The sequence below is a fragment of the Bacillus cereus ATCC 14579 genome (assembly GCF_000007825.1).
Taxonomy (GTDB): domain Bacteria; phylum Bacillota; class Bacilli; order Bacillales; family Bacillaceae_G; genus Bacillus_A; species Bacillus_A cereus.
The window spans coordinates 155001-212671 of the sequence record NC_004722.1; the positions used below are offsets into that span (position 1 = coordinate 155001).

A 57671-nucleotide genomic window follows, 5' to 3' on the forward strand; every position below is an offset into this window, starting at 1 on the left:
GCTAGCTTCGGTGGAGGCGCTGGTGGGATACCGCCCTGACTGTATTGAAATTCTAACCTACGGGTCTTATCGACCCGGGAGACAGTGTCAGGTGGGCAGTTTGACTGGGGCGGTCGCCTCCTAAAGTGTAACGGAGGCGCCCAAAGGTTCCCTCAGAATGGTTGGAAATCATTCGTAGAGTGCAAAGGCATAAGGGAGCTTGACTGCGAGACCTACAAGTCGAGCAGGGACGAAAGTCGGGCTTAGTGATCCGGTGGTTCCGCATGGAAGGGCCATCGCTCAACGGATAAAAGCTACCCCGGGGATAACAGGCTTATCTCCCCCAAGAGTCCACATCGACGGGGAGGTTTGGCACCTCGATGTCGGCTCATCGCATCCTGGGGCTGTAGTCGGTCCCAAGGGTTGGGCTGTTCGCCCATTAAAGCGGTACGCGAGCTGGGTTCAGAACGTCGTGAGACAGTTCGGTCCCTATCCGTCGTGGGCGTAGGAAATTTGAGAGGAGCTGTCCTTAGTACGAGAGGACCGGGATGGACGCACCGCTGGTGTACCAGTTGTTCTGCCAAGGGCATAGCTGGGTAGCTATGTGCGGAAGGGATAAGTGCTGAAAGCATCTAAGCATGAAGCCCCCCTCAAGATGAGATTTCCCATAGCGTAAGCTAGTAAGATCCCTGAAAGATGATCAGGTTGATAGGTTCGAGGTGGAAGCATGGTGACATGTGGAGCTGACGAATACTAATAGATCGAGGACTTAACCATATAATATGTAGCAAATGTTATCTAGTTTTGAAGGAATATATATTAAAATTTCTTTTTGACATTTCGAAAGAAATGTTTATAATGATAAAAGTCTGGTAATGATGGCAGAGAGGTCACACCCGTTCCCATACCGAACACGGAAGTTAAGCTCTCTAGCGCCGATGGTAGTTGGGACCTTGTCCCTGTGAGAGTAGGACGTTGCCAGGCTAATATTATTCCGCAGTAGCTCAGTGGTAGAGCTATCGGCTGTTAACCGATCGGTCGTAGGTTCGAGTCCTACCTGCGGAGCCATTATGCTTCCATAGCTCAGCTGGTAGAGCACTTCCATGGTAAGGAAGAGGTCACCGGTTCAAGCCCGGTTGGAAGCTTGGGAATAGGTTTAAAACTTTTTTGGCCCGTTGGTCAAGTGGTTAAGACACCGCCCTTTCACGGCGGTAACACGGGTTCGAATCCCGTACGGGTCACCACTTTTGGAGGATTAGCTCAGCTGGGAGAGCACCTGCCTTACAAGCAGGGGGTCGGCGGTTCGATCCCGTCATCCTCCACCATATATATTTAAAATGTCGGAGGGGTAGCGAAGTGGCTAAACGCGGCGGACTGTAAATCCGCTCCTTCGGGTTCGGCAGTTCGAATCTGCCCCCCTCCACCATTTTCTTTAAAATAACCTGAGAGGGTTTATTTTTTTGAAAAGATAACCATACTAGTAAATATTAATGGGCTATAGCCAAGCGGTAAGGCAACGGACTTTGACTCCGTCATGCGCTGGTTCGAATCCAGCTAGCCCAGCCATTTACGAGCCATTAGCTCAGTTGGTAGAGCATCTGACTTTTAATCAGAGGGTCGAAGGTTCGAGTCCTTCATGGCTCATCATTTTTGCGGAAGTAGTTCAGTGGTAGAATACAACCTTGCCAAGGTTGGGGTCGCGGGTTCGAATCCCGTCTTCCGCTTAATTAATAAGGGGCCTTAGCTCAGCTGGGAGAGCGCCTGCCTTGCACGCAGGAGGTCAGCGGTTCGATCCCGCTAGGCTCCATCTAAATAAAAAAGCTTACATCATACGATGTAAGCTTTTTTTGTGTTTAAAAAGACAACTTTTATACTTGTCGTTTAAAATGAAGAAAACGTAAAAATAAGGGATGGGGAGATAATTGTGAAAGTTGTTATTGCATCTGATTCATATAAAGAAAGCCTAAAAGCTATAGAAGTATGTGGAGCTATTGAAAGAGGTTTTAGAGCAATTTTTCCTAATGCAGAGTATGTGAAAATACCAATTGGAGATGGAGGAGAAGGGACGGTTGAATCACTTGTTGATGCTACAGGGGGGAGAATTATATCAATTAGTGTGACAGGACCGCTTAGAGAAGGTATACAAGCTTTTTATGGCATTTCTAAAGATAAAAAGACAGCGTTTATTGAAATGGCAGCAGCATCAGGATTACAGCACGTTCCAGTTGAAAAGCGCAACCCACTTATTACAACGACAAAAGGAACAGGAGAACTTATATTACATGCGCTAGATCAAGGAGTGGAGTACATAATTTTAGGACTTGGAGGAAGTGCTACAAATGATGGCGGGGCAGGTATGTTAGAGGCTTTAGGAGTAAGGTTTATAAATGGTAAGGGTGAAGTAATAGATCCATCTGGAGGCACATTACACTCGATTGTTACTATTGATTTTTCACGAATGGACCCACGCTTAAAGGGGGTAAAGATAGAAGCGGCATGTGATGTGGATAATCCATTAGTCGGAATGCAGGGAGCATCTTTCGTATTTGGGAGACAAAAGGGTGCAAATATAGAGATGATGAAAGAGCTAGATGAGAATTTACAACATTATGCGAATATGCTTAAACGATATGTATCTTTTGATGTATCTGAAATACCTGGTGCAGGGGCAGCGGGAGGAATGGGAGCGGCTGTTATTTCAGTGTTAAAGGGAGACTTGCGTAGGGGCATTGAAATTGTATTAGATTATACAAATTTCGATAAACATATAGAAGATGCACATCTTATTATAACTGGTGAAGGTAGAATAGATAAACAAACTGCATATGGAAAGGCTCCTGTGGGTGTTGCGGGGCGTGCAAAACGTTTTTCTGTGCCTGTAATTGCTATTGGAGGGTCTGTATCATCTGATTGTTCAGCTGTGTACGAGAAAGGAATAGATGCGGTATTTAGTATCACAACGAGACCGATGACACTAGAAGAAGCATATAAAGTAGCAGAAGAAAATATTGAAATGACAACGAAGAATATTGCAACAGTATGGAAAATAGCATCAGAAAAACACTTCTAAATATAGGAGTGTTTTATTATTATTATTTAATAATAGTGATTGCGATTGTTTCATTAAGTTAACTTTATACATAGAATAGTCTTAAAATTTGGTTTTCAACGTGAATATAAGTGAATAAATTGTATATCCATACAGAAAAATGTCGAGTTGAGTCAGACTATATAAAAGATTTAAAATATTTAGTGAAGGCATAAAAGGGGGATACTATCTATGAAAAAAGAAATCTCAGTTATTGGAGTTCCAATGGATTTAGGACAGATGCGTCGTGGAGTTGATATGGGACCGAGCGCGATCCGTTATGCAGGGGTAATTGAAAGAATTGAAGAAATTGGATATGACGTTAAAGATATGGGAGATATATGTATAGAGAGAGAAAAAGAGATAGATGAAAATACAAAATTAAGAAACCTTACACAAGTTGCAACTGTATGTAATGAATTAGCAAGTAAGGTGGATCATATTATAGAAGAAGGTCGTTTTCCACTTGTATTAGGTGGTGACCATAGTATTGCTATCGGTACATTAGCTGGTGTAGCAAAACATTATAAAAACTTAGGCGTTATTTGGTATGATGCACACGGTGATTTAAATACAGAGGAAACTTCACCATCTGGAAATATTCATGGTATGTCACTTGCAGCAAGTTTAGGTTATGGACATTCTTCACTTGTAGATTTATACGGAGCATATCCAAAGGTGAAAAAAGAGAATGTCGTAATTATCGGTGCGCGTGCATTGGATGAAGGAGAAAAAGATTTCATTCGCAATGAAGGTATTAAAGTGTTCTCAATGCATGAAATTGATCGTATGGGGATGACGGCTGTGATGGAAGAAACAATCGCATATTTATCTCATACCGATGGTGTACACTTATCATTAGATTTAGATGGTCTTGATCCTCATGATGCACCAGGTGTTGGAACGCCTGTAATTGGCGGTCTATCTTATCGTGAAAGTCATTTGGCGATGGAAATGTTAGCAGAAGCTGATATTATCACATCTGCTGAATTTGTTGAGGTAAATACGATTTTAGATGAGAGAAATAGAACGGCAACAACAGCAGTTGCTTTAATGGGTTCTTTATTCGGTGAAAAACTAAAATAAATGTAAGAAAAGCAACTGAGAAGTTGCTTTTTTTATTTGAAAATAAGCGTATAATAATGATTTATATTATACTGTACAATAAAAATGTTTGACATCTTACCAATTTGAGCTAAAGGGGGTTGTTTGTAATTGTCGTTTGTTTCATGTATGGTATAATTAACTAGTTGTTGGAAATACATACAGATAGAGCATAAAACAATATTTCAATATATGGATAGAATTGCTCGTAAGTAGGAGGAAGGGATAGCATGCCTTTTGAAGATACGACCATTTTGAAATATCTTAGTACGGCATTAGATATTGCCATTGTATGGTTTATTATATATAAGCTAATTCTTATAATCCGAGGGACGAAAGCTGTTCAACTTTTAAAAGGGATTACAGTTATTATCGTCGTTAAGATGATCAGTATTTTCCTTGAATTGCGTACGCTATCTTGGCTAACTGAACAAGTATTAACGTGGGGATTTTTAGCCGTTATTATTATCTTTCAGCCAGAATTGCGAAGAGCACTTGAGCAGCTAGGGCGCGGGAGTTTATTTTCGCGTGTTGGAACGCATGAGGATGATGAACCTGAAATGGTTGCAACAGCGATAGCAAAAGCAACCGAATATATGGGGAAACGTAGAATTGGTGCATTAATTACTTTGTCAAAAGAGACCGGTATGGGTGATTATGTGGAAACGGGTATTCCGCTTAATGCAAACGTATCATCGGAATTACTTATTAATATTTTTATTCCAAATACACCTCTTCATGACGGAGCGGTAATTATGCAAGGAAGTACAATTAAAGCAGCAGCATGCTATCTTCCATTATCAGAAAGTCCGTTTATTTCTAAAGAATTAGGAACTAGACATCGTGCTGCAATGGGAGTTAGTGAAGTTACTGATAGTATTACAGTAGTTGTGTCTGAAGAAACTGGTCAAATTTCTTTAACGAAAAATGGTAAGTTGCATCGTGATTTGAAGACAGAACAGCTGAAAGATATGTTATTAGCTGAATTTAGTGGAAACGAAAAAACGACTTCTTCGTCTTTATGGAATTGGAGGAGAAAGCGTCATGGATAAGTTAATGGAGAATCATTGGTTTTTAAAAGGGATCTCATTACTATTGGCGTGTATGCTTTTTATGTCAGCGACGTTAACTGAAAAAAATACGACATCAGGTATATTACCTTTTGCAAATGATACGAAAGAAACATTAACTAATTATGCTATTAATCTTAAGTATGATGAGGAGAAATATATTGTAAGTGGTATTCCAGCAGAGGGCGTTAAAGTAAAATTAGAAGGCCCAAAAGCATCAGTTGCTACAGCAAAAGCAAAAAAACAATTTGACATACCGGTTGATTTGCGAGATAGTCCAAAAGGAACTTATGAGATTTCTTTAAAAACGAACGGGCTTCCAGATGATGTGAAAGGAACAGTTCAGCCATCAACAATTAAAGTTACTCTTCATGAAAAGGCGAGAAAATATGTTCATGTAGATCTGAAATTATCAAATGAGGATCAGATGCCAGCGGGGGCTACTCTAGAAAAATCAAGCCTTAAACCGGATACTGTTGAGGTAGTTGGGACGAAAGAAGAAATTGAAAGCATTTCCTCTGCCAAAGCGTATGTTGATTTAAAAGGTGTTAATAAAACTGTTACAAAAACGCCCGAAGTTACATTATACAATAAAGAAGGAAAACGTTTAAATGTAAGAACAAGTCCATCTAAGATTAGTGTAACGTTGAATGTGGCAACGCAAACTACAGCCAATAATACTGAAAAAACTGTTCCTGTAACGTATACGAAGAAGGGGAGTTTAGCAGAAGGATTGGCGGTTACAAATATCAGTGTTGAACCGAGAGAAGTAACGATAGCTGGTCCAAAAGATATTTTGGATAATATACAATCGCTAGAGGGGGTCGAAGTAGATCTTAGTCAATTGACAGAGTCTACAACATTCGATGCCTCTGTTTTATTACCCAAGGGTGTAACAAGTGCAAAACCGAATCAAGTGAAGGTTTCGGTGGGAGTGCAAAAAACAAAACAAACGAAAACAAAAACGATTGATGGTATCCCAATCCAGAAAAATGGACTGTCTAAAGATGTTACTGCTCAGCTACTTTCGCCACAAGATGGAAAGATAAGTGTTGATATTTCAGGAGAAGCAAGTATAGTAGATAAAATAACAGCTGCTCAAATAACAGCGGTAATTAATCTGCAAAATGTATCCTCAGGGACGAAAGATATTTCCATTCAAGTGAGCGGTCCTGGTAATATTTCAATAGAGCCAAAACAAAAAAGTGCTAAAGTTACTATTGTGAAGAAAGAAAAACCAGATAAAGAAGTACAGGGTAATGGTCAACAACCGGATTCAAATACGGATCAAGAAAATCAAAATGAGAAACCAAAAAATCCTGAACCTGATTCAGAAAAAGAACAGGAAAAGAATCAAAACCAAAATCAAAATCAAGATAAAGATAAAGAAACGAGTCAAGAACCAACAGTTGATAATCAAAAAGAGCAAGAAAAAGGAGCGAATCATAATGGGTAAATATTTTGGTACAGATGGAGTACGCGGAGTTGCAAATAAGGAGTTAACACCTGAATTAGCTTTCAAAATTGGACGTTTTGGTGGTTATGTATTAACAAAAGATACAGATCGTCCAAAAGTAATTATCGGTCGTGATACACGTGTATCTGGTCATATGTTAGAAGGAGCTTTAGTAGCAGGTCTATTATCAACTGGAGCAGAAGTAATGCGCCTTGGCGTTATTTCTACACCGGGCGTTGCTTATTTAACAAAAGCACTAGATGCACAAGCGGGTGTTATGATTTCTGCATCTCATAATCCAGTACAAGATAACGGTATTAAATTCTTTGGTTCAGACGGCTTTAAATTAACAGATGAGCAAGAAGCTGAGATTGAAGCTTTATTAGACAAAGAAGTTGATGAACTACCACGTCCGACAGGTACTAATCTTGGACAAGTGAGCGATTACTTTGAAGGTGGACAAAAATATTTACAGTACATTAAACAAACTGTTGAAGAAGATTTCTCTGGCCTACATATCGCTTTAGATTGTGCACATGGTGCAACTTCTTCTCTAGCTCCATACTTATTTGCAGACCTAGAAGCTGATATTTCAACAATGGGAACTTCTCCAAACGGTATGAATATTAATGAGGGTGTAGGATCTACACATCCAGAAGGCTTAGCTGAATTGGTAAAAGAAAAAGGTGCGGATATCGGACTTGCTTTTGATGGCGATGGCGACCGTTTAATTGCTGTAGACGAAAAAGGAAACATCGTTGACGGTGATCAAATTATGTTCATTTGTGCGAAATATATGAAAGAAACTGGTCAATTAAAACATAATACAGTTGTTTCAACTGTTATGAGTAACTTAGGTTTCTACAAGGCACTTGAAGCAAATAATATTACAAGTGATAAAACAGCAGTTGGTGACCGCTACGTAATGGAAGAAATGAAGCGTGGAGGTTACAACCTAGGTGGAGAACAATCAGGCCATATTATCTTACTTGATTACATTACAACTGGTGATGGAATGTTAAGTGCACTTCAACTTGTAAACATCATGAAAATGACGAAAAAGCCATTATCTGAGCTTGCAGGAGAAATGACGAAATTCCCACAATTGTTAGTAAACGTTCGTGTAACAGATAAAAAATTAGCATTAGAAAATGAAAAAATTAAAGAAATTATTCGTGTTGTAGAGGAAGAAATGAACGGTGATGGCCGTATTCTTGTTCGTCCATCTGGAACAGAGCCACTTATTCGTGTAATGGCAGAAGCACCAACACAAGAAGTTTGTGATGCATATGTACATCGCATTGTAGAAGTTGTGAAAGCTGAAGTTGGCGCTGAATAATTAGCTGAATTTATATGAAAAAGGAGCACAAAAAGTGCTCCTTTTTCATATGTTTTATAGACGATGAAAAAAATTTCATTGACGGTTTATCCATGTTTGTTATAAGATGGTCTTGTTCTTTTTCTCAAAGGAAATATTGTAAATTATAAAAGCGCCAGAACTACAAATAGTGTAGTTGACGAGGTGGGGTTTATCGAGATTTCGGCGGATGACTCCCGGTTGTTCATCACAACCGCAAGCTTTTACTTAAATCATTAAGGTGACTTAGTGGACAAAGGTGAAAGTGTGATGAGAGAAGAGGCACGGATGAAAACTAGCTGTATAAGTATATACGGACTTAAACCCAATCGAGAGGAAGGTGAAAGCCGTTCCAAGCTTACAGGGCTAGCAATATGTAATCCGTTTTTTAGTATAAATAAAAATGGTATCGGACTATGTCGTTACATGTTCGCAGAGCAGTGTAAGCATTTGTAACGGCGACTAAACATGTGTGGAATCGTAGGATTTATTGGAGAGCAAGATGCAAAGGAAATTTTATTAAAAGGTTTAGAAAAGCTAGAATATCGTGGATATGATTCAGCAGGTATTGCAGTACAAGCAGAGAACGGTGTTGTTGTATACAAAGAAAAAGGCCGTATCGCAAAACTTCGTGAAATCGTAGATGAGAACGTAGCAGCAAGCGTGGGTATCGGACACACACGCTGGGCTACACACGGTGTTCCAAGTAAAGTAAACGCGCATCCGCATCAAAGTACATCAAAACGCTTTACATTAGTTCATAACGGTGTAATTGAAAACTATGAATTAGTGAAAAAGGAATATTTACAAGATGTAACGTTCGTAAGTGAAACAGATACAGAGGTTATCGTACAGCTTATGGAACAACAAGTGAGCACAGGATTAAGTGTAGAAGAAGCGTTCCGTAATACGCTATCTCTTTTACATGGCTCTTATGCAATCGGATTACTTGATGCTGAAAATCCAAACATGATTTATGTTGCTAAAAACAAAAGCCCGCTATTAGTAGGTGTTGGTGACAACTTTAATGTTGTGGCAAGCGACGCTATGGCGATGTTACAAGTTACAGATCAATTTATTGAGTTAATGGATAAAGAAATCGTAATCGTAACGAAAGAAAGTATTACAATTAAAAACTTACAAGGTGAAACGATTGAACGTGCACCGTTTACAGCGGAATTAGACGCAAGTGATATTGAAAAGGGAACATATCCTCATTTCATGCTTAAAGAAATCGATGAACAACCACTTGTAATCCGTAATATAATTCAAAAGTATCAAGATGAAAATGGCGAAATTGAATTAAATCAAGACATCCGCAATGCGATCTTAGATAGCGATCGTATTTACATCATTGCATGTGGAACGAGTTATCATGCAGGTCTTGTTGGAAAACAATTTATCGAGAAGTTTGCAAAAATGCCAGTTGAAGTACATGTGGCAAGTGAATTCTCTTACAACATGCCATTATTAACAGAAAGACCATTCTTCATTTACATTTCACAAAGTGGTGAAACAGCTGATAGCCGTGCAGTACTTGTGCAAACAAATGAAATGGGCCATAAAGCATTAACAATTACAAACGTGCCTGGTTCTACGCTTTCTCGTGAAGCTGATTATACACTTCCGTTATACGCTGGACCAGAAATTGCAGTTGCATCAACGAAAGCTTACACAGCACAGCTTGCAGTACTTTCAATTTTAGCGGCTGATATTGCTAAAGCAAAAGGTGAAGTTCTTGATTTCGATTTAACACATGAACTAGGACTTGTAGCAAATGCAATGATAGAACTTTGTGATCAAAAAGAAGAAATGGACGCATTAGCAAAACAATTTTTAGCAACAACGCGTAACTGTTTCTTCATCGGACGTAGCGTAGACTTCTACGTAGGATTAGAAGGTGCGTTAAAACTAAAAGAAATCTCTTACATCCAAGCAGAAGGATTCGCTGGAGGAGAGTTAAAACACGGTACAATCGCTTTAATTGAAAATGGTACACCAGTTATCGCACTTGCTACACAAGAGCACGTAAACCTTGGAATTCGTGGTAACGTTAAAGAAGTAGTAGCACGCGGAGCTAACCCATGTATCATCTCAATGAAAGGCTTAGAAATGGAAGGTGACAGCTTCGTATTACCAACTGTACACGAAGCGCTAGCACCGCTAGTAGCAGTTATTCCATTACAACTTATCTCATACTACGCAGCACTTCACCGCGAGTGTGACGTTGATAAGCCACGTAACTTAGCTAAGTCTGTTACTGTTGAGTAGGAGATTGGTAGGTTAATAAGTATAGTTATACGTTTGAAATAAATTAAAACTAAGAAAAAACTCTGTAAAAATCATTTTACAGAGTTTTTTTAGTTATTTATTGTTTTACATAACAAATTGTTACTTGTTCGTCTATGTGGAAAATTTGTAACGCTTTACCATCTAAATTTTTAACCTCATATGATGAATAAATAGGTCTTTCCAATTTCACTTCTTGTCCATTTTGAGTTCCTTTTTCCACCATTAGCGTTAACTGATGGGAAGAAACGTCTGCTTGGTATGTTCCTGTTAAGTAATTATCTTTATTTGGATAAGAACCATTTGCATATGTTTCAAATGTCTTATCTGCTTTTAGGACTAACGTAGTTTTGACTCCGTCTCCGTAATCAATACCCCAATTACCTACAAGCTCTGTACCGTCTTTATAGTTGTTCTGTACATTCTTAAACTTAGCGGAATCCTCGTCTGGTGTATCAATTTTTCCTTTGAATATACCAGTTTTATCTTGGGTACTGTATGTTTTAACTGTATTACCACTAGATAAACTCGGTGAGTTAGAAGAACTAGTACCACTTGTTGTAGAAGTAGTTGTTGAACCACCCTTAGCTTCCGCTTTTAACTTATTAAATACAGGTTTCCAAATGCGTTTTGCTTCATCTAATTTATTGTTTGCTTTATCTATGATTGCATCATCCGTATCTTTAAGTGTTTTAGAGTAATCAAATAACTTCGATACTTCTTTGAAAGATTCTTTTAACTTTTGAACAGCTTTTACAATTTCCTTATGATCTTCCTTGTATTTTCCTGGTGCATCTATACGCTCTATTTTATTAAATACTTTATCTAAGTCTTTAATACTATCTCGTACCTCTTCATTTGACTTACTTCCCTTTTTATTATCCCTCACAGAAGCATCATAGTAATCTAGACGTCTTAATAAGTCTTCTTCAATGTCTACCATAAGTTGTGGGTAATCCTCAGGCAAAACCATAATCATCTTAACATCTTTACTTTCTTCTTTTGAGTTAGTTGATTTTTCCTTTGTTTCAGATGATTTACCTTCTGTCTTAGTTTCTTTACTTTCTTGTTTACCAGATTCAGCATTTGTTTTTTCTTTTTCTCCAAATAAATTTGTTACACTACAAGCTGACATAGAAACTACTAATCCAGATGCTAGTAAAATTTTACCGGTACTCTTTTTGAAATTCTTCATATGATTTTTCAATTCTCCCTTTCAAAACATAAAATAGATGTGTTTTAGCCCCTTTAAAACAAAAAAACATACCCCTTCTATATTTATTTTATAATACCTTTCTATGTATAATATTTTACAATTAATTACAGGTACGGTCAAAGTTTATCTTAGTTTAACGATGTTCACAAAAAAGATGCGAAGCTCTATTCCTTCAAGTAAAGATTGTAAGTGAGTTTTGATTAAAATTTTTTTATAAAAATCTCATACTTAGTTAAAAAGAGTAATTCTATTTTGATCAAACGTTTTTTCAAAATGAATTTTTTTGTTGTTAAATAAAGATTTTTGACTTCATTGCTATCAAATTTTATTCCAAACCAATATATAGTTATAGCTTTAAAATAAATTTACAAATTTGCACCCCTTTAGATATTTTATCTAAAGGGGTGTTTTTGTGTCGAAAAAGAACATCTAGAATTGGTAAGTGGATAGAACTCCATAAATTAAAGTTTTACTTTATCGACTTCACTTTTGTTTGTCTGAATTTTCCGTTATTATTTTAAGTATTCGTGAACAATTTCATTTATTACGGCAAAAAGAGACGAGAGATTTATGGACATTTCAAGGGGGTATATTGATGAAAGTGAATGAAAAAACATATTTAAGTATAGAAGAGATTATTTCATTACCAACCGTATCAAGTACAAACATAAGTGATGATGGTAAAAACGTAGCATTTGTTAAGAAGACGGCTGATTGGAAAGACAATACATATAGGAATCATGTATGGATATATGAAAAAGATAAGAAGCAGAGTTACCCATTATCAAATGGTGATATAGATAGTACACACCCATTATGGTCTCCAGATGCTAGGTGTATCGCATATCTTAGTCCAGTTGGTGATGGGAAAAATCAGATATTTGTTAAGTCACTAGATGGTTATAGAGAGGTTCAAATTACCGATGAGAAAGAAGGAGTCAGTACATTCAAATGGGGTCCTACTGGCAAGGGTCTTTATTATGTTACGCAGTCAAAAGAATGTGAGGAGATAAAGAAACGTAAGGATCTATATGGAGATTTTCAACATATAGGTAAGGAACACCAGAATAATTGTTTATATTACATTGAAATAGAGAAGGTGATACAAAGTGATACAGATGAACACAAGAACAGAGTTGTTTATCAATTAACGGATGGTAAGGATTTTCATATCCATGAATTTGATATTTCAAATGATGGTAAAAAGGTTGTATTTATGGCGACACCAAGCTCAAATATGGCAGATTATATAAATGGAGATCTATACATACTCCATATTAAAGCTGGAGAGCTACAAAAGCTGAATGTGGATAAGTTGTTGGGAGGGAGTGTTTGCTTTTCTCCTGACGGCAGTGAAATATGTTACACAGCAAGCATAAGAGAGAAGGGTTACTATAGAAACCATATACAAGATAGTACGTTAGAGATATATGATATAAATACCGGAGAGCTAATTCAACCTTTAACAGATTTTGATAGTACGGTTATGCCATTACAGTGGACAGCTAAAGGGGTTTTAATTAGGTGGCAGAATAAAACGAATTATCTTATTGGATTGCTAGCCGAAGATGGCACTGTGGAAATATTAAGCGAAAAAGTAGATGGCTTTATAATGGATGCTTCTATAACAAAGGATGGCAAACATATATCCTACAATAAGGCTATAACAAATGAAACCTTTGAAATCTATTTAGACGATAAAAAAATAACGGATGAAAATAGCTTTTTCAAAGGGAAACTTAGAAGTAACAGGGAAATCATCTCATGGAAAAGTAGCGATGGTCTTGAAATAGAAGGTGTTTTATCAACGCCAGTAGAGTTGGACAATAATAAAAAATATCCTTTATTAGTAGTAATTCACGGCGGTCCGGCTTGGGCATCTTTTCCGATATTTTCAGACTGCTTCAATGAGAAATATCCGATTGAACAGTTTGTTGAAAAGGGCTTTATCGTTTTAGAACCAAATTACAGAGGAAGTTCAGGTTATGGTAATGAATTTTTAAAAGCTAACTATAGAAAACAGGGGATTGCTGATTACGATGATGTTATATCTGGAGTGGATGAACTAGTAGAAAAAGGGATGGTAGACAAGGATAGAGTAGGAGTTATGGGATGGAGCAACGGTGGATATGTATCAGCTTTCTGTTCTACGTTTAGTAGTCGGTTTAAAGCTATTTCAGTTGGCGGTGGAATAACTAACTGGAGTACCCATTATGTAAATACAGATATACCTTACTTTATTAGAATGTATTTAGGAAATACTCCATGGAATGATCCAGAGATATATACGAAGACATCACCTATGACGTATATTAAATCAGCTTGTACGCCTACCCTAATTCAACATGGGGAAAAGGATGCAAGAATTCCAATTACAAATGCATATGATCTATATCAAGGATTAATGGATATGGAAGTTGATACAGAATTAATTATATTTAAAGGAATGGCATATAGTTCTGACCAACCAGGAGTTCATGTGGCTATTATGAAGCAGAACTTGATGTGGTTTTCACACTATATTCTTGGAGAGAGTATGGAGGGTTTTAGGACTTTGTAAGGGATGTTTGTACAAGACATAAGGTTGAAACGGTCTTCATATTGAGATGATTTATTATAAAATATATACTTAAACTACTATCAGTACATAAATCAGGGAGGACTAATATGACAGGAAATAAAAATGACTTACTAGTAGAAAAACGTGAAGAGTTATTGAAAGTATTGCAAGCTCGTTTTGAGAAAAACATGAACCGCCATGAAGGTCTTGAATGGGCTAAAGTTGAAGCGAAGCTGACTACTAATAATGAAAAAATGTGGTCACTTAACGAAATGGAAGTAACTGGTGGTGAACCGGATGTTGTTGGTTATGATGAAGAAAAGGACGAATATACTTTCTATGATTGTTCAAAGGAGAGTCCTAAAGGCCGCAGAAGTCTTTGTTATGATCTTGAAGCGTTAGAATCAAGAAAAAAACATAAACCAGAAAATAACGTTATTGATGTTGCCAATGCTATGGGCATTGAATTATTAACGGAAGAACAGTATCGGGAATTGCAACAACTTGGCGATTTTGACATGAAATCATCAAGTTGGGTACAAACACCTTCAGATATTCGAGAACTCGGTGGTGCTTTATTTTGCGATTATCGCTTTGGACATGTTTTCGTGTACCATAATGGAGCAGACTCTTACTATGCTGCCAGAGGTTTTCGTGGCTCGTTAAAAGTTTAAATTAGGAGAAATAAGAAAAAGAGCCTATATTCAGGCTCTTTTTCTTATTTATATTTTAAAAGTAAACTGTTACTATGCAGTTTTACTTAATTTATATGTTCCGTGGTTGTTTTTACGGAAAAGTTTAGGGAAAACATAGCCATCTAATCCAATACGTCCAGCGTTCTGCCCTGCAACTAAAATGAACATAGTCAAAATAAGCAGGTTTGGGTTTACACTAACGGTTCCACTTAATAAAAATGAAAGATTCATTATGATTCCGAAAAATGCAGCTGTTTTTGTTAATCCGCCTAAAATTAAACCTAGACCTACTAAAATTTCTCCCCATTGAACTAAAAAGCTAAATAGGTCTGCGTTTGGAAGGATAAAATGTTGAAGAAAATCTGCCCACCAACTTTGTACTGCAGGGTGGTCACCTGATGCTTGAGCAATAGCACCTTTTAGAAAGCCACTTGCGTCAAAAGATTGTCCGAAGACTTTGCCTATCCCAGCAGCGAGCCATGTATACCCTATGTAAAGCCGTAAAAGTAATAATATGAAAGTAGCACGTTTATCAGTTCTTAAAAAATTGATAACCATTGAAATCCCTCCAATATTGTATTTACATGTTTATTATATATATATTGTGAATAAATTCACAATAGAGGAAATGTGAACGAATATATGTTTTGAGTAATTGTTTTATTTTTTGTAACATTTCATCTTTTTTGATAGACTAATAATAGAGATATATCAAAAGGAGGCAAAGACTCAATATGTGGAGGAACTTGTAATGATTAGAAACTAGATAGATGAATTTTTCTCTCATAAGCGAGGGTTTATTTAGTTATCTGTAAATCATTCAAGGAATGCATATTTGGCTTGTACATCCCTTTTATAAGGATAGGTGCCTATTTTATGTATCTGTCTTTTTTGTGGGAAAGTTTATATCTCTTATATAAAATATGCGTCCTTTAAACTTGGAGGAGTATATGATGAACCAATTAAAAAATAAAGTAGCAGTTATTACAGGGGTAAGTCGTCTAGACGGTATAGGCGCAGCAATTTGCAAAGAATTGGCTGAATCAGGATACGATATATTTTTTACGTATTGGACGGATTATGATAAAGAGATGCCATGGGGCGTTGAGAAAAATGAACAAATACAATTAGAAGAAGAGCTATTACAAAACGGTGTTAGAGTATCAAGCATGGAGTTAGATTTAACTCAGAATGATGCACCGAAAGAGCTTATAAATAAAGTTACTGAACAATTAGGGTACCCTCATATATTAATTAATAATGCAGCATATTCTACGAATAATGATTTCTCTACGTTGACTGCTGAAGAATTAGATAAGCATTATATGGTGAATATTCGTGCGACTACATTGCTCAGTAGTCAATTTGCCCGAGGATTTGATAAAAAATCTGGTGGTAGAATTGTGAATATGACTTCGGGGCAATTTCAAGGTCCTATGGTAGGAGAACTAGCGTATGCAACAACGAAGGGAGCTATTGATGCTCTTACTAGTACGTTGTCAGCAGAGGTAGCTCATTTAGGAATAACAGTGAATGCAATTAATCCAGGACCAACTGATACAGGATGGATGACTGAAGAGATAAAACAAGGGTTAAAGCCGATGTTTCCTTTTGGCAGAATTGGTGAGCCAAAGGATGCAGCTAGACTCATTAAATTTCTAGTAAGTGAAGAAGCTGAGTGGATTACTGGGCAAGTTATTCATTCAGAAGGTGGATTTAAAAGATAAAAAAGAAGGTATCTCACCTTGGTGAGATACCTTCTTTTTTTAATCTTTCTTCAACCTTCGTGCAATACCATTCCCTAAAGACTGTAATCCTTGAACGAGGATAATTAAAATAAAGACAGTTGCATACATTACTTCAGGTTCATAGCGTAAATGTCCGAAGCGATATGCTAAGTCCCCTAGCCCACCAGCGCCTACAAGACCAGCCATTGCTGTTGCGCCGATTAAGCCAATCGTTGCGATTGTTAATCCAAGTACAAGGGAGGGACGAGCTTCTTTAACCAGGACGTGCCAAATGATTTTTATAGTAGAGACTCCCATCGCTTGGTAGGCTTCAATGACACCGCGATCGACTTCTAGTAAAGCTGTCTCCATTAAACGTGCGATATAAGGGGCTGTGAAGACGACAAGCGGTACGATAACACCTTGTACGCCAATGGATGTTCCCATTAGAAACTTTGTAAAAGGCAAAATAAAGAATAATAGAATGATAAATGGAAGAGAGCGAATAATATTAATAATTGTATTAAGAATTGGGTAAATGATTTTATTTTCGTGCTGCCCACCAGGTCTTGTTAAAACAAGTGTGACACCAAGTGGTAGTGCAATAAGGATAGAGATGAATAGTGAAATAGATGTCATTTGAAATGTTTGAATGGTTGCTTCCCATATGACTTTACCCCATTCATCCAAAAAGGACTTGTTTCCCATAATCTGTTCTACCCCCTTCTACGATGATTCCTTGCTCTTGTAAAAATGATAAAGCGTGGTTGATTTCATTTTGTTCCCCTTGCATATGAATGACAAGTTTCCCGTATGCCTCATGTTTTAACTGTGTAATATTACCGGATAAAATATTTGGATACACTTGGAAACGTTTTGTAGCGATAGCTAACGCTGGTTCACCAGAAGAATTTCCTATAAATGAAAGTGTTACGATTTCTCCGGTTCTTTGTAGTTCTTTTTGTACTTCAGCTGGGATTTTTGCTGCAAATGCACTATTTACAAATTTCTTCGTTGTTACATGTTGTGGGTTTGTGAAGATCTCCTTCACAGTCCCGCTTTCAATTACTGCTCCATGTTCCATAACAGCAACTCGGTCGCATATACGTTGGATGACATTCATTTCATGTGTAATTAATAAAATTGTAATCCCGATTTCCTCATTAATCTTTAATAATAGGTCAAGAATAGAATCAGTTGTTTCTGGATCTAAAGCACTCGTTGCTTCGTCGCTTAATAACACTTCCGGTTCATGTGATAGTGCACGTGCAATGGCAACACGTTGTTTCTGGCCACCAGAAAGTTCACTCGGATAGGCATCTTTTCGATTAAAAAGATCGACAATACGTAAATACTTTTCTACCCTTTTTTCAATTTCTGTTTTTGGAATGCCAGCAAGCCGTAACGGTAATGCGATATTTTCATAAACGGTAACAGTTTTAAGTAAATTGAATCCTTGAAAGATCATTCCGATTTTTTGTCTCGCTTTTGCTAGTTCTTTTGCCGATAAAGTTGTTAAGTCTTGATTGTTTACAATGATATTTCCTGTCGTTGGTTTTTCTAATAAATTTACACAGCGGATTAATGTACTTTTACCAGCACCGCTATATCCGATGATTCCAAATACTTCGCCCTTTTTTACTTGGAGGGAAGTGGACTTAAGAGCTTCCACATTCACCTTTTTTGTTGTAAATACTTTGGATACATTTTTTAATTCAATCATTATCGTCAGCTCCTACCAAGACGGTAAAACAGAACCATCAAATTTTTTCTCGATAAATTCTTTTACTTCTTTAGATTGATAAGCTTTCTTTAATTTATTTACAACAACATCATCTTTATTTTCAGTACGAACAACGACCCAGTTCACATAGGGTGAATCTTTTCCTTCGCGGAAAATAGAATCTTTCGCTGGACTTAATTTTGCACCTAATGCAAAGTTTGTGTTAATTGCAGCTGCTTTCACTTCACTTAGTTGCGTTGGTAATTGAGATGCCTCTAATTCGACAATCTTTAATTTTTTTGGATTTTCAATTACATCTTTTGCAGTCGCTTTTTCTGTAGCCTTTGGATCAACTTTTAAAACCCCTGCTTTTTCAAATAATTTTAAAGCTCGAAGTTCATTCGTTGGGTCATTTGGTACAGCAATTGCATCGCCCTCTTTTAAGTCTTTTACATCTTTTATATCTTTAGAATATACACCCATAGGGAATGTTACTGTTGAAAATACTTCAGCTAATTTCATATTGCGTTCAGCTTTAAATACATCTAAATATGATTTCGTTTGGTAACTATTTACATCAAGGCTTTTTTCATCTAATGATACGTTTGGCGCTACATAATCATTAAATACTTTTATATCAATTTCGAGGCCATCTTTTGCTGCAACTTCTTTTACCTTTTCAAAAATTTGTTCATGTGGTCCACCTGTTACACCGACAGTAATCTTTTTCTCGTCTAATTCTTTTACCTCTTTATCTGAACTCACACTACATGCGCCTAATAATAATACTGCTCCGCTTACAATGCTTAATAATACCTTTTTCATCTATAAATCCCCCTTCATATACGTTCCAAAATAAAAAGCACCTCCCAAAAAATAAGAGAGGTGCCGAATAGACGAAATAGATTCCTCTCTTATCTTCCAAAACGAAAACTCGTTTTGCAGGAATTAGCACCTTAGCTTATACGTCATAAGCTCGGTTGCCGGGCATCATCGGGCCAGTCCCTCCGCCACTCTTGATAAGAGTATGTGTATGTAGTTTTGAATATGGTACTAATAGTAAATCGTACAAAAAGAATTGTCAATGATATTTTCAGAATATATTTTATTTTAAGGTAATCGAAACGTTCCCCTTTTTATGTCCTTTTTCTACATATATATGAGCTTCAGCAATTTCTTCTAATCGGTAAGTTCTATCAATAACAGGCTTTAGCTTTTCTGTTTCAGCTAGTTGTTTTAGTAGGTTCATATCTTCTTTACTGACTTTTGCCATCATTCCGTTCACAGATACATATTTTCCATTAGGCATTAATGCATCTGTACAAAGAGACTTATTATATTTTCCAACTGCATCAAATATAATATCATAGTGCTCGCCCCGCTTAGTAAAATCTTCTTTCATATAATCAATTACGTTGTCTGCCCCTAAAGCTGTTACTAAATCGAAATTCGAACTACTACAAATGGCTGTGACAGTCGCCCCGAAGTATTTCGCAAGTTGTACGGCAGCTGTCCCGACTGACCCAGAGGCGCCGTATATAAGTACTCGTTGCCCTTTTTTTATCTGTCCTTTTCTAAGGAAGTGCAATGCTGAAGTTCCGCCAAAAGGAATAACGGCAGCTTCTTCATATGTCACATTGGTAGGTTTTAATGCTATTAATCCACTTTCATGCACGCATGTGTATTCGGCATAACCACCAAGGTTTAGTTCTGTTAATGCAAAAACTTGATCTCCTTTTTTAAATTGTGTTACATCTGTTCCAATGTCTTCGATTTCACCGGATAACTCTACGCCAAGTATAGGTTTTCTCGGTTTTCTGAAACCTAATATGATCCGCATAGGAATCCAAAATAAGAGGGGGCTATTAAAGCCACGTATTCTACAATCTCCAGTCGATACACTTGTTGCGTGAATTTTAACTAATACTTCATTTTTTTTAGGTTTAGGCTTTTCTATATTTTGAAGTTGGAGAACATTAGGTGGTCCATACTTTGTGCAAATAATAGCTTTCATAATGACCTCCTGAAATGAGTTGTTATTATTTACATCATATTTAAACTTTTTCTCAAACATGTTGCTATATAGGAAATAAATTTAAAGAAGAATATTACGAATTATATAGATTTCATAGGAAAAGAGATGATATTATTTTTGGGAAGGAGGGGACGTTATGAAAAAAATTATTTTAATTTCAAGTTTAGTACTTGCAGTCGGTCTAGGAGTAGGGTGTAGTAATGAGAAAGCAAAAAAGACTGATGAACCGAAAAAAGAAGCTGTGCAGAAAGAAAAGGAATTAACAGCGAAGGATGTTTTTAATAAAGCGAATGAAGCTTTTAAAAACGAAGAAAATGTAACGATGACATATGATGTGGGAATAAAGGCTGAAGGAACAGAGATGAATGTAATAAAGGCCAAAATGCAATTAGAGCCGAAGAAAAAAAATTCTCGTTCTGAAATGAATGTTTCTGGTACTGAGGTTGTTGTTTATGATGTGGGTGGCAAAATTGCTGGTCAGTTGAAAAATCCTAATACGGGTGAAGTTATGTCTGTACCAGAGGAACAATTAAATGCTAACGGAATGAATGCGACTCAAGGAATGGTAGATAATTTAGAGATTCCATCGGAAATTTTAAATAAAGTGAAGATGGAGAAAAGTGGAGATAATTATAAGCTGAAGTTTGCATTAAAAGGGCAAGAGACAGAGAGTATGTTAGCTAGTATGGATGAAAAGCAGAAACAAATGCTACAAGGCCAAAATGCAAAGATAGAAGAAATAGATGGAGAATATATTATTACAAAAGATTTTAAATATGAATCAGCAAAGATAGATATGGTTATGAGTAGCAATGGTGAGGATAAAGCGCACATTATTACGGATGCGAAGTTTACATCGTATGATAAATTTGATCCAATACAATTGCCAGCAGCAAAGTAATCACTGTCAAGAGAGGTACCTGAAAGAACAGGTATCTCTTTTTGTTGCTAATAAGGAGAGTGTCCTTTGAAAAAAAGAAAGATAGTAGTGGTCATTGTTGCATATACGGTTTTGCTTGCAACGTCTGTACATACGTATAAAAAACAAATTGATCATCCTATTATGAGTGATGTAGGTAAATTGCTTCCGACAAAAATAAAACGTGTTGAAAGTGCTACGGAAGAGCACTCGTTAATAAAATTAGTGCGAGATGCAAAAGTTTCAGGAGAGAAAATTTCCATTGCAGGCATGCAACATAGCCAAGGAGGACAGACATATTATCCAAATGGCACGATGCTCGATATGAAAGGGTATAATAAAATATTAGAATTTGATCCAGAGAAGAAGCAGATTACAGTTCAAAGTGGTGTCACGTGGAATGATATTCAGAAGAAAATAAATCCATATGGCCTTGCGGTACAGGTCATGCAGTCTCAAAATATTTTTACTGTTGGTGGTTCATTAAGTGTAAATGTACACGGGCGTGATATTCGTCATGAGGCACTAATTGATACAGTAGATTCATTTAGATTGTTAATGGCAGATGGCACGGTACGTAATGTAAGTAGAGAAGAAAATGCAGAGTTATTTCCATATGTCATTGGGGGTTACGGTTTATTTGGAGTTATTTTAGATGTGACGCTGAAGTTAACAGATGATGAATTATATGAAATGCACACGAGAATGATAGATTATAAAGAATACGTATCTTATTTCAAAGAGAAAGTGAAAAGAGATGAAAATGTTCGTATGCACTTAGCGCGTATTTCTGTTGCTCCAAATTCATTTTTAAAAGAGATGTATGTGACAGATTATACTTTGGCACAAAATCAAAATATGAGAGAAGAGTACAGTGAATTAAAGGAAGAAAATATTATAGCGGTACCGAAATTTTTACTTGGGTTATCACGTTATAGTGATTGGGGAAAGAATACATTTTGGGATATACAAAGAGGTTATTTTGAACGTACAGATGGAAAGTATGAGACGCGTAATAATGTTATGAGATCAGATAGTGCTTTTATGGAATATGAAAATCCAAATAGGACCGAAGTGTTACAAGAATACTTTGTGCCTATAGATGCTTTCACGGAGTATATAGATGATTTACGTAACGTATTAAATGAAGAAGAGTTTAATTTACTCAACATTACGATTCGTTACGTGGAAAAGAATGAAAATGCAGTTTTGTCCTATGCGAAAGATGATATGTTTGCGCTGGTTCTTTTGATTAACCAGGGACGCTCAGAGAGTGAGATAAAGAAAACAGAGGATGTCATTCGGAAGATGATTGATGTTACTTTAAAGCATAACGGTAGTTACTATTTGCCGTACTATTCTTATCCAACGAAAGAGCAGTTAAAGAGGGCATATCCTCGTATTGAAGAATTTCTCAAGAAAAAGAAGGAAGTAGATTCAGAAGAGAGATTTGTGAATTTATTTTATAGGGAGTATACGAAATGACATATAGAAGATTTGTGGCTTCGCAAAGTATCATCATGATGGCAGGAAGTATGGTATTTCCTTTTTATATATTATTGCTTCGAAACGTTGGAAATAGCTTCTCGCAATTTGGCTGGGCGTATGGCTTATTTGCTTTAACATCAGCACTTGTATATCCACTAGTGGGAAAGATATCTGATCAAGTAGGTGATAAAAAATTATTAATCATATACGCTTGGTCCATGGCAATCTTAATGCTTTGCTTTCCGATTGCCACGGAAGTATGGCATGTATATATTCTTCAAATTGTAATGGGCATTTTAGGTGCTGTGCAGCGTAATACTGAGAAGACTTCGTTAGCACGAAAGGTTGCGCAGGAAAAGGCTGGTTATGAGATTGGAAAATACCATGTGTGGACATCCATTGGCGGAGCAGTAGCGGTTATTGCCACGGGATATTTAGTAGATTTCTTTACGATTGGTACAATTTTTTATATTGCATCTATTCTATATGTAGTGAGCGGGATTGTATTAAGTAGTAAAAAAATATAACTATTCCTATTTTCACCTTAATACCCTTTATTTGTTATACTAAAAGGGAATACAAAAGAAAAGGGGACAGTGCCTTTGATGAAATTTGTAGTTTTAGCTATTCTTACTTTGTTTTTGATTCCATGGACAAGAAGTAGTAGTAAGCTTCGAGCAGTGGATAAGAAGGGAGATAAGAAGGTTGTAAAGGGTAAGAAATCATCTATTTTAGTTATTCCTGTTTTATTTTGGATAGGTATTGCAATCTATGAATACTTTTGGCTAATTGATGATCGGGTAGACTCGATTCTTACTCATTATTCTGTTGCAGTAGCAATTTTAATTGGGCTTGTTTTATTTTCACAAGATCAAATAGGGAAATTAGAAGGTACATTAAAAGGACTTTTAATGTTTATTTTACTCGCAAGTTACGGCTACTTTGGTTATTTGCACGATATAGTAATCTCGCAAAAGAAATATGATTCTGTTGTTAAGATAGAGAAAGATATTTCAGAGCCATTTACTGAAAATGACCAGCCGTTTACAGTGCCGCCAAAGACAGCGGAGAATAAGATGAAAAAAGTATTTGGTGATATTCCGAAAGTAGCTTATTTTGAGCTAGGAGAATTAACGCCACAAATGGTAAACGGCGAGGCTTTATATGTAGCGCCGATTGAAGTTTCAGGATTTTTTAAAGCGCGTAAAGCTGAGACAATACCAGGGTATGTAACGATGTCAGGTACGAATCCTGATGCGGAAGCGAAACTGCACCTCGGTTATAAAATGAAATATGTGCCAAGCATGTTTTTTGGTAATAATTTAGAGCGTGTGGTAAGGCAAGCAGAACCAAATTTAATCTTTAAAGGAAAACCTAAATTTGAGGTTGATGATAAAGGAAAACCATATTATACAATGACGTATGGTGAATTTATTTCAGGAAGATCTGGATTTGAGGTAGAAGGTGTTGTCGTAGTAGATGCACAAACAGGTGAAGTGAAAAGATATGATAAAGGAAAGGCACCTAAATTTGTTGATGGTGTATTAAATCATGAGACTGCATCTACGTTAAATACGTACTTTGGTAAATATATTCACGGATTTTGGAATACGAAATTCTCACAAACAGATATGAAAATTCCGACTGAGTGGGGAACGAAAGAAGGCGTGACCCCGATCTTTGGTAAAGATGGAACACTGTATTATTTTACAGACTTTACTTCTCCAAAAGAAGGAGTAGATTCAGCCCTAGGATATTCATTAGTAGATGCACGCACAGGCAAGCTATATTACTATAATGGAAAAGAAGTAAAGGGGATTATGGATGGTTCAGCAGCTACAGAAGTAGTAGATAATTCCTTTAAGAGAGAGAAATGGCATGGGACAATGCCTGTCATTTATAACGTATACGGTAAACCAGCTTGGATTATTCCGGTTGTTGATGACGGAGGCCTAGTACGTGCACATACAGTTGTATATGCTGCTAATGCAAAAATATTTGCGACAGGTTCTTCGCAGAAAGAAGCGCTTGAGAATTATAAAAATGTAATGAGCGGTAATGGTGATACATTTAGACCAACCTCAACAGGAAAAGAAGCGCAAAAAGAAGGTATTGTACAACGTGTATATAAAGAAAAATCAGGTGAAAATACAATCGTGTACGTACTTTTAGAGAATGAACAAAAGGTATTTATGATACCGGTGAAGAAATTCCCATATGCTATGTTTACAGAAGTAGGAGACCCAATTCAAATTACATATTTAGATACGGGAGAGATGATGTCCTCAGTATCTAAATTTACGAATAGCAATGTGAAAAAGTAAAGCGATAGAATTTCTATCGCTTTTTTTACATTATGAAAGAGGAAAATGCGCTGTACTTGACGTATGTTTATGATGTAACTATAATTGTTACGATTCAGTTTGTATAGGAAAGGGTGAATTGAAAAAGTGAATGAAGTTAATCACGAAATATATAAACCTGTAAAGGCAAACAGGTTATGGATGATTCTTGTATTAGGAACACTTACGGCGATTGGACCATTATCTATTGATATGTATTTGCCTTCATTACCGAAGTTAACGGATGATTTGCAAACAGGTGCATCCCTCGCGCAGCTTACATTAACAGCTTGTTTGCTTGGGCTGTCAGTAGGACAATTATTTGTTGGCTCAATTAGTGATATTTACGGAAGACGCAAACCTCTTATTATTGCTCTTATTATTTATGTTGCTTCTTCTTTACTTTGTGCTGTTGCGCCATCTATTTGGACATTAGTGTTATTGCGCTTCCTACAAGGAGCTTCAGGATCAGCCGGGATTGTTATATCACGTGCGATGGTACGTGATATGTATTCAGGTTCTGAAATGACGAAGTTTTTCTCACTGCTTATGTTAGTAAACGGAGCAGCGCCTATTTTGGCACCGATTATTGGGGGGCAATTATTACAGTTTACAACGTGGCGCGGTGTTTTCATCGTTCTTGGAGCAATTAGCGTATTCATGTTAATCTCAGCTACTTTTGTATTGCGTGAAACATTACCTCCTGAAGAAAGAGAAACGGGTGGTTTGTCAGGGACTTTGGCGACGTACGGAAAATTGTTAAAGGACCGTCTGTTTATGGGATATGCATTGTCACAAGGATTAGTAACAGCGGCAATGTTTGCATACATTTCGGGCTCACCATTTGTGTTGCAGAACATATACGGAGCATCACCACAGCAATTTAGTTTATTCTTTGCGATTAACGGCATCGGTATTATTATTGCTAGTCAGGTAACGGGTCGTTTAGCGGGGAAAGTGAATGAGAAGACATTATTTGTTGCTGGTATTATTATCGCAGCTGTTGGTGGCCTATCTTTACTACTTACAATCGTACTAGGAATAGGTTTAATCGGTGTTTTATGTTCGTTATTCCTTGTTGTATCAAGTGTCGGGGTTGTATCAACAACTGGGTTCTCATTAGCGATGAGAAATCAGAAGCAAGCTGCAGGAACAGCATCAGCTTTATTGGGCTTATTACAGTTCATTTCAGGAGCTCTTGTTGCGCCGCTAGTAGGTATCGGTGGAAGTAATACAGCATTACCGATGGGGGTTGTTATTGCGCTTTGTGAAGTAGGAGCAGTGTTATGTTATCTATTTATGGCCAGAAGAAGTGAGAAGCAGTTTGAACTGCAGCAAAAACAAAATTTAGAGGCTTAACAAAAAAGAACTGATTCAAAGGGAATGTTTGAATCAGTTCTTTTTTTCATTTCTTTGAAATACCTCATACATATTATTCATGATCGTATCATATAAAACAGCAAGTTTATCCCACCCCCAGCGATTACTATCGACTTCTTTTTCCCCACAGTCGATAATATCGGTATGGTCAGTAATTTTATACGCTTTTTTAACGATAATAGGAGCAATCTTCGGTATACGTGGGATTTCCTTTAAGGTATCTGCAAAGTTTCCAATGTAGACATGACCGATGATTTCGATTGTTAATGATTTATCCGATATATTGAGCACGGTATGAAATTGATTTGTATGTTGTTGTTTTAAATATTGAGCTAACTTAAATGGAGCATGCTTCTTCTTTAATACGCGGCGAAGGCTCTCTGTATTTTCGATATGAAGTGATTTTTCGCGAATAAGGACACGAATATCTTCTCCCATAAAAGGTATTGTGTTGTACATAGATGATTCTCCTTAAAACCTTACATATGTTTGCGTTATGCATATGTAAGTCTAGCATGGTTTGTTCTTTATGTGTGCTTACAGTTTTGTAAGGTGAGTAGTAAAGCAGTGCAAAAGTTATTTGTATAAAGTGACGATACTGTGACAAACATGTTGGTATACATGTTACGATGTCGTCTTAAGTGTAAAAAGTAGGATGTTCTCGGTATAATAACAAGTGGAGATAAAAGAAACTATAATGAGTAGTAGCTGTAGATAAAAGGAGAAGAAGAGATGAAGAAGGTTTTGGGTATTGCTGTAATGGGAAGTATGATCCTTCTAGCAGGATGTAATGGAAATAAGGATACGAAAGAACCGAAAGAAAAGGTAGAGCAATCTACAGAACAAACAGAAGAAATGAAAGAATACCTTGCAGTACATGAAAAATACGATTTGAAAATGAATAAAGAAATTAATAACGCACTGCAGTTATTTGAAGTGGCAAAAGAAAAGGGCGGTAAGGAAATAACGACTGCTACATATAAAGAAGATGTGCAAAAGGTAACAACGAGCATGTTAGAAGATATTGATCATATACGAAAAGAAATTCGTGTTCCGAAGTCGAAAGAGCAAGAACATGAGGTATATGTCGGTTTCTTGAATGAATCGGAACAAGCAATGAAAAAATTACAGAAGTTAGCTAAAGAAGAAGATTCATCGTTGATTCGTGATATAGAAATTAATTTTGCAACAGCATCGACATACTATAAACGTTTTCAAGCAGAAACGAAAAAATAACCTTGCCTATGCAAGGTTATTTTTTCTTCTTGCCATCTCCATCTTCATCCTCGGATACTAATATCTTCTGTTCTTCGTGAAATTCGGAAATAGTTTGCCCGGTAATATTATCGAAAGGGGTATAAAAAGAAGTGATACTTTTCTTTTTGATGAAGAGTTTGTAGAAGCCGATGATGACAAGTATAACGATTGTTAAGGGTAATCCTATAGTAGCTAGAAGTAAGGGGTCCATCTTATAACTCCTTTCATATCTTTTTTTATTATAAGCGAAATACGATATAGATAAATAAAAGTATTAAAAACTGATTTTTCTAAATATATCCAATTTGATTGACTTTTCATTTTTTCAGAATTATAATTCGAAATATACAATTTGAACCAAATAATAATATAGCAATTTACTTATCCAGAGAGGTAGAGGGACTGGCCCTATGACACCTCAGCAGCGGGTTCTGTAATAGGAACACCGTGCTAATTCCAGCAAGCAAGTCTTGAAAGATAAGTGATGGGCCTTTGTTTATTAAGCCTTGATCTTATTTTTTAAGATCAAGGCTTTTTGTATTCTAAAAAGAGAAAAGGGAGTAATGGAAAAAGTACGTTTATAAAACTAAGTAAATATATGTGTTTAGGGGGTTATTAGGGTGTATGTAATTAAAAAATTATCAGTTATGGTGTTCACGCTATGGGTTATTACGACGGTGACATTTCTAATTATGCATATTATTCCGGGGGATCCATTTTCATCAGATGCAAAAATCTTTCCTGAAGAAGTGATCCAAAACATGAGAGCGAAGTATCACCTTGATGAACCGTTATGGAATCAATATGTTGCTTATTTAGACGGCGTAGTTCATTTTGATTTTGGTGAATCTGTTCAATCAACCGGGCAAGGTGTATCAGAAATTATAACAACTGGTTTTGGTCCATCAGCAATTATTGGTTTACAAGCACTTATTATTTCATTGCTAGTCGGAATTGCTGCAGGTACATTTGCTGCTCTCTATCATGGGAAGGTAATTGATTACGGTGTAAGTTTACTTGCCATCCTCGGTATTTCTATTCCGAGCTTTATTTTAGCACCACTATTTATACAAGTATTCGCTATTCAATTCGAGCTCTTACCAGTAGCTTCTTGGGGTACATTTGAACATACGGTATTGCCATCCTTTGCATTAGCGTTAGGACCAATCGCAGTGATTACAAGATTTGTTCGCTCTAATATGATCGAAGTACTGCAGAGTGAGTATATTAAGTTAGCGAGAGCGAAAGGTATACCGATTAAGAAGATTATTATAAGACATGCTCTTCGAAATGCAATTGTTCCGGTACTTACATTTGTTGGACCATTAATGGCGGGACTTTTAACAGGTACTTTCGTTATTGAAAAGATTTTTTCAATTCCTGGTCTCGGAAAATATTTTGTAGATAGTATTTTTAATCGAGATTATCCAGTGATTATGGGAACAACCATTTTTTATAGTGCACTTTTAATTGTATGTATTTTTATTACAGATATTATTCATCGTATTGTTGATCCACGTATTCGTTCTATTACGTAAGGAGGGGGATGTTTAGATGGGAGCTTATGAAATTAATGACCAGTTATTAACAAATGAAGAGAAGAAAGAATTAACGATAAATAAAGATCAGCAAAAGATTAGCCGAAAGAAAGAAGTGTTTCGTAAGTTTGTATCGAATCCAATCGCAGTTTTAGGATCAGTGACGTTATTACTCATTATTGTTTTCTCACTTGTTGGTGAAAGTTTAACGCCATTTACTGCGAGTGAACAAGTAAAAGAGGCAACAAACTTACCACCTAGTAGTGAGCATTGGTTCGGAACAGATGATTTGGGAAGAGATATATGGGCACGTACTTGGGCTGGCGGGAAAATTTCATTAACAGTTGGATTAGTGGCAGCTGCTCTTGATATAGGACTTGGTGTGCTAATCGGAGGATTTAGTGGATATGTGAGAGGGCGCAATCGCCTTGGGACATTAATTGATGAGTGGATTATACGAGGAATCGAAGTGTTATACGGTATCCCGTATTTATTAATTGTTATTTTACTATTAATTGTTATGAAACCAGGTCTTTTTACCATTATCATCGCCCTTGCATTAACAGGATGGATTGGTATGGCACGTCTCGTTAGGGCGCAAGTCTTATCTTTAAAACAAAGAGAGTTTGTTATTGCAGCGGAGCGATTAGGTACATCCCATATGAAAATTATATACGGGCATTTAATTCCGAACTTAACGGGCATTATTATCGTAAATTTATCATTTACAATTCCCGCAGCTATTTTCTCAGAATCATTTTTAAGCTTTATCGGACTAGGAGTGCAATCACCGGCAGCAAGCTGGGGGACGATGACGAATGATGCACTTGGGACATTATTGAGTGGAGAATGGTGGCAGCTATTCTTCCCAGCAATCATGATTGCGCTCATTATGTTCGCATTTAATGCGATTGGTGATGGTTTACAAGATGCAATTGATCCAAAAATCGTAAAACGGAATCGAAAGGAGAAAAAACATGGGACAGCTCTTATCTTTAGAAAACGTAACGTTAGCCGTTGAAAAAGAGAATAGTAACCAAGCAATTGTGAAGCATGTTTCCTTTTCTATTAGCGAAGGTGAAATAGTTGCACTTGTAGGAGAAAGTGGTTCAGGGAAAAGTGTTACAGCACAATCTATTATCGGCTTAAATCAAGAATCAATTCATATTGATGATGGAAATATATCTTTTGAATCAAAGGAATTAACGAATCTACAAGAATCAGAATGGAATCAAATTCGAGGGAAAGATATTTCGTTTATCTTTCAAGACCCACTTTCATCTTTAAATCCGACGATGAAGGTGGGAAGGCAAATTACAGAGGTGATTTTGCAACACGAAAAGAAATCGAAAAAAGAAGCAAAAGAAATTGCGATTAACTTATTAAATGATTTAGGGATACATGAAGCAGAGAAACGCTTTGAACAGTACCCACATCAATTAAGTGGAGGCATGAGGCAACGTATTTGTTTAGCAATCGCATTTGCCTGCCACCCCAAACTCGTTATTGCGGATGAACCTACGACAGCATTAGATGTAACAATTCAAAAGCAAATTATGGAGTTATTAAAGGAAAGAAAGGAAAAGAAAAATACGAGTATTTTACTAATTACGCACGATTTAGCACTTGTACGTGAAGTAGCGGATCGAGTAGTTGTGATGTATGGAGGACGTGTTGTTGAAAAAGGAACGATAGAGGAAGTGATAGGTTCCCCTAAACATCCATACACAAAAAGCTTATTACAAGCAATTCCGAATATGGATGATTCTGAAAAAGTATTACGTGCAATAGAAGGGACGACACCTTCCATTGAGACGTTAAATAGCTTTGGTTGTCCTTTTGTAAATCGTTGTCCAGTAGCGATAAAAGAATGTATTCATCGTTTCCCAGAGAGAACAACATATTCCAAGGAGCATAGTTCACATTGCTGGCAACATGTTCTGGAGCATAATAAAGCGAAATCAAAAGAGAAGGTGAATGCCTCATGACGACAGATTTAATTACTGTAAAGCAAGTAACAAAAACATATGGAAGTAAAAATAAAGAAATCGCAGCGTTAAAAGACATATCACTTTCTATCCCGAAAGGAACAACGCTTGGCATTATTGGAGAAAGTGGTTCAGGAAAAACAACACTTGGTAAGCTCATAGCTGGGATTGAGAGCCCAACGTCTGGTGAAATTGATTATAACGGTCAAGTTGTTCACAAGTTGAAGGCAACTCATAAACGTGATTTCTTACAGAAAGTACAGTTTATTTTTCAAGATTCCACAGCAGCATTAAATCCGCGCTGGAAAGTACGCGATAGCGTAACGGAAGGCTATATTTCATTTGGTTTAGGTGATAAAGGATTGAAAGATAAAGTAGCAGGTGATGCGCTAGAGCGTGTTGGGTTAGATAGACGATATATTGAGCGCTATCCGCACGAATTTAGCGGAGGACAACGTCAACGAATTGCTATTGCAAGAGCGTTATTGTGTGAGCCGGAAGTATTAATTCTTGATGAACCAATTTCGGCATTAGATGTTTCGCTTCAAATCCAAATTGTGCACTTGCTGCAAAAAATTCAAAAGGAACAAGGTTATACATATTTATTTATCGCGCACGATTTACCGATGGTTCACTATTTATGTGAAAAAGTAGCTGTCTTATACAAAGGAGAACTTGTTGAATTTGGAAATACGGACGAAGTATTCCGTAATCCACAACATTCTTATACAAAAACACTATTGGCATCAACATCAAAAATTTCAGGTTAAAGGAGAATGTAGGATGAAGAAGTTTTTACTGTTTGTCATTATGACTGTTTTAGCAATTACTTCTGTCGCTTGCGGTAAGAAAGAGACGCAAAAGGCGAGTGCTGGTAAGGGAGAAGGAGATCGATTAGTAACGAATATTGGTAGCGATCCATATACACTTGATTCCGCTATTGCGACAGATAGTACTTCAGGTTATGTAATTGGACATTTATTCTCAAGCTTATATACGCAAGATAGTGATGGAAAATATCAAAATGAATTAGCAGAGAAAGAAGAAGTAAATGCTAATGGAACTGAGTATACAATTCATTTAAAGAAAGATATTAAATGGTCAGATGGTTCTCCTATTACAGCAAATGATTTTGAATTTGCATGGAAGCGATTATTAAATCCGAAAACGGGTTCTATGAATGCGACAGAAATGTATTTTATTAAAGGGGCAGAGGCATACAATACTGGAAAAGGTGAAGAAGGACAAGTTGGTATTCAAGTTGTTGATCCTCAAACATTAAAGGTAACACTTGAGCACCCAGTGTCTTCCATTAAACAAAAATTAGCAAGCTCATTATTCATTCCATTATCAAAAAAATCAATTGATGATAATAATAAATTAAAAACAGATCCAAAAGAGTTAATTACGAACGGACCATTCACATTAAAAGAATGGAAGCATAATCAGGCTATTACGGTACAAAAAAATAAAGAATACTATGATAAAAAGGTAACATTAAAAGAAATTGAGTTTCGTATTATTCCAGATTCTAAAACAGCGTACCAATTATACAAATCAAAAGAATTAGATTTACTAAGTAGTTTACCGCAAGAAATGATTGAGAAAGAAAAAGGAAATAAAGAATATAAACGTGTTGCAGGATTTTCATCTTATATTTATTCGTTTAACGTAGAAAAAGAGCCGTTCACAAATGCGAAAGTACGTAAAGCATTCTCATTAGCAGTTGATCGTAAGTTTATTGTTGAAAAACTGTATAAAAACAATGCACAAGAAGCAAATGCATTCGTTCCAGAAGGAGCAAAAACACAAAGTGGGCGTGATTTCCGTAAAGAAAAAGGTGGTTACGTTAAATTTGATCCAGCAGAAGCGAAAAAATTATTAGAAGAAGGTATGAAAGAACAAGGCTGGTCTACATTACCTGAAGTAACATTAAAATTCACTACAGATACACAACATAAAAAAGTAGCAGAAGCAATGCAAGAAATGTTTAAGAAAAATCTTGGCGTAGATATTAAATTAGAAAATAAAGAGTGGAAGAGTTACATCGACACATATAAGCAAAGTGATTTCCAATTAGCTTATATGGGATGGGGCGGTTCTCTATTAGACCCAATTACTAAATTAGATTTATATGCAGGTGATGGTCCAAACAATTATGCAAAATGGCATAATAAAGAATTTGATGCTTTAGTGAAGAAAGCAGAAGTAGAACAAAATGAAGATAAGCGTTTTGATTTATTGCATAAAGCGGAAGATATTATGTTTACAGATTCACCATTAATTCCAATTATATTCCCGTCGGATTCCTATTTACAAAAACAAACGGTATCTGGACTTCAATATTATGTTGGATCTAAACCAGATTTAAGATATGCAAAAATAAAGAAGTAGGCAACCGCCTACTTCTTTATTTTATTTCTCTTTTATATTCTTTTTTCGTTCCATCAGAGAAGACAACTTCTAAATCGAATTTTTGATAGTCTTTATCAAGTTTGAACACGTTCACTACTTGATCGATTACTTCTTGGTCAGGAGTATCTTTATCAAATTTTAATTCTTGTAGAAGTGGGCTTAATTTTGTGATAGCCTCGTCTCCTGTTAATTTTACATCTGCTTTATGATCTTCAATTTTTGCTTCCATTTTCTTGTCAGCTGCTACATTTTTATAGTCTGCTTCGTAGTCTTTCTTTGTATCTTGGTAGTCTGCCTTTAAATCGAATTCATTGAAGTTTAGTTTTAAATCTGCAGGAGCCTCATTTTTTGCTTCTTCAGTCGTCTTTTTATTAGAAGTTGTGTCTTCTTTGGCAGGAGCTTTACATCCTGTTAATGCAGGTACTAGCATAAGAGCTAATAAAACTGATAGTAGAATTCTCATTATAAATTCCTCCTTATGTAAATTCGTTCTATACAAGTTTTTCCCAAAAACATGTAATTATGTATGTGTTGAAAATAAATTATTATCCTGCAGTCACAAGGACTAATCCGCAATTTAAATCAAAAACGATTTGTATGTATATGGTAAATTGAAGTTGTGAGGGAGGGGCTAAAATGCATGAAGAATATAAAGAGATAATAAAAAAATCAATTGAATATATAGAGAATCACTTACATGAGGAGCTTACAACAGAAAGAGTGGCATCCCACAGTGCAGTATCGATGTACCATTTTCATCGCATCTTTCAAAGATATGTTGGGATGAGTGTAACAGATTATATTCGAAAGAGAAGGTTAACTCATGCTGCGCAAGTTTTAGTGTCAACGGAGAGAGCTGTTATTGATATTGCAGTGCAATACGGTTTTTCCTCACAAGAGGCATTTACGAGAGCTTTTAAAAGAATGTTTCAATTGCCACCAAAGAAATATCGAAAGTACTTTCAGTCATTTTATATAGAAAGAGAGGGTGTTTCAATGCAAAAAGGTATACCGAAAGGATGGATCTTAAGTGGAAGTCATCCTGCTGAATATGAGATGGGTTTAGATTATGAAGTTGTCCATCAAGGAAAAGTATCTGCATACATAAAAGCAAAAGAGAATGTTACGCATGGAGGATTTTCAACATTAATGCAAATGTTCCGAGCGGATAAATATGTAGGGAAGAGATTACGTTTTACAGCATTTATTAAGAGTGAAAATGTAAGAGATTGGGCAGGATTGTGGATGCGAGTAGATGGAAAAGATACAGAACCGCTCGCTATGGATAATATGCAAAATCGCCCCATTAAAAATACGAATAACTGGCAATCGTACTCGGTTGTATTAGATATAAAAGAAGAAGCACTTGGTATTGCATTTGGTGTTTTATTATCAGGAGAAGGTTGTGTGTGGCTAGATAGTATTCGATTTGATGAAGTAGATGAAAAAATCCCTTCAACAGATTTGGCAGAGAACTTTTATGAAACACTTTTAGAAGATCCGGTGAATCTACAGTTTGAAGAAGTAGAAAAATAAAAACAAGGAGAAAAGATATGCTCAAATATGTAAAACTAATAAGTATTAGTTTAGTAATATCGTCTTGTATTATGGGAATTAATTATTTAGTTAGCTATCTTTGGTCAGGGCATATACCTTCTTTGACGTGGAGAACATATTTGATGTTTGTGTTTATATTTATGATGAGTTTTGGTTCAATGCAAAAAGAAGGAAAAGAGGATTATTGACAATAGTCTTTTTCGCCTTTCTTTCATTAACACAAATGGTTGTAACTGTGCCACATGAAATGCTTTCTAAAACATATCAAACAATTAGTGAATTATTTCCTGCAACATATGCAGCGAATGGCTATTATACAATAATATTTGGAGGAGTTAGTTTAGAGAGAAATATTATTTCATTATTAGTTATTGTATTGGTTACACAATCAGTAGCAGTGATGACTTTAGCTATAAAAGGAATGGTAAAGGGAAGAAGAAGCTCTGTAGTTAAAGAAGTATAAAATAAAAAGGTATCCTCGGTGGGATACCTTTTTATTAGCACTTATTATTTTGTAACTTCTGTCCACTTGTAGTTAAACTCACCACCGAAGTCAGTTGTTACAAGTCCTTTAATGAAAGAGCGTTGTAAGTAAGAACGGCCTTGTTGGTATAAAGGAGCGACAGCGCCGTCTTGTAATAGAATTTTTTCAGCTTGCTTCATTGCTTCAAAGCGTGCTTTTTCATCGCCAGCTAAATCTGTTTTCACTTTATGAATTAGCTCATCGTACTCTTTGTTAGAGTATTTATCGAAGTTATAAGCACTATCTGTTGTAAATAAATCTAAGAATGTAATTGGATCAGCGAAGTCAGGGCCCCAGCCGTCAATACCAATTTCATAGTCACCACTTAATAGTAGTTTTAGCTGTTGTTTACGTGGTTGTGGTTTTAAATTCACTGTTAATCCATCTAGGTTCTTTTCTAATTCACCTTTTAAATATTCACCAGTCTTTTTAGCTAAAGCATTGTCACTTGTTAATAGTTCGATTGTTACTTTGTCAGTACCAAGTTCTTGTTTTGCTTTTTTCCAGTTTTCTTTCGCTGTTTTCACATCATCCTTGACTAGATTTCCATTTTCTTTACGGAAGTCATTGCCTTCTGGGCTCTTTGCAAATTTCGCAGGAACCATTCCTTCAGCTGGAACAGCGCCGTTATTTAAGATTGTTTCTACGTAAGCTTTTTTATTCATTGCGCCGTTAATAGCAAGGCGTGCATGTTGATTTTTTAATGTTTCATTTTTCTGATTTAATCGTAAGAATTGAATACCGACTTCAGCGCGTTCTTTGAAGTTTGGATCGCTCTTATATTTATCAACAAACTCTGCAGTTAAAGCAACACGATCAATTTGTCCTGAATCATATAAGTTCACTTCTGTAGACTTATCTTTAACGACATTGAAGTTGATTTCTTCTAATTTTACAGTTTTAGCATCCCAATAGTTAGGATTTTTCTTCAATTGGAAGCTTTGTTCATGTTTCCAGTTATCTAATGTGAAAGCACCGTTATAAATTAAATGATTTGTTTCTAAACCATATTTATCGCCTTGAGACTTTAAGTACTCTTCATTAATTGGTAAGAATGTTGAGAATGTAGTTAAGCTTAAGAAGTAGGGAACAGGACGGTCTAGTTGTACTTCTAACGTTTTATCATCAACAGCTTTGACCCCTAGTTGATCAATTGGCAATTGTTTTTGGTTTATTTGTTTCGCATTCTTTATATCGAAGAATAAGAATGCGTATTCAGCTGCTGTATCAGGATTTACGGCACGTTGCCAAGCGAAGGCAAAGTCCTTTGCTGTAACAGGAGTACCGTTTGACCATTTTGAATCACGGAGATGGAATGTATATTTTGTTTTATCGGGACTAATGTCAACCGACTCAGCGACACCAGGAACCGGTTTATTATCTTCTCCCATTGCATATAGCCCTTCAAAAACATTACGCATTACGTTCATGGATTCCCCATCCGTTGCTTTTGCAACATCCATTGTTGGAATTTCTGAAGCGAATGATAAGTTAATTGCCTGTTTATCAGGTGCTTTATCGTTTGCTTTCGCTCCGCTTGCATTATCTTTATTTCCCCCGCAAGCAGTTAGTAATAGACTTGCCCCTAAAACAGATGCAACAACAGGTACAACTTTTTTCTTCATTGTTCGTTCCTCCCTAAATGTGTTGTTCGTAACGTCATAATGTCATAATGTCCGTGTCTTGAAGTAGCTATAGAAGGAGATAAAACCTATTATAAATATTTGTTTATAGGTAATCAGGTGTTCTATATGTATATACATGTTGAACTATAATCTATCGTTATATGTTTCAACGTAGTAGACATTATATTTTGATGGTGAAATATTTTGTTTCTTTGATTATTTAGAATATTAACACTGAAAAGAACTATATGTCAATAATAAAAATAGATTGTTAATTTCTCAGAATAATATATTAAAAAAGCAGATTCTCATGTGTGAGAGAACCTATTTTTAATATATTTTGCTAAAAAAACAATTGGTGTGGGCTAATAATAAGTGGGGATGAAGAAACCCCAACTTATTAAAGTTTCACTTTATTTTTCAATTTTTGCCCACTTGAAGTTTAATTGACCTGCAAAGTCTACTTGCACAATTCCTTTCACATAAGAACGTTCTAAATAAGATTCGCCTTTTTGGTAAAGAGGAGCGATAACAGAGTCTTTAAATAATATTTTCTCGGATGCTAGTAATGCTTCCCAGCGAGCTTTTTCATCACCAGCTAAAGTTGTTTTCACTTTTGCTATTGTTTCATCGAATTCCTTATTAGAGTAATGATCTAAGTTATAAGGGTTATTCGTTGTAAATAGCTCAAGGAATGTAATTGGATCCGCAAAGTCAGGGCTCCAGCCATCAATTCCGATTTCGTAGTCACCTTTTAATAAAAGCGAAACTTGTTGCTTACGCGGCTGAGGTTTTATATTTACTGTTAATCCATCTAGATTCTTTTCTAGTTGTCCTTTTAAGAATTCACCAGTTTTCTTATCAAGGTCAGCATCACTCGTTAATAATTCTAATGTTATCTTTTCAGAACCAAGCTCTTGTTTAGCTTTTTTCCATAACTCTTGTGCAGATTTTGTATCAACTTTTGTTAAATCGCCGTTTGCAGTACGGAAGTCTTTTCCTTCAGGTCCTTTTGCAAAGTTTTTTGGAACGAGACCAAATGTTGGTGTAGAGCCATCATTTAATAACGTATTTACAACGGATTTTCTATCAATTGTTTGATCAATTGCTTGGCGTGCAGAAACGTTTTGAAGTACTTTGTTTTGTTGATTCATACGTAAAAATTGTACGCCTACGTTTGGACGTTCTTTAAAGTTAGCATCCTTTTTATATTTATCGACGAAGTCAGATGTTAGTTTTATACGATCTAATTGTTTTGACTCGAATAAATTTACTTCTGTTGATTTTTCTTTTACGACATTAAAATTGATTTCTTCTAGTTTGACAGTATCTTTATCCCAATAGGTAGGGTTCTTCTTAAATTTAAAGCTTTGTTCGTGCTTCCAATCGCTTAGTGTAAAAGCTCCATTGTACAAGATTGTATTATCTTCTAAAGCATACTTATCACCTTGTACTTTAAAGAATTCCTCATTAATTGGTAGAAATGTTGGGAACGCTGTTAAGCTAATAAAATAAGGAACAGGACGCTCTAATTCTACCTCAAACGTATGGTCATCAACTGCTTTTACACCAAGTTGGTCGGCTGGAAGTTCTTTGTTGTTAATTTTTGTTGCGTTTTTAATATCAAAGAATAAAAATGCATATTCAGAGGCTGTTGCTGGATCTACGGCACGTTGCCAAGCGAACACAAAATCTTTAGCTGTAACAGGAGTGCCGTTTGACCATTTTGAATCTCGCAAATGGAATGTGTATTTCGTTTTATCGCCACTTACTTCATGAGATTTTGCAACACCAGGAACAGGTTTGTTACCTTCACCAAGATTATACAAACCTTCAAATACGTTTCTCATTACTTGACCAGAATCAGTATCTGTAGCACGAGCCGTATCCATTGTTCGTATTTCAGTAGGTGAAGATAAGTTTAAAACCTGTTTACTAGGTGCCTCGTCTTTTGCATTTGCTCCGCTTGCTTCGTTTTTATAACTACCGCAACCAGTTAATAAAATACTTACTCCTACAACTGATGCAATACCGGGTACAAACTTCTTTTTCATTTGATTTTCCTCCTAAATAATTAAGTTTGGATGATGATGAGGGAAATGAAAAATAAAAAATCCCTCTTTTCATATTGAGAAAGAGGGATTTTTACGTACAAGTTATGCACCCGTATATAAACGAAGTCCCTCATTCTATCTTTCAAGCATAAAGCTTGCAGGAAGTGGCACAGTATTCAAAATGAACCTGTTGCCGAGGTTTCAAAGGGCCAGTCCCTCCACCTCTCTTGATACAATGAGTAAACGAATAAATTTTATTAATTTTTGTGTTTCTTTGATAATTCAAAATCTTACACCTTGAATAATGAAGTGTCAACTAAATGAAATATAGTTTAAATTTTCAGTTTTCTTAAATAGAAAAACCACTGCATATGGCAGTGGTTTTTCTACTAGAAGTTAAAGTTATCTGGATCTGGACCAACGCGACGATCTTCATTTAAAGCTTGAATTGCTTTCATATCATCAGCACTTAATTCAAAGTCGAAGATGTTTGCATTTTCAATAATGCGATGTTCTTTAATTGATTTGGGAATTGTTACAACTTCGTTTTGTAAATCCCAACGTAAAATAATTTGCGCAGTTGATTTATTATATTTTGTCGCAATTTCTTGTAACGTTGGATTATCTAGTAGTTGTCCTTGCATTAATGGTGACCAAGCTTCAAGCTGGATATTATGTTCTTTACAGAATGCATGTAACTCTTCTTGTGCTAAACGTGGGTGGTATTCCACTTGGTTGACCATTGGCTTAATTTCAGCAATTTCAAATACGTCTTGTAAGTGGTGAATGTGGAAATTACTCACACCGATAGCGCGAACACGGCCATCTTTATAAAGTGTTTCTAATGCTTTCCATGATTCAGTATATTTCCCTTTTACAGGCCAATGTACTAAATATAAATCTAAATATTCTAGACCTAATTTCTCTAATGTAGTTTCAAATGCTTGAAGCGTTGTTTCATATCCTTGATCGCTATTCCATACTTTTGAGGTAATAAATAATTCTTCACGTGAAACACCGGATTCACGAATCGCTTGCCCAACGCCTTCTTCATTTTGATAGATTGCTGCAGTATCGATGCTGCGGTAGCCATTTTTAATTGCTGCTTTTACAGAATCAATTACTTCTGAACCATCTTCTACTTTAAAAACACCTAAACCAAACCAAGGCATTTTTACACCGTTATGTAATGTTGTATAGTCTTTTAAATTTGTTAAAATCATATTATTTCCCCCTAGCTTTTTTGTTTGTTGCTTCTACTGCTTTTTGAATTGCCTCTGAAAAATTATATTCGTATAAAGTTTTGAGACCTTCAGCTGTGGAACCACCTGGCGTTGTTACTTGTTCGCGAAGGTTAGCTGGATTTTGCGTTTGTTCAAGCATAGAAGCAGAGCCAGAAATCATTTGAATGACAAGATGTTTTGCGGTTTCTTCATCAACTCCATAACTTTTTGTTGCTTCAATTAAGCTTTCAGCAAAGTAATAAAGGAAGGCTGGTGCACTTCCAGTAACTGCAGTAAGCTGATGAACTTCTTCCTCAGTACAAAGTTGCGAAGTACCAATACCTTTTAAAAGTAGTTGCAGGGTTTCTTGATGTATCTCGTTTACTGATTGTCCCATTGTATATAAGGAGATAGACTTTCCAATTTCAGCAGCTGTATTAGGCATAATCCAAGCAACAGGCGTGCCTTTTGGGAGTCTAGCTTCTAAATAAGATGGTCCAATGCCAGCTGCTACTGTTACGACTAGTTGATTTGATATTAACGGAGATAGCTCAGCTAATAACTCTTCATGAGCCGAAGGTGGCATTGCTAAAACAACCGTATCAACAGATGTAACATGCTGTTTCCAATCTGTTGTAGTAGACACATTATATTGATGTTGTAACTGTTTTAGCTTTTCTATGTTGCTTCGGTTAGAGACGATAATTTCTTCGATGTACTCTTTGCTTGTTTTAAGTAATCCGGAAAATATAGCTTCTGCCATACGACCGGCACCAATAAATAAAATTCGATGTTTAGTTAGCATATCCTTTATTCCTTTCTAGTAGAGATATGTTATAAAAACGATATCATCTTTAAGAGAATTTTGTAAAAAGAAAAGACTTACCGTAGATGGAATGGATAATGAGAAGGAGGAAATTCATGCTAATATTAGCTATTATTAATCTCTTTATATGTGTAGCTGGTTTGCTAGAGTGGAAGAGCAATTATAAGGGGCAAGAACATACAAATAATTATATCTAGAAAATAATTAGAATTAAAAAACCCCTGAAGTACATATGCTTCAGGGGTTTACTAATAGAATATAAGATTATGCTTTTGTCATACCAAGTAATACAGCGCCGCCGATAATTAAAACACTACCTAGTGCAATAAAGATCAATTGACGTTTTGTTTTCTTTTCACCTAAGAATACAATCGCACCGAATGTTGAGATAACGATTCCAGTTTGAGATAATGGGAAGCTTGTTGCTACTCCAACACGTGGTAATGAAAGAAGTAAGAATAAGTTTCCAGTTCCCCATAGTAAACCAGACAAAGCATTACGGATTGCATATTTGTTAAATGGTTTATGTTTAGACGTCAGTACAACCGCACCAACAAACATACCAACTGCTTGTGGTAAAATAGCAGACCAACCATCGATATTATACCAACGAATAATAATTACATATACAAGATAGCCGAAAGTAGAAACAATTAAAGTAAGAAGTCCTTTTTTCAATTGTCCAGGTGGCTGAGCATTTTCTTTATCATCTAATGATGTGAATACAACACCAACTACGATTAATAGGATTGCAATCGTTCCCAGAATGATCGTTGTAGTAGTAGTCCACTCACGGAAAGCGATAACCCCAAAGATAGAAGTTGCAACAAGTTGCATACCAGTAGAAATCGTTACAGTAGTTGAAACACCTAGTTTTTCAACTGTTTTTAATTGGTTTACTTGTCCTAAAGCCCAGAATAAACCTGAAATAAAACCAACAATTAAGATTGTCATTGTTAAAGCTGGTTGAGTAAATACATACATAATTGTTGCGAAGAATAGAGCACCGATTGTCATACCTACCGTTTGGCTATATGCACCACCGCCCATTTTTACGCTTACTAATAAGATGTTTCCCCATGCAATTGCAGGAAGAAGCGCTAATAAAATGTCCATTACAAGACTCCCTTCGGTTTGCTATACCAATATAGTTACATATCGTTCTAACGATCGGTAATGCCCCACTAATAGAGTAGAAGATTACCGATCGCTAAAACAGGATGAAGAATTCACGATATAAATGCGTTTTCATTTCTTCATTTTTTGAAACACCTTCATATAATAACAGGAAATTGCCTATTTTAGAAAGTGAATTCAAATAAAATGTATATTTTAATAAGAGGTAAAATTCAGTTATTTCCCGGTGGTATATTTTATTTCCTAAGAAATAAAGAAGCAGCTTCGAAAAAAGCTGCTTTAAGAGTTAGTAATTCTTTTATTAATAAGTTGAATACATAGTAGAAATACGAGTGACATACCGATAGTAATAACTACAAGTGTCCATGCGAGTTGCATATTACTTGCATCAATAGCCATGTAAATTGCAGTTGGGATTGTCTGTGTTTTACCAGGAATGTTCCCGGCAAACATAAGTGTAGCACCAAATTCACCGAGCGCGCGGACAAAGCTCAAAATCATCCCGCTTAGTAAGGCAGGAAATGCGAGCGGAAGTGTAACGTGCAGAAAAACTTGATATTCACTTGCGCCAAGGTCACGAGCACTTTCTTCAATTTGTACATTTGCGATAGAAAATCCCGTTTTCGCTGATTGGTACATAAGCGGAAATGCAACAACTGTAGAAGCAATGATCGCAGCAGTAGATGTGAACATAATAGACTGCTGAAATAATGATTCAACCCACTTTCCGATCGGGCTGTTGTTTCCAAAGATGATAATGAGAAAGAAGCCGATAACAGTTGGTGGAAGTACCATTGGTAATAAAAATATGGTTTCTAATAGTACTTTATATCGCCATGAGGAGCGAGCTAGTGCTCGCCCGACAATTGTCCCTAAAATTGTAACGAGAATAGTGGCGCATGCAGCTACTCTTAAAGATAGAAAGACAGGCGATAAAATAGCATCAATGCTCATAGTAATTACGACAGGACTGTAAATCCATATTTTTTAAAGATAGATTGTGCATCTTTTGACTGCAAATACTCATAAAATGAAGTCGCCTCTTTCTTATGTTTAGATTCCTTTATAACACCTAAAGGATAGTGGATTGGCTCATGAGAAGTAGCTGCTGCTGTCTCACCAATCTTTACTTTATCCGAAATGAGAGCATCTGTTTTGTATACGATACCAGCATCGACATTCCCTGTTTCTACATATGTTAACACTTGGCGAACATCTTTTGTAAATACGACTTTATTTTGAACATCATTCCAAAGGTTTTCGTGTGTTAGAGAAGCCTTTGCATATTTGCCAGCAGGTACAGATTCAGGTGTACCAAGTGCAATTTTTTTGATTTTCTCATCTTTTAAATCTTGAAATTTTGTAAGAGAACTATCTTTAGGGATGACTAGAACTAGTTCATTTCCAAGAAGATTTTTCCCCTCTTTTTCATTAATGAATCCTTTTTTTACAAGGGTTTGGAATTTATCTTCTGCTGCTGAGAAGAATAAATCAGCAGGTGCACCTTGTTCAATTTGTTGTTGAAGTGCTCCAGAAGCACCGAAGTTAAAAGAAAGTTTGATATTTGGCTCTTTTTCTTTATATTGTTTTTCGATTTCTTTTAATGCATCTTGTAAGCTTGCAGCAGCTGAGATAGTCAGTTCAACTGTTTTATCCTCTTTAGCAGCTGACTTTGTATGCTTTTCCCAACTTGTACAAGCAGCGCTAAATATAAGAAGGAAAGAAAGTATAAGTGCCCCGATGGAACGTAATATAAATTTATTCATAAAAAAATCCCCTTTCATTTTGACACATCTAATTATAACTAAATATAACTAAATATAACTAGTTATAATTGAATGTAATTTGAACATATGTCTATTTTTAAAAAATAGGAGAAATATTCTTTTCTTTGTTACAATGAAAGAAGAAAGTGAGGAATCGTCTATGGATCATCATTCCTACACAACGGAAGAAGTAGCAAAGCGATTAAAAGTATCAAAATTAACTGTATACGACTTAATTAAAAAAGGAGAACTTCCTTCTTATAGAGTTGGTAGACAGATGCGCATTGATGCAGCAGATTTAGATCAATATATAAAGCAAATGAAAACAGGGAAAGTACAAGTTAATCCTGTGAAAAACGATGGTAGTAGTATCTTGAACACGTGTATTATTAGTGGTCAAGAACTAACGTTAGATATGTTAGCTAAACGTATAGAAAATCGTTTGCCAAGTTCTAATGTTTTAAGAGCGTATCAAGGTAGCTTAACGAGTTTAGTGAAAATGTATCAAGGAGAAGGAAGTATCGTTAGTTTGCATTTGTTTGATGGTGAAACGGGTACATATAATATTCCTTACGTAAAACGTATTTTAGTAGGACAGCCATGTCTTATGATTAATTTATTGTCCAGAAATGTAGGGTTTTATGTTCAAAAAGGAAATCCGAAGAAAATAAAGACATGGGCTGACATATCCGGGTCCACTATAAAGTTTGTGAATCGAGAAAAGGGTTCTGGTATTAGAGTGTTAGTGGATGAACAATTACGAATCCTAAAATTAAATAAAGCTGATATTAGTGGATATGAATGGGAAGAATCGAATCATCTTGGTGTTGCCACGCAAGTTGCAAATGGAAAAGCTGATGTAGGAGTAGGTTCAGAAAAGTTTTCGCAAATTGTAAATGTGGACTTTATTCCAATCATGAAAGAACAGTATGATTTAGTAATTTTGAAGAATAAAGAAAATGAAGAGCTGATTGAAGTTGTGAAAGACATTCTGCAATCGGAAGAATTTCATAATGAATTAAATGCGATTGGCGGATATGATATTACGAAAACAGGTCAAATTGTATATGAAATAAAGTGAAACTTTAATCAGTGTGGGGGTTCTTCATCCCCCACTGATTATTAGCCTTCACCAATCGGACTTTTATGGGCAGCCCGACCCCCACCTAATTTCTTTGCTTTCGCTGAATTTTGAGGTGGGGGTCTTACTGCCCATTAAAGCGGGACAAACTAAAAAGCTGCTTGTCTATAAGACGAGCAGCTTTTTCTATATATAAAGGGGTTTGGGGAAACAAAGTGTTAAATAAGACCTTGAGCAAGTGTATAAATGAAAGCCGTAAGAAGAGTAGCTCCACTTGCAAGTCCGATAAAGTCTGATTTGTTGAAAGTAATGTTGTTCATTATAATCTCTCCTTATTTGTTTAATGTAGTTGCAACAGCTTTTGCATCGACAAGTGCGGATAGCACCATGCCCATTGTATTTAAAAATTTATTTGATTTCATATTGTTCATCATGCGTATCCGCTCCTTTTCGAATAGTTGTTGCCCTGCTTATGTCTTAATTATAGGGAATATGGATACTTCCAACTATCGAATTAGCTTACGAAAGACTTACACTTTTGTAAGAAAAAAAGACATTCATGTAAGAATGTCTTTCACAGCATATTGATATGATGATGGTCTTCAATAGTTTTTAAAAAACTACGCATTGAATTCGTCATATAGCTATCTTTACGGCGTATGAAAACCGTTGAAATACTGCCGTATTTTTCAGGAATTGCATGACAATGTACCTTACCTGCTTTAGAAAGATGATGGACAGCAGACTGTGGTACGAGTGTAATTCCGAGACCGAGTGCAACACTGTTTAATATTGTCTCTAATATATTGAATTCCATAATTCTTTTTGGTAGCAAACCTTCGTCTTTAAGCCAACGTTCTAGTTTGGAGCGGTATCCACATCCTTGGTTAAAAACGAGTAGAGGCGTTGTTGTAAATTCTTCTATATGAAAGGCTTTATTTTGTGTTATAAGCATTAATTTCTCTGTACTAACATCGTATTGTTCGATTAGTGGATGTTTAATAGGACCTGATATAAAGGCGCCATCTAATTGATGATCAAGTACTTCTCTAATTAATTCTTCTGTTAGACCCGCTTGTAATGATAAATCGACATTCGGATAGCTTTTATAGTAAGAAGATAAAATGGTAGGCAGTGTACTTACTGTTTCGACTGTACCGATTTTTAATATACCAGAAGGTGTTTCGCTATCTAAAAATACTTGTTTTAGTTCGTCGACATCTTGCAAAATTTTACTAACATAAACGAGCATTTTTCTTCCTTCAGCTGTTAAAGTCATTCCTCGTTTATGGCGGTAAAAGAGTGGGGTTTTTAATTCGTTTTCTAGTTGTTTAATACGTGCAGTTACATTTGATTGTACATAATTTAATTCCTTTGCTGCGCTACTTACACTACCCTGATCGGCAACGCTTTTAAAGATTTGTAAGTCTCTTAATTCCATTTTGTAATCCCCCTTGATGTTAACTATCATTATAAATGATAGTTAACATCATTTTGAATCATTTTACGTGATATATTTTTTCTTTTACAATTCTCTTTGTGCAAATAGAAAGAAACGGGGGATTGCGGTGAGAAGAGGTCAAATGATAATAGGGGCTTTGGCGTGTTTAATTGCGAGTATGTCATGGGGAGCGATGTTTCCAGTTGCTGATCATGCGCTAGAATACATAGATCCATTTTATTTTTCGCTTATTCGCTATGGAGCAGTGGCGATAATGCTGATTGTATTGTTGTTAGTGAAAGAAGGAAAACAGGCATTTTGTTTAGAGGGAAGAGGAAAGTTACTCGTCTTTTTTGGAACGATGGCATTTACAGTATATAATGTCCTCATATTTTTAGGGCAAATGTTAATGGGTAAGTCGGGTGTAATGGTAGCTTCCATTATGGAAGCACTTATGCCGATGATTTCTATTTGTATTTTATGGGGATATAAGCATATAAAACCGAAGAAGTATATGATAACGAGTATGGTTATTGCTTTTGTAGGAGCTGTGTTTGTTATTACAAAAGGTGACATGAGTTTCTTTGTAACATTGAAAGATAATATGTTCCCATTAGCATTTATATTTATTGGTGTTGTAGGGTGGGTTATTTATACGATGGGTGGTCAAACTTGTAGTGATTGGTCAACATTACGTTATTCTACGTTGACGTGTGTATTCGGTACGACTGTTACAGGAATTATAACGGTAATTATTACGTCGCTTGGATATATTTCAGTTCCGAGTATGGGAACGATTTCTATTGTGAAATATGATTTGTTATTCATGATGACATTGCCAGGTATTGTAGCGCTACTTGCTTGGAACTATGGTGTGAAAATTTTATCATCCATTAATGGGATTTTATTTATTAATTTTGTACCAATTACGACTTTAGCTATTATGATGATGCAAGGGTATCAAATCACAATGTTTGATATTATAGGGACTGTACTTGTTATTGCAGCGCTTATTCGCAATAACGTTTGCCAGAGAAAAGAAGAAAATATAAATAAGAGAGTTTTACAAGAAGAACAATTACGTCAAGCTGTTTAATAGGCAAATGGAGGATTTCACATGTTAGAAAGTTTATTGTTTTTCTTCGCCGTCGGAGTTGCCTGTGAGCTTGCAGCAATTAATCGAAATGGTCGTAAAAAGATAAAACAACAAGCTGAGCTGATACAGCTTTTAAAAGAATTGAAAGAAAGAAAAAATTAAAAAGACGACCGGGCATAGACGGTCGTCTTTTTCTATATAAAGGGGAAAGGGGACACAAAGTTATACAAGCGTAGCAGCGTAAATGAAAGCAGTAAGAAGAAGAGAGCCGCTAGCTAATCCTAAAAAATCTAATTTGTTAAAAGTAATGTTATTCATAATACATTCTCCTTACTTGTTTAATGCAGAAGCAACAGCTTTTGCATCGAAAAGAGCCGATAATACCATGCCCATTGTATTTAAGAAATTGTTCGTTTTCATTTTGTTCATCATATTGATCCACTCCTTTTCGAATAATTGTTGCCCTGTTTCTGACTTAATTGTATGAAATATAGTAAGAAGTAACTATCGAATTAGCTTACAAGAAAATTACACTTTTGTAAGAATTGAAATTTAACAATTCATCCTTAATTTTATTACCAACTCCTAAAACTTAGTGTTATAATTATTATAAGAATATGATTATACTTCGGATGTTTAGAAAGGAACGAAATAAATGTATAAACCAATTACATTTTTGTTGAAATATATATTTAAAACAGCTGGGAAAGTAGAAGTACAAGGAAGAGAAAAGCTACCAGAAGGTGGACCCTATGTTGTTGCATGTACACATACAAGTTTTATGGATGTATTAATGTTAGCTACAGGGATGTATCCAACTCAAATTCATTACATGGCCAAAAAAGAATTATTTGAAGGGAAATTCAAAAATTGGTTCTTTAAAAATGTAAATGCATTCCCTGTAGATCGTGCGAATCCAGGACCAAGTACACTTAAAATTCCATCACGTTTATTAAAAGAAGGAAAGGTAGTAGGGATTTTTCCGAGTGGAACAAGATCAGCGGAAGATGTTTCATTAAAAGCGGGTGCTGTGACAATTGCGATGCGTTCCAATGTTCCGTTAGTACCAGCAGCTTATGTTGGTCCATCAAGTGTAAAAGAATTAATAAAGGGGAAAAAGGCACAATTGATTTTTGGAGATCCAATTCAAATTGAGGCTGGAGAACAAATAGATCGAAAAACCGCTATGAAAATGATGACGGATCAATTAAATGAGAAGTTTGAGGAGTTAAAAGAAGCTTTGCAATCAAATCAAAAATAAGAAAAGACGACCGGGCATAGACGGTCGTCTTTTCTATTACTATTTATAATAAAGGGGAAAGGGGACACAAAGTTATACAAGCGTAGCGGCGTAAATAAAAGCAGTAAGAAGAATCGAGCCACTAGCTAGTCCTAAAAAATCTAATTTGTTAAAAGTGATGTTATTCATAATACATTCTCCTTACTTGTTTAATGTAGAAGCAACAGCTTTTGCGTCGATAAGAGCGGAAAATACCATGCCCATTGTATGTAAGAAATTGTTCGTTTTTATTTTGTTCATCATATTAATCCGCTCCTTTTCAAATAGTTGTTACCTTGTTTCTGACTTAATTGTATGAAATGTTGCGGAAAGTCACTATCGAATTAGCTTACAGAAAAATTACACTTTTGTAAGAGAAACGAATGAAGGTGTAATGATAAGAAGATTTGACATATGTTCATGAGATTCATTAAGTTAAAGGTAGAGGTGAGTGTATGGCTAATATTAAAGATATTGCAAAGATGGCGGGAGTTTCAGTTACGACTGTTTCGAGAGTGTTGAATGATCACCCATATGTAAGTGAAGAAAAAAGAAAAGCGGTTATAGAGATAGTTGAGAAATTGAATTACTCGCAAAACGCAAATGCTGTTCATTTATCAAAAGGAAAAACGAATATTGTTGGTGTGATTTTACCGTATATTAATCATCCGTGTTTTGATGCGATGGTGAGCGGAATGATGGAGACTGCGTTAGCGCATAATTACAGGGTGCTACTTTGCCAAACGAATTATAATAAAAAAGAAGAAATGAAAAGTTTACATATGTTAAAAACAAAACAATTGGATGGTCTTATTATTTGTTCACGTGCAAATGATTGGGAAACGATAGAACCGTATGCTTCTTACGGCGCAATAATTGCTTGTGAAGACAATGATATTTCAAACATCTCAAGTGTATATACGAATCATTCAGCGGCCTTTCAATTAGGAATGGATTATTTGATTGAGAAAGGTTATAAAAAAATTGGTTATTGTACGGGAAGAAAATTAGGGCCGAGTAGTCAAAAGCGTTTTGATGTTTATAAACAGCAATTGCAATCTATAGACGAAGAGGTTAATGAAGAATGGATTTTTACAGAATGTTTTACACTAGAAGATGGTGTAAAAGTGGCTCATAAGTTAAAAGAGATGCAGGATCTTCCTGAAGCATTAATAGTAGCAGGTGATGAAGTTGCGATTGGGGTTATGACAGAGGTTGAAAAATTAGGGATTCAAGTTCCTGAGGATTTAGCGATTATTGGCTTTGATAATCAACCTATCTCGCAAGTGTTACAATTGACAACTATTGATCAAAATTTAAAGGAGATAGGGAAAACTGCTTTTGAAATGTTGCATAGAAAAGTGAATGACGAGAGTTCTGAACAAGAAAAGCTGGAAATTCCATACGAACTTGTGGAACGCTCTACAGTTTAATCGTAATCCGTTATGTGTATAATCGCATAACGGATTATTTTTTTGAAATATCTTTGACAGGAAACGCGTTTCATACTTTATAAAGGAGTTAAACCGGTCTGTAATAATCCATGGATTCTTTTCAAGTGTTAATGCAGTGAATAGAATTTGGAGGAATATGCATGAATGAACTTTTATCGAGTATGAAAAAGTATGTAGATGATGATGAAAAGATTCTGGCTTTTGTGGTAGGGATATTTGAGAAGGATAATTTTATATTATCGTATCAACATGGGGTTTTTGTTGCCACTACTAGACGTCTCCTTTTTTACGGGAAATTTCCGTACTATTCTTCAACATTTAAAGAGTATTCATATTTGTATATAGATAGCATAGATTTTCATCCGTATTTTGAATTTACTTGTAGTCATGAAACCATTCGCGCTAAGTATATTCAGAAAGGGAATGTGGAGCGATTTGTCCGTGCAGTTAGAGCAAATATGAATAATTAATCAACCCTCTGTTTAAACATAATATTTCAATTTTCAAGAGGGAAAATGCGGAATAAAAACCACTTCTAAACCTCTAGGAGATAGTGATACAATGTCAAATGGGGGGAGGGTATGAACTATGGTTAATCAACGTATAAAGGAAATAACACTAATTACAATTGGTTCATTATTATTCGCAATTGGTATTAATTACTTTGCAATTCCAAACCGTTTATCGGAAGGTGGAATTATTGGTTTAACGGTTGTTACGTACTACTTATTTGATTGGTCACCAGGAATTGTGAACTTTGCTATAAATGCAATTTTACTAGCTGTTGGTTATAAATTTTTTGATAAGAAAACAATGATTTATACAATTTTAGGGATTGTAGAAACATCTTTGTTTTTATACGTTACAGAACATATTGAGTATCATGTAAATAGTGATACATTATTAGCAGCTTTATTTGCTGGTTTATTTGTGGGAATTGGATTAGGTTGTATGTTCAAAGCCGGAGGTACATCGGGAGGATCAGCAATCTTAGCTCAGTTAGCAAATCAATATTTAGGTTGGAGTGTAGGTAAAGGCGTACTAATTATTGATATTGTTGTAATTGCTGGTTCTGTATTTATAATAGGGCAAGAAAAGGCGATGTATACACTTGTGGCTGTGTTCATTGGAGCGAAGGTGATTGATTTCATTGTAGAAGGAATGGACACAAAAACGGCTGTTACGATTATTTCGAATCAACCAGATTTAATTCGTGAAGCTATTACGAAAAATATGACACGCGGTGTTACTGTATTAGAAGGGCGCGGCGGATATACTGGTAAAAATAAAGAAGTTTTATATGTTGTTATTAATAAACAAGAGCTTGTTAAGTTAAAACAAGTTATTAGCCGGGTAGATGAAGATGCTTTCGTTGTTATACATGATGTACGTGATGTACTTGGCGGTGGCTTTAAAGCAAGCTAAAAGGTGAACGAGTAAATTCGTTCACCTTTTTTAATTCTTACAAAAATGTAAGTGTAATGTAATGAGATTCAATAGTAGATTTTATTCCCCCTTTTTAAAATGGATGTATATATATCCTGCAGAGGAGGAATGTTTATTATGAAGAAAAAAATGATCACTACTATAATAGCGATGATAGTGATAGTAGTAATGTTACTGCCTACGAAACTTGGACCAGTTATCGATAAATATAATCCATTTTATAAGACGAAAGAATACTATACGGTTGTGAATACAATTGGTCAGCATATTGGTGATGAGTGGTATGAATATGAATTTATTGCATTCGATGAACGTGGTAGAGAGCAGAAAATAAAGAAAACGGTTAAGCATATGTTAAAGAGAGATGAAGCATTAAAGGTTTTTGCAAAAGGACGTTACGGTGAATCGATTGAAGAGATTGAGGTTGCAAATATTCCTATAAATGCGAAGAGCAAACTTTTAACGATGAGATAGTGAAATATACCCCCGGCTATTTTTTGTCGAAAATAAAAATACTGGGTAAGGGTATTTTTGAGATTAACAAAAAAGCCTTAGTCCATATAGACTAAGGCTTTTTTATTATATAAAGGGGAAGGGGGTACATTGTAGTAGCATGGGTGAAAGGTATAAGAAGAGTAGCTACTAGCAATGTAATTTGGTTATGTGAGTGTTCTTCTTATTTGGCTTACTTTCTAACTTTATTGTACGAAATATAAGTAAGGGGAACTATCGAATTACATTACACATAACTTACAAACATGTAAGCCTTCTGTAATGTAATTCGATAGTTAAAAGATAGTAATTTTCATATAGTGTAACTAGAAAGTCTCAATGTATTACTTTCTGTTTGTAATGAAGAATGAAAAACCAACTAATTTTTAATAATCCTCATCTGAATAAAGATGGGGATCCTTTTTTAAACCTTACAACATTGTAAGGTTTACGTAAGTTAATTCGATAGTAAATTTGTCATATTTTTTGCATAATAGATACAGATAGAAAAATAATTAGGGATCTAGTAAGAAGGGAGAAAAATGGGATGCGTAAAGAAGAAGTAGTGAAGTTACCAATTAAAGATTTCTGTAGCTACTTTACTGTTGCCGTAGTGTGTATTGGATTATTTGATATCATAACAAACTTAATTGTTAAATAATATAGATGCTAAAACAAGAAAGGAAGTCCTTTCTTGTTTTTTTTATGGGGGCATAAAGATGAAATGGATTGATAGTCATATACATGTTGATCAATATAAGGATGAAGAGAAGAGCAGATTGCTAAAAGAGGTGGAAAATAGTAAGGAAATAAAGGGGCTTATTGCGGTATCTATGAATTATCAATCTTGTAAGGAAACGTTATCTTTAGCGAAGAAGTATCCCTTTATATATCCAGCGATAGGGTTTCATCCAGAGCAACAGATTCATAAAGAAGAGTGTGAACAGATTTATCAACTTATTGAACAGAACGCAGAGGAAATTGTTGCGATTGGTGAAGTAGGTTTGCCCTATTATTTGAGAAAAGAAGATGAAAGAATTGCTGCAGATCCATACATAGCTGTATTGAAAAAATTTATAGAACTAGCTAGTAAGTATAATTTGCCGATTGTATTACACGCAGTTTATGAAGATGCTGACATTGTATGTGATTTGCTAGAGAAATATAAAGTTTCACGTGCACACTTCCATTGGTTTAAAGGAAGCGATGAAACAATGAAACGGATGATGAGAAATGGTTATTATATTTCGATTACACCGGATGTTTTACATAAGGAGAAGATTAGAAAAATCGTTTCGTATTATCCGCTTGAATATATGATGGTAGAAACAGATGGTCCGTGGGAATTTCAAGAAGATGTTATAACGCACCCAAGAATGATTCGAGAGGTATTAAAGGAAATTAGTTCTATAAAAAACATATCCATTGATAAGGTCGCAGAAACAATATATGAAAATACAAGTCGATTTTATTTGAAAGGATAGGAGAATTATAGTTTTAATCATGTAACGGAAGAAGTAAAAGTTGAATTTATTTAATAAAATGCCACGGTTTGATATAGGACAAAAAACCACCAAGCGGTCCGCTCGGTGGTTTTGTATTAGGATTCTAATTTTTTCGCACGTTTTAATAATAAAAGAAAGACAATGATAACGAACCCCAGTATAAGGAAGAAGCCATATTGCTTTATATAATCAATTATGTCATTCGCACTGGTTGGTTTTTCAACGTGAATGCCGTCTTTATTCGTCGTAATATGAATATCTTTCATTTTTACTTCATTCTTTTCCTTTTGTAAATCAATCCATTCTATATTTGGAATACTTTCTAGATCCTTTAACACTTCTTTTAATGGTTTCGCACCTAAGTAAGGATGATAGAATGCACCAATAACTCCATCAGATAATTTAGAAACAGATAGAGCACGCTCTTTCATTTTAGCAGTAGTTTGTGGCGTATCTTCTTCAATAAATCCGACTGTTTCAGGCAATAGTTTCATTCCATGTAAAAATGATGGAGTACTTGTATAATATGGTGAGTGCATGGATTTCCAAGTTGTATCATTTAACTGTAGCTGTCCTACATAAGTTGAAAAGTACCTTGATAATATTTCATATCCTTTTTGAGACATCGTGTAATGAGGTGCTTCAAAGGCAACAGGATATAGTTTAGCATCTACAAGTTCTTGAATTCCTTTTTCGATATGATCTTTCGTATATTTTCCCTCGAATTCTTCCCCTTTTTTTACATATTGGTTATATGACTCTATATTTGGAAAGTCATCTTTTGTCTTCGGTTTTTCATGCTTCGGTTGGCGAATTGGTTGATCTGTTTTTACATCCCAAAATTCAAAGCCTTCACCTGTTTCACTGTCATAAAATTGGTGAGTATAACCATGCATAATAATTGCTGCACCATCATCTTGCATAGAGCGTAAAAGATTAACTAGTTCTGGTTTATCTTTTAAATGTATTATCTTTCCTGTATCTGGATCTTTATATACCGGAATAACAGTAATCATGTAAGGCATCTTTTTCTCTTTTAGTAATTCAGCAATTTCTTTCAATTGATTTATATCTGCTGCGGGGTGAACATCCTCAAGGCGTAAATAAGCTTCAACTTTATTTTTCGTTGGTTTTTGGCTGAAATAAGAAAATAACATTTCACCGACGTAATGAGACATCCAGTCAAAGAGGTTAGGTGTTGCAACATAATAAGATGTTTCATGCTGAACGATTAGTGGGTTAGTGTTATTTGAGCTTAAGGCGTTAGCAAGCACAGTTCCATTCGTATCAAATGATTGAATTAATCGTTCCTCCTCTAAGGTATTTTTTAGCTTCTTGTCTGGATATTCAATTTTATTAACTCGTATATCATCACTATTCAAAGTAATGAAAGAAAAACGCTTAGATAATTGTTCAACATTTTGTCCTAATACTAATACAGGGCCGGAGAAGTTTTCTAGAAATTGTTTCGTTTCATCAGAAAACGCTTCTTTTGTTTCACCGATATAAACAATATGTGTATAGGAGGATACGTTATTAATTGAAGTTGCTTCTTTTAAGTTTTTTACGGTTATATCATTTGTAAAATGTCCTAATTGAGTATTAAGGATTTGGACATTATTTGAAAATTTATCGTCTTGTGTACTATACAAAACAAGTACTTTTGGTTTTGATGATGTTTGTGCAGAGGTGTAGGTAGGGATGAGTAGTAAAATGCTGAACAAGAGTGTTAGGCATTTTTTCATTTTGTATGCTCCTATTCTATATATAGAGTTCAGTTTACAATTATATACAATAAATGCGTTATAGTCTATGAAAGTTACATTTTTGCACGTATTTACCAGCTGTTTTTTCACAAAATCGGTCTAAAGCATGATGATAATATGTATAGTTATTTGCTATGATAAAAGAGTAATAGAATGTAGGTAATTGTAAAGGGAAGGCTGAAAGGGGACAAATTTCAGCGGAGAAAGAGGTAGAGGTAGTGAAGAAATTCTTTGTAGGATTTTTAGTTGTTCTTGGAGTATATTTATATTTCCAAGGAAAGTCTGAAGGAATGGATAAGCTAGTGAATGGAACAAGCTATGTTGATTCAGAAGAAGCAAAACAGATGAAACAAATCATTATAGAGGAAGCGAAGAAAGTAAATCTTCCAGAATGGATACCTCTTGCAATTGCCGAGCATGAAAGTCGATTAAATCCAAGAAGTGTTGGAGATAATGGAACTTCATTCGGATTGTTTCAACTACACCGCGGCGGCGGGCTTGCACCAGAGCATTTAACTGATGATGAGCTGAAAGATCCACGTACAAATGCGCAAATTGCAATGCCGCATTTAATGAAAGGATATAAGCGTGGGGTGCAAAAAGGTTTGACTGATTTTGCATTACTGAAATATATAGCGAATACATCTGGATGGCCAGGGAATTTAGGGCCAGAGTGGACGGATAATAACATGAAGTATAACATCGGATTAGAAGATGTGTACTATCGAAATAAAGGTGTAATAAAAGAGTAGGTTTTGATACCTACTCTATTTTTTTTGATAATCGTGTCATTTTGTGAAATACTCCGCTAGTTGTATTTTTACGTCTTCTAGTTTTGTAGAAACTTGCGGTATTTTATATCCTACATACAGCGGTGAAACGACAAACCTAGGAACAACTTTACAAATGATTTTTCCATTTAAGTAATAGAAGAATAAGTTATAACTACTGCATCCTTTATGGAAATCTGTCAGTATGTAACGTACAGTTTGCTGAATGTAATTTGCCATTTCATCTATATATGAAATGTTATCAATGATTATATTGAATTCAGTGAAGCCAATAATGGGACGCTCTGAAATATTAAGCTCAATGCATTCATTTTTTTGAACAATTAACCCTTGGAAATTTTCTTCTTCAATATTTTCAAGATAATCTACATATTTCATTCCGATAATTTGCATGTGTGCATGATGCAAACTTCCACCTGAAAATGGACCGTGATTTTTATATAAAATCACAGATGCGAACTCCTTGTTCTTCTGTAAGTGTAACCAATGTTGAATAGAAAATTGCATTAATTTTCTCATATGTTCTTCTGTATATGTTGCGATATGATCTTCGCAATTATCGGTTTCGATTAACACTGTTTGAAATGTATCTTGTAATGTAGGAAATTTATTTTTTAACCAAATAATAGAGCCATCAGTTGCTAAAATATCCGTTAATTGTTCTTTATCGCAAAATGGACATGCAGCGCTTCTATTCCGAATACTTTCTGGTTTTTGTTTACCGATATCGTTTAAAAAATATAGTTGTTGTGTATCCATTTGTATATATGCCCCTTTAAAATATGTGTAAAAATCCCGCTTAATACATTCGGGAAAAGGAGAAGGAAATCCTCTAAAGGAATAGGGGAAAAATAAAAGACAAGATATCCTCATTACGATAGGGTACCTTGTCTTTTATTTTTTCTCTAATAGTGTGTATGGATAATATAGAACATTTTCATTATTTTTCTTTTTTCTCTTTTTTATTGTGTATAAGGTAATTG

General features: G+C 35.6%; 57 protein-coding genes, 9 tRNA genes, 2 rRNA genes and 3 riboswitches (2 of these 71 cut by a window edge). Of the genes, 45 read left to right on the forward strand and 23 right to left on the reverse strand.

Translation table 11 applies throughout. The features are described 5' to 3' along the window. The 18 genes from BC_RS00885 to glmS form a co-directional block, all read left to right on the forward strand. Nucleotides 1-756: ribosomal RNA gene (locus BC_RS00885) — 23S ribosomal RNA — on the forward strand; it begins 2166 nt to the left of the window's first position. A 91-nt stretch (nt 757-847) separates the two neighbouring features. Then, a 5S ribosomal RNA gene (gene rrf / locus BC_RS00890) occupies nt 848-963 on the forward strand. A gap of 9 nt (nt 964-972) precedes the next feature. Then, a tRNA-Asn gene (locus BC_RS00895) sits at nt 973-1047 on the forward strand. A 4-nt stretch (nt 1048-1051) separates the two neighbouring features. Beyond that, a tRNA-Thr gene (locus BC_RS00900) sits at nt 1052-1124 on the forward strand. 24 nt (nt 1125-1148) lie between these two features. Beyond that, nucleotides 1149-1223 (forward strand) — tRNA-Glu (locus BC_RS00905). A gap of 5 nt (nt 1224-1228) precedes the next feature. Next, a tRNA-Val gene (locus BC_RS00910) sits at nt 1229-1304 on the forward strand. Nucleotides 1305-1321: 17 nt separating this feature from the next. Further along, a tRNA-Tyr gene (locus tag BC_RS00915) sits at nt 1322-1405 on the forward strand. 65 nt (nt 1406-1470) lie between these two features. After that, nucleotides 1471-1545: transfer RNA gene (locus BC_RS00920), tRNA-Gln, on the forward strand. Between the two features lie 5 nt (nt 1546-1550). Then, nucleotides 1551-1623 (forward strand) — tRNA-Lys (locus BC_RS00925). 8 nt (nt 1624-1631) lie between these two features. Next, nucleotides 1632-1703: transfer RNA gene (locus BC_RS00930), tRNA-Gly, on the forward strand. 10 nt (nt 1704-1713) lie between these two features. Then, nucleotides 1714-1786, forward strand: a tRNA-Ala gene (locus BC_RS00935). 117 nt (nt 1787-1903) lie between these two features. Continuing rightward, nucleotides 1904-3049, forward strand: a complete 1146-nt coding sequence (locus BC_RS00940; RefSeq protein WP_000869588.1) for a glycerate kinase — start codon at nt 1904-1906, stop codon at nt 3047-3049. Nucleotides 3050-3259: 210 nt separating this feature from the next. Continuing rightward, entirely contained in the window at nt 3260-4153 is an 894-nt protein-coding gene (gene rocF / locus BC_RS00945) for an arginase (protein ID WP_000711563.1), read from the forward strand. Nucleotides 4154-4401: 248 nt separating this feature from the next. Next, complete coding sequence (cdaA, locus tag BC_RS00950; RefSeq protein WP_001115697.1) at nt 4402-5223, forward strand: diadenylate cyclase CdaA; 822 nt, start codon at nt 4402-4404, stop codon at nt 5221-5223. Further along, nucleotides 5216-6697 carry a CdaR family protein gene (locus BC_RS00955; RefSeq protein ID WP_000359601.1) on the forward strand — a complete coding sequence of 494 codons (1482 nt, stop codon included), beginning with the start codon at nt 5216-5218 and terminating at the stop codon, nt 6695-6697. Before cdaA ends, BC_RS00955 begins: the two co-directional genes overlap by 8 nt. Further along, the gene (gene glmM / locus BC_RS00960) at nt 6690-8036 is read left to right on the forward strand and encodes a phosphoglucosamine mutase (RefSeq protein ID WP_000521476.1); all 1347 of its coding nucleotides are present in this window, start codon (nt 6690-6692) and stop codon (nt 8034-8036) included. Before BC_RS00955 ends, glmM begins: the two co-directional genes overlap by 8 nt. Nucleotides 8037-8324: 288 nt before the next feature. Continuing rightward, nucleotides 8325-8510 (forward strand): hypothetical protein, encoded by a 186-nt coding sequence (locus tag BC_RS27900; RefSeq protein WP_164928321.1) that lies wholly within the window; start codon nt 8325-8327, stop codon nt 8508-8510. Between the two features lie 12 nt (nt 8511-8522). Next, nucleotides 8523-10325 carry a glutamine--fructose-6-phosphate transaminase (isomerizing) gene (gene glmS, locus BC_RS00970; RefSeq protein ID WP_000334164.1) on the forward strand — a complete coding sequence of 601 codons (1803 nt, stop codon included), beginning with the start codon at nt 8523-8525 and terminating at the stop codon, nt 10323-10325. Nucleotides 10326-10422: 97 nt separating this feature from the next. On the opposite strand, the gene BC_RS00975 is transcribed toward glmS, so the two are convergent. Beyond that, complete coding sequence (locus BC_RS00975) at nt 10423-11550, reverse strand: DUF3994 domain-containing protein (protein ID WP_011109777.1); 1128 nt, start codon at nt 11548-11550, stop codon at nt 10423-10425. Between the two features lie 604 nt (nt 11551-12154). Between BC_RS00975 and BC_RS00980 the strand changes: the two genes are divergently transcribed. Together BC_RS00980 and BC_RS00985 are read left to right on the forward strand one after the other, a co-directional pair. Then, a complete protein-coding gene (locus BC_RS00980; protein WP_000867229.1) occupies nt 12155-14119 on the forward strand; it encodes a S9 family peptidase in 1965 nt (654 codons plus the stop codon). A gap of 107 nt (nt 14120-14226) precedes the next feature. Further along, on the forward strand, nt 14227-14793 hold the full coding sequence (locus BC_RS00985; RefSeq protein WP_000147394.1) for a DUF4256 domain-containing protein: 567 nt from the start codon (nt 14227-14229) through the stop codon (nt 14791-14793). A gap of 72 nt (nt 14794-14865) precedes the next feature. Here the strand turns inward: BC_RS00985 and BC_RS00990 are convergent, their stop codons facing one another. Then, a complete protein-coding gene (locus BC_RS00990) occupies nt 14866-15372 on the reverse strand; it encodes a DoxX family membrane protein (RefSeq protein ID WP_000236362.1) in 507 nt (168 codons plus the stop codon). Between the two features lie 392 nt (nt 15373-15764). Here BC_RS00990 and BC_RS00995 point away from each other — a divergent pair, with 392 nt between their 5' ends. Beyond that, nucleotides 15765-16541, forward strand: coding sequence for an SDR family oxidoreductase (locus BC_RS00995; protein WP_033684235.1), 777 nt, complete (start codon nt 15765-15767; stop codon nt 16539-16541). A 39-nt stretch (nt 16542-16580) separates the two neighbouring features. Here the strand turns inward: BC_RS00995 and BC_RS01000 are convergent, their stop codons facing one another. The 4 genes from BC_RS01000 to BC_RS01015 form a co-directional block, all read right to left on the reverse strand. Further along, nucleotides 16581-17249 carry a methionine ABC transporter permease gene (locus tag BC_RS01000; protein ID WP_000527135.1) on the reverse strand — a complete coding sequence of 223 codons (669 nt, stop codon included), beginning with the start codon at nt 17247-17249 and terminating at the stop codon, nt 16581-16583. Next, complete coding sequence (locus BC_RS01005; RefSeq protein ID WP_000571370.1) at nt 17224-18264, reverse strand: methionine ABC transporter ATP-binding protein; 1041 nt, start codon at nt 18262-18264, stop codon at nt 17224-17226. Before BC_RS01005 ends, BC_RS01000 begins: the two co-directional genes overlap by 26 nt. Nucleotides 18265-18276: 12 nt before the next feature. After that, entirely contained in the window at nt 18277-19089 is an 813-nt protein-coding gene (locus tag BC_RS01010; protein WP_000756995.1) for a MetQ/NlpA family ABC transporter substrate-binding protein, read from the reverse strand. 86 nt (nt 19090-19175) lie between these two features. After that, a riboswitch (SAM riboswitch) is annotated at nt 19176-19290 on the reverse strand. Between the two features lie 79 nt (nt 19291-19369). Continuing rightward, nucleotides 19370-20278 (reverse strand): NAD(P)-dependent alcohol dehydrogenase, encoded by a 909-nt coding sequence (locus tag BC_RS01015; protein WP_000643856.1) that lies wholly within the window; start codon nt 20276-20278, stop codon nt 19370-19372. Nucleotides 20279-20435: 157 nt separating this feature from the next. Between BC_RS01015 and BC_RS01020 the strand changes: the two genes are divergently transcribed. The 5 genes from BC_RS01020 to BC_RS01040 all read left to right on the forward strand — a co-directional run bounded on the left by BC_RS01020 (nt 20436) and on the right by BC_RS01040 (nt 26407). Further along, complete coding sequence (locus BC_RS01020; RefSeq protein ID WP_000720580.1) at nt 20436-21200, forward strand: DUF6612 family protein; 765 nt, start codon at nt 20436-20438, stop codon at nt 21198-21200. A 66-nt stretch (nt 21201-21266) separates the two neighbouring features. Then, nucleotides 21267-22703, forward strand: coding sequence for an FAD-binding oxidoreductase (locus tag BC_RS01025; protein WP_000746311.1), 1437 nt, complete (start codon nt 21267-21269; stop codon nt 22701-22703). Continuing rightward, nucleotides 22700-23233, forward strand: a complete 534-nt coding sequence (locus tag BC_RS01030; protein ID WP_000222361.1) for an MFS transporter — start codon at nt 22700-22702, stop codon at nt 23231-23233. Before BC_RS01025 ends, BC_RS01030 begins: the two co-directional genes overlap by 4 nt. A 78-nt stretch (nt 23234-23311) precedes the next feature. After that, nucleotides 23312-25030 (forward strand): DUF3981 domain-containing protein, encoded by a 1719-nt coding sequence (locus tag BC_RS01035; RefSeq protein WP_000674040.1) that lies wholly within the window; start codon nt 23312-23314, stop codon nt 25028-25030. Nucleotides 25031-25147: 117 nt separating this feature from the next. After that, nucleotides 25148-26407, forward strand: a complete 1260-nt coding sequence (locus BC_RS01040; protein WP_224200803.1) for a multidrug effflux MFS transporter — start codon at nt 25148-25150, stop codon at nt 26405-26407. Nucleotides 26408-26440: 33 nt separating this feature from the next. Here the strand turns inward: BC_RS01040 and BC_RS01045 are convergent, their stop codons facing one another. After that, nucleotides 26441-26887 (reverse strand): hypothetical protein, encoded by a 447-nt coding sequence (locus BC_RS01045; RefSeq protein WP_000282859.1) that lies wholly within the window; start codon nt 26885-26887, stop codon nt 26441-26443. Between the two features lie 273 nt (nt 26888-27160). On the opposite strand from BC_RS01045, the gene BC_RS01050 reads away from it, so the two are divergent. After that, nucleotides 27161-27664 (forward strand): hypothetical protein, encoded by a 504-nt coding sequence (locus BC_RS01050; protein ID WP_000756525.1) that lies wholly within the window; start codon nt 27161-27163, stop codon nt 27662-27664. 16 nt (nt 27665-27680) lie between these two features. Here BC_RS01050 and BC_RS01055 read toward each other — a convergent pair whose 3' ends face one another. Beyond that, nucleotides 27681-27896, reverse strand: a complete 216-nt coding sequence (locus BC_RS01055; RefSeq protein ID WP_000371388.1) for a DUF3951 domain-containing protein — start codon at nt 27894-27896, stop codon at nt 27681-27683. Between the two features lie 167 nt (nt 27897-28063). Further along, nucleotides 28064-28169: riboswitch (SAM riboswitch) on the forward strand. Between the two features lie 136 nt (nt 28170-28305). Here BC_RS01055 and BC_RS01060 point away from each other — a divergent pair. Genes BC_RS01060 through BC_RS01080 form a run of 5 tightly spaced genes read left to right on the forward strand, consistent with a single transcriptional unit; the run spans nt 28306 to nt 33605 of the window. Further along, nucleotides 28306-29223: an ABC transporter permease gene (locus tag BC_RS01060; protein ID WP_000289311.1), complete on the forward strand. Its 918-nt coding sequence runs from the start codon at nt 28306-28308 to the stop codon at nt 29221-29223. 16 nt (nt 29224-29239) lie between these two features. Further along, nucleotides 29240-30244, forward strand: coding sequence for an ABC transporter permease (locus BC_RS01065; protein ID WP_000501525.1), 1005 nt, complete (start codon nt 29240-29242; stop codon nt 30242-30244). After that, nucleotides 30201-31211: an ABC transporter ATP-binding protein gene (locus BC_RS01070; protein ID WP_000531262.1), complete on the forward strand. Its 1011-nt coding sequence runs from the start codon at nt 30201-30203 to the stop codon at nt 31209-31211. Before BC_RS01065 ends, BC_RS01070 begins: the two co-directional genes overlap by 44 nt. Continuing rightward, nucleotides 31208-31981, forward strand: a complete 774-nt coding sequence (locus tag BC_RS01075; RefSeq protein ID WP_000205674.1) for an ABC transporter ATP-binding protein — start codon at nt 31208-31210, stop codon at nt 31979-31981. The genes BC_RS01070 and BC_RS01075 overlap by 4 nt, the downstream gene beginning before the upstream one ends. 13 nt (nt 31982-31994) lie before the next feature. Next, nucleotides 31995-33605 carry a peptide ABC transporter substrate-binding protein gene (locus BC_RS01080; protein ID WP_000714117.1) on the forward strand — a complete coding sequence of 537 codons (1611 nt, stop codon included), beginning with the start codon at nt 31995-31997 and terminating at the stop codon, nt 33603-33605. A 16-nt stretch (nt 33606-33621) separates the two neighbouring features. On the opposite strand, the gene BC_RS01085 is transcribed toward BC_RS01080, so the two are convergent. Further along, nucleotides 33622-34089, reverse strand: coding sequence for a YusW family protein (locus tag BC_RS01085; protein ID WP_001221552.1), 468 nt, complete (start codon nt 34087-34089; stop codon nt 33622-33624). A gap of 173 nt (nt 34090-34262) precedes the next feature. Here BC_RS01085 and BC_RS01090 point away from each other — a divergent pair, with 173 nt between their 5' ends. From BC_RS01090 to BC_RS01100, 3 genes are read left to right on the forward strand one after another with little or no spacing between them, the layout of a single operon-like run. After that, the gene (locus BC_RS01090) at nt 34263-35162 is read left to right on the forward strand and encodes a helix-turn-helix transcriptional regulator (protein ID WP_000544202.1); all 900 of its coding nucleotides are present in this window, start codon (nt 34263-34265) and stop codon (nt 35160-35162) included. Nucleotides 35163-35179: 17 nt separating this feature from the next. Beyond that, nucleotides 35180-35371, forward strand: a complete 192-nt coding sequence (locus BC_RS01095) for a hypothetical protein (RefSeq protein WP_000922547.1) — start codon at nt 35180-35182, stop codon at nt 35369-35371. Beyond that, nucleotides 35368-35646, forward strand: coding sequence for a hypothetical protein (locus BC_RS01100; RefSeq protein WP_000156944.1), 279 nt, complete (start codon nt 35368-35370; stop codon nt 35644-35646). Before BC_RS01095 ends, BC_RS01100 begins: the two co-directional genes overlap by 4 nt. Before the next feature lie 44 nt (nt 35647-35690). Here the strand turns inward: BC_RS01100 and BC_RS01105 are convergent, their stop codons facing one another. The 7 genes from BC_RS01105 to modA form a co-directional block, all read right to left on the reverse strand. Continuing rightward, complete coding sequence (locus BC_RS01105; RefSeq protein WP_000731086.1) at nt 35691-37331, reverse strand: peptide ABC transporter substrate-binding protein; 1641 nt, start codon at nt 37329-37331, stop codon at nt 35691-35693. Between the two features lie 413 nt (nt 37332-37744). After that, the gene (locus BC_RS01110) at nt 37745-39385 is read right to left on the reverse strand and encodes a peptide ABC transporter substrate-binding protein (RefSeq protein ID WP_000726483.1); all 1641 of its coding nucleotides are present in this window, start codon (nt 39383-39385) and stop codon (nt 37745-37747) included. Between the two features lie 132 nt (nt 39386-39517). Further along, nucleotides 39518-39622, reverse strand: a riboswitch (SAM riboswitch). A gap of 152 nt (nt 39623-39774) precedes the next feature. Next, nucleotides 39775-40608: an aldo/keto reductase gene (locus BC_RS01115; protein WP_000604155.1), complete on the reverse strand. Its 834-nt coding sequence runs from the start codon at nt 40606-40608 to the stop codon at nt 39775-39777. A 1-nt stretch (nt 40609) separates the two neighbouring features. Further along, nucleotides 40610-41413: a pyrroline-5-carboxylate reductase gene (gene proC, locus BC_RS01120; protein WP_000956251.1), complete on the reverse strand. Its 804-nt coding sequence runs from the start codon at nt 41411-41413 to the stop codon at nt 40610-40612. A gap of 285 nt (nt 41414-41698) precedes the next feature. Then, entirely contained in the window at nt 41699-42550 is an 852-nt protein-coding gene (locus BC_RS01125) for a GRP family sugar transporter (RefSeq protein ID WP_000353544.1), read from the reverse strand. 300 nt (nt 42551-42850) lie between these two features. Next, on the reverse strand, nt 42851-43525 hold the full coding sequence (modB, locus tag BC_RS01130; RefSeq protein ID WP_000020526.1) for a molybdate ABC transporter permease subunit: 675 nt from the start codon (nt 43523-43525) through the stop codon (nt 42851-42853). Between the two features lie 5 nt (nt 43526-43530). Continuing rightward, nucleotides 43531-44337, reverse strand: a complete 807-nt coding sequence (gene modA / locus BC_RS01135) for a molybdate ABC transporter substrate-binding protein (protein WP_001031846.1) — start codon at nt 44335-44337, stop codon at nt 43531-43533. Nucleotides 44338-44497: 160 nt separating this feature from the next. Here modA and BC_RS01140 point away from each other — a divergent pair, with 160 nt between their 5' ends. Further along, nucleotides 44498-45418: a substrate-binding domain-containing protein gene (locus tag BC_RS01140; protein ID WP_033685430.1), complete on the forward strand. Its 921-nt coding sequence runs from the start codon at nt 44498-44500 to the stop codon at nt 45416-45418. Nucleotides 45419-45636: 218 nt separating this feature from the next. On the opposite strand, the gene BC_RS01145 is transcribed toward BC_RS01140, so the two are convergent. Next, complete coding sequence (locus tag BC_RS01145) at nt 45637-45738, reverse strand: DUF3948 family protein (RefSeq protein ID WP_001060017.1); 102 nt, start codon at nt 45736-45738, stop codon at nt 45637-45639. A gap of 254 nt (nt 45739-45992) precedes the next feature. After that, nucleotides 45993-46859, reverse strand: a complete 867-nt coding sequence (locus tag BC_RS01150) for a LysR family transcriptional regulator (RefSeq protein WP_000423031.1) — start codon at nt 46857-46859, stop codon at nt 45993-45995. A gap of 127 nt (nt 46860-46986) precedes the next feature. Here BC_RS01150 and BC_RS01155 point away from each other — a divergent pair, with 127 nt between their 5' ends. Further along, entirely contained in the window at nt 46987-47955 is a 969-nt protein-coding gene (locus BC_RS01155) for a DMT family transporter (RefSeq protein ID WP_002182372.1), read from the forward strand. 21 nt (nt 47956-47976) lie between these two features. Continuing rightward, entirely contained in the window at nt 47977-48117 is a 141-nt protein-coding gene (locus BC_RS01160) for a YrzO family protein (RefSeq protein ID WP_000894065.1), read from the forward strand. Between the two features lie 60 nt (nt 48118-48177). Here the strand turns inward: BC_RS01160 and BC_RS01165 are convergent, their stop codons facing one another. Further along, nucleotides 48178-48273: a DUF3948 family protein gene (locus BC_RS01165; protein ID WP_001060007.1), complete on the reverse strand. Its 96-nt coding sequence runs from the start codon at nt 48271-48273 to the stop codon at nt 48178-48180. 337 nt (nt 48274-48610) lie between these two features. On the opposite strand from BC_RS01165, the gene BC_RS01170 reads away from it, so the two are divergent. Continuing rightward, the gene (locus BC_RS01170; RefSeq protein WP_000277778.1) at nt 48611-49216 is read left to right on the forward strand and encodes a lysophospholipid acyltransferase family protein; all 606 of its coding nucleotides are present in this window, start codon (nt 48611-48613) and stop codon (nt 49214-49216) included. Nucleotides 49217-49288: 72 nt separating this feature from the next. Here the strand turns inward: BC_RS01170 and BC_RS01175 are convergent, their stop codons facing one another. Then, on the reverse strand, nt 49289-49384 hold the full coding sequence (locus tag BC_RS01175; protein WP_001059999.1) for a DUF3948 family protein: 96 nt from the start codon (nt 49382-49384) through the stop codon (nt 49289-49291). 305 nt (nt 49385-49689) lie between these two features. Here BC_RS01175 and BC_RS01180 point away from each other — a divergent pair, with 305 nt between their 5' ends. From BC_RS01180 to BC_RS01200, 5 genes are all read left to right on the forward strand, one after another. Beyond that, on the forward strand, nt 49690-50667 hold the full coding sequence (locus tag BC_RS01180) for a LacI family DNA-binding transcriptional regulator (RefSeq protein WP_001273903.1): 978 nt from the start codon (nt 49690-49692) through the stop codon (nt 50665-50667). A gap of 161 nt (nt 50668-50828) precedes the next feature. Continuing rightward, a complete protein-coding gene (locus BC_RS01185) occupies nt 50829-51158 on the forward strand; it encodes a PH domain-containing protein (protein WP_001004246.1) in 330 nt (109 codons plus the stop codon). Between the two features lie 118 nt (nt 51159-51276). Further along, the gene (locus BC_RS01190; RefSeq protein ID WP_000248045.1) at nt 51277-52113 is read left to right on the forward strand and encodes a YitT family protein; all 837 of its coding nucleotides are present in this window, start codon (nt 51277-51279) and stop codon (nt 52111-52113) included. 138 nt (nt 52114-52251) lie between these two features. Then, nucleotides 52252-52608, forward strand: coding sequence for a YxeA family protein (locus tag BC_RS01195; protein ID WP_000728422.1), 357 nt, complete (start codon nt 52252-52254; stop codon nt 52606-52608). Between the two features lie 737 nt (nt 52609-53345). Continuing rightward, on the forward strand, nt 53346-54110 hold the full coding sequence (locus tag BC_RS01200) for a TatD family hydrolase (RefSeq protein ID WP_000871102.1): 765 nt from the start codon (nt 53346-53348) through the stop codon (nt 54108-54110). Nucleotides 54111-54226: 116 nt separating this feature from the next. Here BC_RS01200 and BC_RS01205 read toward each other — a convergent pair whose 3' ends face one another. Beyond that, on the reverse strand, nt 54227-55876 hold the full coding sequence (locus BC_RS01205; RefSeq protein WP_000710601.1) for a DUF2334 domain-containing protein: 1650 nt from the start codon (nt 55874-55876) through the stop codon (nt 54227-54229). Between the two features lie 239 nt (nt 55877-56115). On the opposite strand from BC_RS01205, the gene BC_RS01210 reads away from it, so the two are divergent. Beyond that, the gene (locus BC_RS01210) at nt 56116-56649 is read left to right on the forward strand and encodes a transglycosylase SLT domain-containing protein (RefSeq protein WP_000713249.1); all 534 of its coding nucleotides are present in this window, start codon (nt 56116-56118) and stop codon (nt 56647-56649) included. Nucleotides 56650-56685: 36 nt separating this feature from the next. Here BC_RS01210 and BC_RS01215 read toward each other — a convergent pair whose 3' ends face one another. After that, nucleotides 56686-57447 (reverse strand): DUF4931 domain-containing protein, encoded by a 762-nt coding sequence (locus BC_RS01215; RefSeq protein WP_000381025.1) that lies wholly within the window; start codon nt 57445-57447, stop codon nt 56686-56688. 135 nt (nt 57448-57582) lie between these two features. Next, on the reverse strand, nt 57583-57671 hold the 3' portion of the coding sequence (locus tag BC_RS01220) for a hypothetical protein (protein ID WP_002023099.1). 40 nt of this gene lie beyond the right edge of the window; only the last 89 of its 129 coding nucleotides appear in the window; the start codon falls outside the window, past its right edge — the gene reads right to left on this strand; the stop codon is at nt 57583-57585.

Bases quoted from the DNA above. Each gene is read 5' to 3' on its own strand.
- rocF (WP_000711563.1), top strand. From the start codon at position 3,260: ATGAAAAAAGAAATCTCAGTTATTGGAGTTCCAATGGATTTAGGACAG.
- cdaA (WP_001115697.1), top strand. From the start codon at position 4,402: ATGCCTTTTGAAGATACGACCATTTTGAAATATCTTAGTACGGCATTA.
- BC_RS00955 (WP_000359601.1), top strand. From the start codon at position 5,216: ATGGATAAGTTAATGGAGAATCATTGGTTTTTAAAAGGGATCTCATTA.
- glmM (WP_000521476.1), top strand. From the start codon at position 6,690: ATGGGTAAATATTTTGGTACAGATGGAGTACGCGGAGTTGCAAATAAG.
- BC_RS27900 (WP_164928321.1), top strand. From the start codon at position 8,325: ATGAGAGAAGAGGCACGGATGAAAACTAGCTGTATAAGTATATACGGA.
- glmS (WP_000334164.1), top strand. From the start codon at position 8,523: ATGTGTGGAATCGTAGGATTTATTGGAGAGCAAGATGCAAAGGAAATT.
- BC_RS00980 (WP_000867229.1), top strand. From the start codon at position 12,155: ATGAAAGTGAATGAAAAAACATATTTAAGTATAGAAGAGATTATTTCA.
- BC_RS00985 (WP_000147394.1), top strand. From the start codon at position 14,227: ATGACAGGAAATAAAAATGACTTACTAGTAGAAAAACGTGAAGAGTTA.
- BC_RS00990 (WP_000236362.1), bottom strand. From the start codon at position 15,372: ATGGTTATCAATTTTTTAAGAACTGATAAACGTGCTACTTTCATATTA.
- BC_RS00995 (WP_033684235.1), top strand. From the start codon at position 15,765: ATGATGAACCAATTAAAAAATAAAGTAGCAGTTATTACAGGGGTAAGT.
- BC_RS01000 (WP_000527135.1), bottom strand. From the start codon at position 17,249: ATGGGAAACAAGTCCTTTTTGGATGAATGGGGTAAAGTCATATGGGAA.
- BC_RS01005 (WP_000571370.1), bottom strand. From the start codon at position 18,264: ATGATTGAATTAAAAAATGTATCCAAAGTATTTACAACAAAAAAGGTG.
- BC_RS01010 (WP_000756995.1), bottom strand. From the start codon at position 19,089: ATGAAAAAGGTATTATTAAGCATTGTAAGCGGAGCAGTATTATTATTA.
- BC_RS01015 (WP_000643856.1), bottom strand. From the start codon at position 20,278: ATGAAAGCTATTATTTGCACAAAGTATGGACCACCTAATGTTCTCCAA.
- BC_RS01020 (WP_000720580.1), top strand. From the start codon at position 20,436: ATGAAAAAAATTATTTTAATTTCAAGTTTAGTACTTGCAGTCGGTCTA.
- BC_RS01030 (WP_000222361.1), top strand. From the start codon at position 22,700: ATGACATATAGAAGATTTGTGGCTTCGCAAAGTATCATCATGATGGCA.
- BC_RS01035 (WP_000674040.1), top strand. From the start codon at position 23,312: ATGAAATTTGTAGTTTTAGCTATTCTTACTTTGTTTTTGATTCCATGG.
- BC_RS01045 (WP_000282859.1), bottom strand. From the start codon at position 26,887: ATGTACAACACAATACCTTTTATGGGAGAAGATATTCGTGTCCTTATT.
- BC_RS01050 (WP_000756525.1), top strand. From the start codon at position 27,161: ATGAAGAAGGTTTTGGGTATTGCTGTAATGGGAAGTATGATCCTTCTA.
- BC_RS01055 (WP_000371388.1), bottom strand. From the start codon at position 27,896: ATGGACCCCTTACTTCTAGCTACTATAGGATTACCCTTAACAATCGTT.
- BC_RS01065 (WP_000501525.1), top strand. From the start codon at position 29,240: ATGGGAGCTTATGAAATTAATGACCAGTTATTAACAAATGAAGAGAAG.
- BC_RS01070 (WP_000531262.1), top strand. From the start codon at position 30,201: ATGGGACAGCTCTTATCTTTAGAAAACGTAACGTTAGCCGTTGAAAAA.
- BC_RS01075 (WP_000205674.1), top strand. From the start codon at position 31,208: ATGACGACAGATTTAATTACTGTAAAGCAAGTAACAAAAACATATGGA.
- BC_RS01080 (WP_000714117.1), top strand. From the start codon at position 31,995: ATGAAGAAGTTTTTACTGTTTGTCATTATGACTGTTTTAGCAATTACT.
- BC_RS01085 (WP_001221552.1), bottom strand. From the start codon at position 34,089: ATGAGAATTCTACTATCAGTTTTATTAGCTCTTATGCTAGTACCTGCA.
- BC_RS01090 (WP_000544202.1), top strand. From the start codon at position 34,263: ATGCATGAAGAATATAAAGAGATAATAAAAAAATCAATTGAATATATA.
- BC_RS01095 (WP_000922547.1), top strand. From the start codon at position 35,180: ATGCTCAAATATGTAAAACTAATAAGTATTAGTTTAGTAATATCGTCT.
- BC_RS01105 (WP_000731086.1), bottom strand. From the start codon at position 37,331: ATGAAGAAAAAAGTTGTACCTGTTGTTGCATCTGTTTTAGGGGCAAGT.
- BC_RS01110 (WP_000726483.1), bottom strand. From the start codon at position 39,385: ATGAAAAAGAAGTTTGTACCCGGTATTGCATCAGTTGTAGGAGTAAGT.
- BC_RS01115 (WP_000604155.1), bottom strand. From the start codon at position 40,608: ATGATTTTAACAAATTTAAAAGACTATACAACATTACATAACGGTGTA.
- proC (WP_000956251.1), bottom strand. From the start codon at position 41,413: ATGCTAACTAAACATCGAATTTTATTTATTGGTGCCGGTCGTATGGCA.
- BC_RS01125 (WP_000353544.1), bottom strand. From the start codon at position 42,550: ATGGACATTTTATTAGCGCTTCTTCCTGCAATTGCATGGGGAAACATC.
- modB (WP_000020526.1), bottom strand. From the start codon at position 43,525: ATGAGCATTGATGCTATTTTATCGCCTGTCTTTCTATCTTTAAGAGTA.
- modA (WP_001031846.1), bottom strand. From the start codon at position 44,337: ATGAATAAATTTATATTACGTTCCATCGGGGCACTTATACTTTCTTTC.
- BC_RS01140 (WP_033685430.1), top strand. From the start codon at position 44,498: ATGGATCATCATTCCTACACAACGGAAGAAGTAGCAAAGCGATTAAAA.
- BC_RS01145 (WP_001060017.1), bottom strand. From the start codon at position 45,738: ATGAACAACATTACTTTCAACAAATCAGACTTTATCGGACTTGCAAGT.
- BC_RS01150 (WP_000423031.1), bottom strand. From the start codon at position 46,859: ATGGAATTAAGAGACTTACAAATCTTTAAAAGCGTTGCCGATCAGGGT.
- BC_RS01160 (WP_000894065.1), top strand. From the start codon at position 47,977: ATGTTAGAAAGTTTATTGTTTTTCTTCGCCGTCGGAGTTGCCTGTGAG.
- BC_RS01165 (WP_001060007.1), bottom strand. From the start codon at position 48,273: ATGAATAACATTACTTTTAACAAATTAGATTTTTTAGGATTAGCTAGC.
- BC_RS01170 (WP_000277778.1), top strand. From the start codon at position 48,611: ATGTATAAACCAATTACATTTTTGTTGAAATATATATTTAAAACAGCT.
- BC_RS01175 (WP_001059999.1), bottom strand. From the start codon at position 49,384: ATGAATAACATCACTTTTAACAAATTAGATTTTTTAGGACTAGCTAGT.
- BC_RS01180 (WP_001273903.1), top strand. From the start codon at position 49,690: ATGGCTAATATTAAAGATATTGCAAAGATGGCGGGAGTTTCAGTTACG.
- BC_RS01185 (WP_001004246.1), top strand. From the start codon at position 50,829: ATGAATGAACTTTTATCGAGTATGAAAAAGTATGTAGATGATGATGAA.
- BC_RS01190 (WP_000248045.1), top strand. From the start codon at position 51,277: ATGGTTAATCAACGTATAAAGGAAATAACACTAATTACAATTGGTTCA.
- BC_RS01195 (WP_000728422.1), top strand. From the start codon at position 52,252: ATGAAGAAAAAAATGATCACTACTATAATAGCGATGATAGTGATAGTA.
- BC_RS01200 (WP_000871102.1), top strand. From the start codon at position 53,346: ATGAAATGGATTGATAGTCATATACATGTTGATCAATATAAGGATGAA.
- BC_RS01205 (WP_000710601.1), bottom strand. From the start codon at position 55,876: ATGAAAAAATGCCTAACACTCTTGTTCAGCATTTTACTACTCATCCCT.
- BC_RS01215 (WP_000381025.1), bottom strand. From the start codon at position 57,447: ATGGATACACAACAACTATATTTTTTAAACGATATCGGTAAACAAAAA.